58 protein-coding genes (2 of these 58 cut by a window edge) are annotated in these 57,671 nt (G+C 29.5%); 4 read left to right on the forward strand and 54 right to left on the reverse strand.

Annotated features, from left to right (window positions below):
* Positions 1–1,313, reverse strand: partial view of a YifB family Mg chelatase-like AAA ATPase gene (locus I2E98_RS08115; RefSeq protein WP_195468445.1) — the 5' portion only. 211 nt of this gene lie to the left of the window's left edge; the window shows 1,313 of its 1,524 coding nt (coding positions 1–1,313); its start codon is at positions 1,311–1,313; its stop codon lies beyond the left edge, outside the window.
* Between the two features lie 121 nt (positions 1,314–1,434).
* On the opposite strand from I2E98_RS08115, the gene I2E98_RS08120 reads away from it, so the two are divergent.
* Entirely contained in the window at positions 1,435–1,806 is a 372-nt protein-coding gene (locus tag I2E98_RS08120; protein WP_195468446.1) for a YraN family protein, read from the forward strand.
* Between the two features lie 63 nt (positions 1,807–1,869).
* Here the strand turns inward: I2E98_RS08120 and I2E98_RS08125 are convergent, their stop codons facing one another.
* The 19 genes from I2E98_RS08125 to pta form a co-directional block, all read right to left on the reverse strand.
* The gene (locus I2E98_RS08125; protein WP_195468447.1) at positions 1,870–2,691 is read right to left on the reverse strand and encodes a ribonuclease HII; all 822 of its coding nucleotides are present in this window, start codon (positions 2,689–2,691) and stop codon (positions 1,870–1,872) included.
* A complete protein-coding gene (gene ylqF / locus I2E98_RS08130) occupies positions 2,691–3,644 on the reverse strand; it encodes a ribosome biogenesis GTPase YlqF (protein WP_195468448.1) in 954 nt (317 codons plus the stop codon). Before ylqF ends, I2E98_RS08125 begins: the two co-directional genes overlap by 1 nt.
* Before the next feature lie 393 nt (positions 3,645–4,037).
* Entirely contained in the window at positions 4,038–4,388 is a 351-nt protein-coding gene (gene rplS, locus I2E98_RS08135; protein WP_133014192.1) for a 50S ribosomal protein L19, read from the reverse strand.
* A gap of 113 nt (positions 4,389–4,501) precedes the next feature.
* On the reverse strand, positions 4,502–5,215 hold the full coding sequence (gene trmD / locus I2E98_RS08140; protein WP_195468449.1) for a tRNA (guanosine(37)-N1)-methyltransferase TrmD: 714 nt from the start codon (positions 5,213–5,215) through the stop codon (positions 4,502–4,504).
* Complete coding sequence (gene rimM, locus I2E98_RS08145) at positions 5,205–5,702, reverse strand: ribosome maturation factor RimM (RefSeq protein ID WP_195468450.1); 498 nt, start codon at positions 5,700–5,702, stop codon at positions 5,205–5,207. The genes trmD and rimM overlap by 11 nt, the downstream gene beginning before the upstream one ends.
* A 166-nt stretch (positions 5,703–5,868) precedes the next feature.
* Positions 5,869–6,108 carry a KH domain-containing protein gene (locus I2E98_RS08150; RefSeq protein ID WP_195468451.1) on the reverse strand — a complete coding sequence of 80 codons (240 nt, stop codon included), beginning with the start codon at positions 6,106–6,108 and terminating at the stop codon, positions 5,869–5,871.
* A 62-nt stretch (positions 6,109–6,170) separates the two neighbouring features.
* The gene (gene rpsP, locus I2E98_RS08155; RefSeq protein WP_042396852.1) at positions 6,171–6,416 is read right to left on the reverse strand and encodes a 30S ribosomal protein S16; all 246 of its coding nucleotides are present in this window, start codon (positions 6,414–6,416) and stop codon (positions 6,171–6,173) included.
* A gap of 38 nt (positions 6,417–6,454) precedes the next feature.
* Positions 6,455–7,804 carry a signal recognition particle protein gene (gene ffh / locus I2E98_RS08160; protein WP_195468452.1) on the reverse strand — a complete coding sequence of 450 codons (1,350 nt, stop codon included), beginning with the start codon at positions 7,802–7,804 and terminating at the stop codon, positions 6,455–6,457.
* Positions 7,805–7,820: 16 nt separating this feature from the next.
* Positions 7,821–8,150 (reverse strand): putative DNA-binding protein, encoded by a 330-nt coding sequence (locus tag I2E98_RS08165; RefSeq protein WP_133014197.1) that lies wholly within the window; start codon positions 8,148–8,150, stop codon positions 7,821–7,823.
* A gap of 379 nt (positions 8,151–8,529) precedes the next feature.
* Entirely contained in the window at positions 8,530–9,444 is a 915-nt protein-coding gene (gene ftsY, locus I2E98_RS08170) for a signal recognition particle-docking protein FtsY (RefSeq protein WP_195468453.1), read from the reverse strand.
* Positions 9,445–9,455: 11 nt separating this feature from the next.
* Complete coding sequence (gene smc, locus I2E98_RS08175; protein ID WP_195468454.1) at positions 9,456–13,013, reverse strand: chromosome segregation protein SMC; 3,558 nt, start codon at positions 13,011–13,013, stop codon at positions 9,456–9,458.
* 294 nt (positions 13,014–13,307) lie between these two features.
* Positions 13,308–14,339 (reverse strand): radical SAM protein, encoded by a 1,032-nt coding sequence (locus I2E98_RS08180; RefSeq protein ID WP_195468455.1) that lies wholly within the window; start codon positions 14,337–14,339, stop codon positions 13,308–13,310.
* On the reverse strand, positions 14,332–15,030 hold the full coding sequence (gene rnc, locus I2E98_RS08185; protein WP_195468456.1) for a ribonuclease III: 699 nt from the start codon (positions 15,028–15,030) through the stop codon (positions 14,332–14,334). The genes I2E98_RS08180 and rnc overlap by 8 nt, the downstream gene beginning before the upstream one ends.
* 123 nt (positions 15,031–15,153) lie before the next feature.
* Entirely contained in the window at positions 15,154–15,384 is a 231-nt protein-coding gene (gene acpP / locus I2E98_RS08190; protein ID WP_195468457.1) for an acyl carrier protein, read from the reverse strand.
* A gap of 161 nt (positions 15,385–15,545) precedes the next feature.
* Entirely contained in the window at positions 15,546–16,547 is a 1,002-nt protein-coding gene (gene plsX, locus I2E98_RS08195) for a phosphate acyltransferase PlsX (RefSeq protein ID WP_195468458.1), read from the reverse strand.
* A 56-nt stretch (positions 16,548–16,603) separates the two neighbouring features.
* On the reverse strand, positions 16,604–16,789 hold the full coding sequence (gene rpmF, locus I2E98_RS08200) for a 50S ribosomal protein L32 (protein ID WP_005213472.1): 186 nt from the start codon (positions 16,787–16,789) through the stop codon (positions 16,604–16,606).
* Between the two features lie 12 nt (positions 16,790–16,801).
* Positions 16,802–17,299, reverse strand: coding sequence for a DUF177 domain-containing protein (locus tag I2E98_RS08205; protein WP_195468459.1), 498 nt, complete (start codon positions 17,297–17,299; stop codon positions 16,802–16,804).
* Positions 17,300–17,458: 159 nt separating this feature from the next.
* Positions 17,459–18,658 (reverse strand): acetate kinase, encoded by a 1,200-nt coding sequence (locus I2E98_RS08210; protein WP_195468460.1) that lies wholly within the window; start codon positions 18,656–18,658, stop codon positions 17,459–17,461.
* Positions 18,659–18,685: 27 nt separating this feature from the next.
* Positions 18,686–19,693, reverse strand: a complete 1,008-nt coding sequence (pta, locus tag I2E98_RS08215) for a phosphate acetyltransferase (RefSeq protein WP_195468461.1) — start codon at positions 19,691–19,693, stop codon at positions 18,686–18,688.
* 230 nt (positions 19,694–19,923) lie between these two features.
* On the opposite strand from pta, the gene I2E98_RS08220 reads away from it, so the two are divergent.
* Together I2E98_RS08220 and ylbJ are read left to right on the forward strand one after the other, a co-directional pair.
* Complete coding sequence (locus I2E98_RS08220; protein WP_195468462.1) at positions 19,924–21,129, forward strand: nucleotidyltransferase; 1,206 nt, start codon at positions 19,924–19,926, stop codon at positions 21,127–21,129.
* A gap of 50 nt (positions 21,130–21,179) precedes the next feature.
* A complete protein-coding gene (gene ylbJ, locus I2E98_RS08225) occupies positions 21,180–22,352 on the forward strand; it encodes a sporulation integral membrane protein YlbJ (protein ID WP_195468463.1) in 1,173 nt (390 codons plus the stop codon).
* On the opposite strand, the gene I2E98_RS08230 is transcribed toward ylbJ, so the two are convergent.
* From I2E98_RS08230 to I2E98_RS08255, 6 genes are all read right to left on the reverse strand, one after another.
* Complete coding sequence (locus I2E98_RS08230) at positions 22,338–22,874, reverse strand: ATPase (protein ID WP_195468464.1); 537 nt, start codon at positions 22,872–22,874, stop codon at positions 22,338–22,340. The two genes, ylbJ and I2E98_RS08230, sit on opposite strands and share 15 nt — an antisense overlap.
* Before the next feature lie 18 nt (positions 22,875–22,892).
* Positions 22,893–23,372 carry a pantetheine-phosphate adenylyltransferase gene (coaD, locus tag I2E98_RS08235; RefSeq protein WP_195468465.1) on the reverse strand — a complete coding sequence of 160 codons (480 nt, stop codon included), beginning with the start codon at positions 23,370–23,372 and terminating at the stop codon, positions 22,893–22,895.
* Positions 23,373–23,387: 15 nt separating this feature from the next.
* On the reverse strand, positions 23,388–23,945 hold the full coding sequence (gene rsmD / locus I2E98_RS08240; protein ID WP_195468466.1) for a 16S rRNA (guanine(966)-N(2))-methyltransferase RsmD: 558 nt from the start codon (positions 23,943–23,945) through the stop codon (positions 23,388–23,390).
* Between the two features lie 367 nt (positions 23,946–24,312).
* On the reverse strand, positions 24,313–26,343 hold the full coding sequence (gene recG, locus I2E98_RS08245) for an ATP-dependent DNA helicase RecG (protein ID WP_195468467.1): 2,031 nt from the start codon (positions 26,341–26,343) through the stop codon (positions 24,313–24,315).
* A gap of 99 nt (positions 26,344–26,442) precedes the next feature.
* On the reverse strand, positions 26,443–28,089 hold the full coding sequence (locus I2E98_RS08250; RefSeq protein ID WP_195468468.1) for a DAK2 domain-containing protein: 1,647 nt from the start codon (positions 28,087–28,089) through the stop codon (positions 26,443–26,445).
* An 11-nt stretch (positions 28,090–28,100) separates the two neighbouring features.
* On the reverse strand, positions 28,101–28,451 hold the full coding sequence (locus tag I2E98_RS08255; protein ID WP_195468469.1) for an Asp23/Gls24 family envelope stress response protein: 351 nt from the start codon (positions 28,449–28,451) through the stop codon (positions 28,101–28,103).
* Between the two features lie 218 nt (positions 28,452–28,669).
* Here I2E98_RS08255 and rpmB point away from each other — a divergent pair, with 218 nt between their 5' ends.
* A complete protein-coding gene (rpmB, locus tag I2E98_RS08260) occupies positions 28,670–28,861 on the forward strand; it encodes a 50S ribosomal protein L28 (protein WP_005213497.1) in 192 nt (63 codons plus the stop codon).
* A gap of 338 nt (positions 28,862–29,199) precedes the next feature.
* Here the strand turns inward: rpmB and I2E98_RS08265 are convergent, their stop codons facing one another.
* The 28 genes from I2E98_RS08265 to I2E98_RS08400 all read right to left on the reverse strand — a co-directional run.
* Positions 29,200–29,838, reverse strand: a complete 639-nt coding sequence (locus I2E98_RS08265) for a thiamine diphosphokinase (protein WP_195468470.1) — start codon at positions 29,836–29,838, stop codon at positions 29,200–29,202.
* Between the two features lie 2 nt (positions 29,839–29,840).
* Positions 29,841–30,488 carry a ribulose-phosphate 3-epimerase gene (gene rpe, locus I2E98_RS08270; protein WP_195468471.1) on the reverse strand — a complete coding sequence of 216 codons (648 nt, stop codon included), beginning with the start codon at positions 30,486–30,488 and terminating at the stop codon, positions 29,841–29,843.
* Positions 30,488–31,351, reverse strand: coding sequence for a ribosome small subunit-dependent GTPase A (gene rsgA / locus I2E98_RS08275; RefSeq protein ID WP_195468472.1), 864 nt, complete (start codon positions 31,349–31,351; stop codon positions 30,488–30,490). The genes rpe and rsgA overlap by 1 nt, the downstream gene beginning before the upstream one ends.
* A 121-nt stretch (positions 31,352–31,472) precedes the next feature.
* On the reverse strand, positions 31,473–33,560 hold the full coding sequence (gene pknB, locus I2E98_RS08280; RefSeq protein ID WP_195468473.1) for a Stk1 family PASTA domain-containing Ser/Thr kinase: 2,088 nt from the start codon (positions 33,558–33,560) through the stop codon (positions 31,473–31,475).
* Positions 33,561–33,562: 2 nt separating this feature from the next.
* On the reverse strand, positions 33,563–34,279 hold the full coding sequence (locus I2E98_RS08285) for a Stp1/IreP family PP2C-type Ser/Thr phosphatase (protein ID WP_195468474.1): 717 nt from the start codon (positions 34,277–34,279) through the stop codon (positions 33,563–33,565).
* A gap of 15 nt (positions 34,280–34,294) precedes the next feature.
* Positions 34,295–35,326 carry a 23S rRNA (adenine(2503)-C(2))-methyltransferase RlmN gene (gene rlmN, locus I2E98_RS08290; RefSeq protein ID WP_195468475.1) on the reverse strand — a complete coding sequence of 344 codons (1,032 nt, stop codon included), beginning with the start codon at positions 35,324–35,326 and terminating at the stop codon, positions 34,295–34,297.
* 11 nt (positions 35,327–35,337) lie between these two features.
* The gene (gene rsmB, locus I2E98_RS08295; RefSeq protein WP_195468476.1) at positions 35,338–36,651 is read right to left on the reverse strand and encodes a 16S rRNA (cytosine(967)-C(5))-methyltransferase RsmB; all 1,314 of its coding nucleotides are present in this window, start codon (positions 36,649–36,651) and stop codon (positions 35,338–35,340) included.
* A gap of 10 nt (positions 36,652–36,661) precedes the next feature.
* On the reverse strand, positions 36,662–37,357 hold the full coding sequence (locus I2E98_RS08300) for a zinc metallopeptidase (RefSeq protein WP_195468477.1): 696 nt from the start codon (positions 37,355–37,357) through the stop codon (positions 36,662–36,664).
* Between the two features lie 18 nt (positions 37,358–37,375).
* Positions 37,376–38,302, reverse strand: a complete 927-nt coding sequence (fmt, locus tag I2E98_RS08305) for a methionyl-tRNA formyltransferase (RefSeq protein ID WP_195468478.1) — start codon at positions 38,300–38,302, stop codon at positions 37,376–37,378.
* An 11-nt stretch (positions 38,303–38,313) separates the two neighbouring features.
* Positions 38,314–38,757 carry a peptide deformylase gene (gene def, locus I2E98_RS08310; RefSeq protein WP_195468479.1) on the reverse strand — a complete coding sequence of 148 codons (444 nt, stop codon included), beginning with the start codon at positions 38,755–38,757 and terminating at the stop codon, positions 38,314–38,316.
* Between the two features lie 11 nt (positions 38,758–38,768).
* On the reverse strand, positions 38,769–40,976 hold the full coding sequence (priA, locus tag I2E98_RS08315) for a primosomal protein N' (RefSeq protein WP_195468480.1): 2,208 nt from the start codon (positions 40,974–40,976) through the stop codon (positions 38,769–38,771).
* A gap of 120 nt (positions 40,977–41,096) precedes the next feature.
* On the reverse strand, positions 41,097–42,287 hold the full coding sequence (coaBC, locus tag I2E98_RS08320; RefSeq protein WP_195468481.1) for a bifunctional phosphopantothenoylcysteine decarboxylase/phosphopantothenate--cysteine ligase CoaBC: 1,191 nt from the start codon (positions 42,285–42,287) through the stop codon (positions 41,097–41,099).
* A gap of 2 nt (positions 42,288–42,289) precedes the next feature.
* A complete protein-coding gene (gene rpoZ, locus I2E98_RS08325) occupies positions 42,290–42,508 on the reverse strand; it encodes a DNA-directed RNA polymerase subunit omega (RefSeq protein WP_195468482.1) in 219 nt (72 codons plus the stop codon).
* Positions 42,489–43,124, reverse strand: coding sequence for a guanylate kinase (gene gmk / locus I2E98_RS08330; protein WP_195468483.1), 636 nt, complete (start codon positions 43,122–43,124; stop codon positions 42,489–42,491). Before gmk ends, rpoZ begins: the two co-directional genes overlap by 20 nt.
* The gene (locus I2E98_RS08335; RefSeq protein WP_005213529.1) at positions 43,124–43,393 is read right to left on the reverse strand and encodes a DUF370 domain-containing protein; all 270 of its coding nucleotides are present in this window, start codon (positions 43,391–43,393) and stop codon (positions 43,124–43,126) included. The genes gmk and I2E98_RS08335 overlap by 1 nt, the downstream gene beginning before the upstream one ends.
* 13 nt (positions 43,394–43,406) lie before the next feature.
* Positions 43,407–44,288 (reverse strand): YicC/YloC family endoribonuclease, encoded by an 882-nt coding sequence (locus I2E98_RS08340; protein WP_195468484.1) that lies wholly within the window; start codon positions 44,286–44,288, stop codon positions 43,407–43,409.
* A gap of 245 nt (positions 44,289–44,533) precedes the next feature.
* Positions 44,534–45,898, reverse strand: a complete 1,365-nt coding sequence (locus tag I2E98_RS08345) for an NCS2 family permease (RefSeq protein WP_195468485.1) — start codon at positions 45,896–45,898, stop codon at positions 44,534–44,536.
* A gap of 304 nt (positions 45,899–46,202) precedes the next feature.
* Complete coding sequence (locus tag I2E98_RS08350) at positions 46,203–47,171, reverse strand: asparaginase (RefSeq protein WP_195468486.1); 969 nt, start codon at positions 47,169–47,171, stop codon at positions 46,203–46,205.
* A 564-nt stretch (positions 47,172–47,735) separates the two neighbouring features.
* A complete protein-coding gene (locus I2E98_RS08355) occupies positions 47,736–48,140 on the reverse strand; it encodes a PBECR2 nuclease fold domain-containing protein (protein WP_195468487.1) in 405 nt (134 codons plus the stop codon).
* 173 nt (positions 48,141–48,313) lie between these two features.
* Entirely contained in the window at positions 48,314–49,792 is a 1,479-nt protein-coding gene (gene spoIVA, locus I2E98_RS08360; RefSeq protein WP_195468488.1) for a stage IV sporulation protein A, read from the reverse strand.
* A 328-nt stretch (positions 49,793–50,120) separates the two neighbouring features.
* The gene (locus tag I2E98_RS08365; RefSeq protein ID WP_195468489.1) at positions 50,121–51,113 is read right to left on the reverse strand and encodes an NAD(P)H-dependent glycerol-3-phosphate dehydrogenase; all 993 of its coding nucleotides are present in this window, start codon (positions 51,111–51,113) and stop codon (positions 50,121–50,123) included.
* Between the two features lie 2 nt (positions 51,114–51,115).
* Positions 51,116–52,435, reverse strand: coding sequence for a ribosome biogenesis GTPase Der (der, locus tag I2E98_RS08370; RefSeq protein ID WP_195468490.1), 1,320 nt, complete (start codon positions 52,433–52,435; stop codon positions 51,116–51,118).
* A 2-nt stretch (positions 52,436–52,437) separates the two neighbouring features.
* Positions 52,438–53,772 (reverse strand): DUF512 domain-containing protein, encoded by a 1,335-nt coding sequence (locus tag I2E98_RS08375; RefSeq protein WP_195468491.1) that lies wholly within the window; start codon positions 53,770–53,772, stop codon positions 52,438–52,440.
* Between the two features lie 172 nt (positions 53,773–53,944).
* Complete coding sequence (gene phoU, locus I2E98_RS08380) at positions 53,945–54,601, reverse strand: phosphate signaling complex protein PhoU (protein ID WP_195468492.1); 657 nt, start codon at positions 54,599–54,601, stop codon at positions 53,945–53,947.
* A gap of 28 nt (positions 54,602–54,629) precedes the next feature.
* Complete coding sequence (gene pstB, locus I2E98_RS08385; protein ID WP_195468493.1) at positions 54,630–55,394, reverse strand: phosphate ABC transporter ATP-binding protein PstB; 765 nt, start codon at positions 55,392–55,394, stop codon at positions 54,630–54,632.
* A gap of 86 nt (positions 55,395–55,480) precedes the next feature.
* On the reverse strand, positions 55,481–56,305 hold the full coding sequence (gene pstA / locus I2E98_RS08390; protein ID WP_195468494.1) for a phosphate ABC transporter permease PstA: 825 nt from the start codon (positions 56,303–56,305) through the stop codon (positions 55,481–55,483).
* A 2-nt stretch (positions 56,306–56,307) separates the two neighbouring features.
* Positions 56,308–57,201, reverse strand: coding sequence for a phosphate ABC transporter permease subunit PstC (gene pstC, locus I2E98_RS08395; protein WP_195468495.1), 894 nt, complete (start codon positions 57,199–57,201; stop codon positions 56,308–56,310).
* 91 nt (positions 57,202–57,292) lie between these two features.
* Positions 57,293–57,671, reverse strand: the 3' portion of a protein-coding gene (locus tag I2E98_RS08400) for a phosphate ABC transporter substrate-binding protein (RefSeq protein WP_195468496.1). 476 nt of this gene lie beyond the right edge of the window; the window shows 379 of its 855 coding nt (coding positions 477–855); the start codon falls outside the window, past its right edge; its stop codon occupies positions 57,293–57,295.

Consider the following 57,671-nt stretch of genomic DNA (forward strand, 5'->3'; position numbering starts at 1 on the left):
TTACCTACAATCTCAGAATTATATCTATATTTTGTTCCCTTAAACCTTTCTTTTTGAATTTCTCTTGCTAAAATTACATTGTGTCGCATATTGTCAGAATTGATTTTATCCTTTTCCCCAACAATTTCAGTTAATTTTATTCTTGGAACAAAGTTTAATATATCAATTCTATCTAAAAGAGCCCTAGACATTCTATTTATATACCTTTTCTTTTCTAGCTCAGTACATGTGCATGTTGATCCTGTATCATAATCAAGCATCTTTCCACAAGGACATGGATTAAAAGTTCCAACTAATATAAAATTACTTGGTAATGTATAACTTTCCTTTAATCTTGAAACATTTATCACCTTATCTTCTAAAGGTTGCCTCAAAAGCTCTAATACTTCTTTTTTAAATTCTAATATTTCATCTAGAAATAAAACCCCATTATGAGCTAAAGTTATTTCACCAGCCTTTACCTCTCTCCCTCCCCCAATTAATGCTGTTTTAGTTATAGTATTATGAGGTGCTCTAAAAGGTCTTGATATATTATAACCCTCATTCCACAATCCTGATATACTATATATTTTTGCTACCTCTTGCTGTTCTTCTATAGTCATAGGAGGTAATATAGATGGTAAAGCTTTTGCTAGCATTGTTTTACCTGATCCAGGAGAACCAAATAGCATTATATTATGATTGCCAGCAGCTACAATTTCCATAGCTTTTTTTGATGTATATTGTCCCATTATATCCTCAAATTTATTAACAAAAACTTCTTTATTTCTTTTCTTTTTCTCTCCTTTATATGGAAGTAAATCTTCATTTTGTATATATGATATTACTTGATTTAATGTTTTAAAAGGAAAAAAGTTTCCTAAAACAAAACTCCTCATTTCTTTCAAATTTTCAAGTGGAAAAATGAAATTTTGCTTTTTATTATTATCGCCTTCAAAAATAATTGGTACTGCTCCCTTAACCCCCTTTAATTCACCATTTAAAGAAAGCTCTCCAAAAACTATATAATCATCTAATGACTTTTCTTCAATTTGTCCCGATACCATCAATATTCCGAGAGCTATTGGCAAATCTAAAAGACTTCCTATTTTTTTTACATCTGCTGGAGCTAAATTTATAGTAATTCTTCCTAATGGAAATTCATATCCACTATTTACTATTGCTAATCTTACTCTTTCTTTAGATTCTTTAATTGATGTATCTGGCAATCCGACAATGGAGAAACTAGGAATCCCCTTAGTTATATCAACTTCAACACTTATCAATACACCATCTAAACCTCTATGTGTAGCACTAATTATTTTCAAAGCCATCTTTTAAATCAATCCCTTCTTTCCATATTCACTTTCTTCATTATTGACATGGATTTACTTCTTTAACCTAATTTGAATAAAAAAAATATTAAAGTCTATCCTTATGTGTAGAGGTGAAAATATGAAAAAGTATAATAAATCAATTGGAAACTATGGTGAGAGTATAGCTCGTGATTTTCTTATTAATAATGGATATAATATATTAGATATGAATTATAGAAATAAATATGGTGAAATAGATATAATATGTAGAAATAACAACCTTATAATTTTCTGCGAAGTAAAAAGTAGGTATACAAACTCCTTTGGAATTCCAATGGAATCTGTTACCTACTATAAACAAAAACAAATTATAAAATTATCTCAAATTTATTTATTATATAAAAAATATTACAATTATAATGTTCGTTATGATATTATTGAAATTATTTTTAATAACACAAATGCATCTTTTAAATTAAATCATATAAAAGATGCATTTAGATCATATTAATTAAATTTCCTTATTTATAAACCTGATATTATCAACTCAAATTTATTTAGATTATTATAATTACTAGCTATTAGATAGAATATTAGTTAAGAATGACATTCTATGTATTTCTGTAGGACCGTACTCTTTTATTCCTTCTATATGTTTTGTAGTTCCATAACCAACATTTTCTTCAAAACCATAATAAGGATATTTTTCGGCATATTCCTTCATTAAATTATCTCTATAAACTTTAGCTACTATAGATGCAGCTGCAATACAGGCAGATTTTGTATCTCCCTTAATTACAGATTTATTAGGAATTTGTATTCCCTTTACTGTATATCCATCAGATAACACTAAATCTGGTTTTACTTTTAAGCTATTACAAGCTTCTAGAAAAACTTCATTATTACAAACACCTATTCCTCTTTCATCAATTTCCTTAGAATCACGAGATGCTATATAATATGCTAATGCTTTTTCTTTTATTATAGATGCTAATTCTTCTCTTTTTCTTTCATTTAATTTTTTTGAATCGTTAATCCATAAAATTAAATCTTCATCTATAACATTTAAATCTAATACTACAGCACATGATACTATAGGCCCCGCTAAAGGTCCTCTTCCAACCTCATCTACTCCTGCAATAATATTATAATTTTCAAATGATTTATCAAAGTTATACATATTTCTAACTCTTTTAATCTCATTTTCAATCTTTTCTTTAGCTTTTTGAAGCTTATCACCTAAACCATTAATATTTTTTCTTTTATCACTTTTTAATATATTTATAATTTCAATTAACTCTTTAGAATTATAAGCTTCATTTATGTTTATTTCATCTACTTTTTCTTTCACAAATTTAAAACTTAAACTGCTAATATCTGTAGTTAATATATCCATTATCTTTTTTCCTTTTTCTTTTCGTTTCTCTTTTCTTTTCTTATTCTTCTTTTTCTTTCTTTTTCAGTTTCTTCCTTAACTATAACTTCTTCTTCCTCAAAAACATCATCTGGACGTTCTAAAGAAATTTTCCCAAGTTTTCCACCTCTAAATTCATCAATAAGCATAACAGCAATTCTATTATAATTAATTTCATTACGTGCCATTATACATCCTCTTTTTCTAGCAATAGCATCAAGGTTATCTAATGGATTCTCTTGTATTTCTTCAATTCCAAATCTTTCTATTAATCTATCTGGATAATATTCTTGAAGTCTTTCAACAAGCTTATATGCTAATTCTTCTATATCCATTATTTCATCCTTAATAGCACCTGTAAATGCTAGGTTTAAAGCTGTTCTCTCATCTTCAAATTTAGGCCATAATACCCCTGGAGTATCTAACATTTCCATATCAAATGATGTTTTTATCCATTGCTTACTCTTTGTAACACCGGCTCTATCTCCAGTTTTAGCAATATTATTTCTTGCCATCTTATTTATAAATGTAGATTTACCACAGTTTGGAACACCAACTACCATTACTCTCATCATGAACTTAACTAATCCCTTAGCTTTAGCTCTCTCATGTTTTTCTTTTAATAACTCTAAAAGTGCTGGCTTTATTTGTTGTAATCCTTGACCTTTTAAACAATTAACTTCTAAAACTTTAACAGTTTCACTAGATAATTCATTTATCCACTCTTTAGTTACCTTAGATTCTGTTAAATCACTTTTATTTAATAAAATTAATCTTGGCTTACCTGCACAAATTTTATCTATATCTGGATTTGCAGAACTTCTAGGAATTCTAGCATCTCTAATTTCTATTACAGCATCAACAAGTTTTAAATTATCTTGTATTTCCCTCTTCGTTTTTTTCATATGACCTGGGAACCAATTTATTGTAGCCATAATTCATCCTCCTTTTTTAAATATATATTATTTATTCTTAACAATTATTTTTTATATGAAACAACTCTCCATAAATTCCAAGTTGTAAGTTCGGTTAACTAAATTAAAATTTAGAATCTCACTTATGAAACAACTCTCCATAAATTCCAAGTTGTAAGTTCGGTTAACTAAATTAAAATTTAGAATCTCACTTATGAAACAACTCTCCATAAATTCCAAGTTGTAAGTTCGGTTAACTAAATTAAAATTTAGAATCTCACTTATGAAACAACTCTCCATAAATTCCAAGTTGTAAGTTCGGTTAACTAAATTAAAATTTAGAATCTCACTTATATTATTGCAAACAAAAAGGGACTTAATACTAAGTCCCTTCATATCTTTATTAACTTTTAATTATCTAGTTAATAATTCTTTAACTTTAGCAGCCTTACCTACTCTATCTCTTAAGTAGAATAACTTAGCTCTTCTTACTTTACCTCTTCTTGTAACTTCCATCTTTTCGATGATTGGTGAGTTAACTGGGAAAGTTCTTTCAACTCCAACACCGTAAGCAACTCTTCTTACTGTGAAAGTTTCTCTTAAACCACCGTTTTGTCTCTTAATAACAGTACCTTCGAACATTTGGATTCTTTCTCTGTTACCTTCTTTAACTTTAACGTGTAATTTAACGTTATCCCCAACATTGAAGTTTGGTAAATCGTTTCTCATTTGTTCTGCTTCTATAGCTCTTAATATTTCGTTCATTGTGCATTCCCTCCTAAATTGATAATTGACGCTCTTAACAAATTCTTTGACAGCGGAACGCCCGTACTAGCACAAAAGTTATTGTAACATAAGTTTTTTTATATTTCAAGTTATTATTTTTTACTATTTAATAGTTTTTTATCCTCTTTTGTAAGTATTATATCCTTGTATAAATCTGGTCTTCTTTTCTTCGTTATCTCTAGAGATTGTAGCCTTCTCCATTTTCTTATATTCTCATGATGTCCTGATAATAATACTGATGGTACACTTTCCCCCTCAAAAACTTCTGGTCTTGTATATTGAGGATATTCAAGTAATCCTTCAGAAAATGATTCATCTTCATGACTCTCAGATTTATTTAATACTCCTGGTACTAATCTCAAAATAGAATCAATGACAGGAATAGCAGCCATTTCTCCACCAGTTAATACGAAATCTCCCAGAGAAATTTCCATATCAACCTCTTTAAAAGCTCTTTCATCTATACCTTCATAATGTCCGCAAAGGAAAATTAAATTTTCCTCCTTAGATAACTCTTCTGCCATCTCTTGATTAAAAGTTTTACCTTTTGGTCCTAGAAAAATTACTTTCCCATTATTTTTTTCTTTACAAGCTCTTATAGAATCCACAACAGGCTGTGCTGCCATTACCATACCAGCTCCACCACCATAAGGATAATCATCAACCTTTTTATGCTTATTTAACGTATAATCTCTTATGTTTAAAGTCTCGATTGAAATTAACTCCTTTTCTTGAGCCTTCCCTATTATACTATGATTAAAAATATCAAACATCTCTGGGAATAGAGTTAGAATACTAATCTTCATCCATCCATTCTCCTACTGGTCTTATTGTAATCTTTCTTTCATCTATATTAATATCCAGTACTATACTTTTTAATACAGGTATTAATAATTCTTTTGGTTTTCTTATCCAATATACATCATTATTTTTAGTTTGTATAACATCATAGATCTTACCAAGCTCTTTTCCTTCAGTATCAAATACTGTACACTCTCTTAAATCTGCTAAGAAATAGCAATCTTCTTCAAGCTCAACTGCATTTTCTCTTTCTACTTCCATGAATTTTTCTTTAAGTCTTTCTGCATCTTCTATTTTATCTATACCTTCAAGCTTAACTATAACTCTATCCTTTTGATATTTACACTTTTCTATCTTAACTTCTTTACCATTAATTAAAACATGTTCTAAGTCATCAAATCTTCTCATATCATCTGTTAATGGAATAACCTTAACTTCACCTTTTAAACCATGAGTATTTACTATCTTACCTACTTTTAAATTTTTACTCACTAAATTCACCTCTTATGTTAACTTAATTTTTTTCCTATATTATTTATATCAAACTTTTTATATTTTAGCAAAATAATTATTACTTATCTCTGCACCAATTCCAATATATGTATCAACCCCGGAGGTGCACCGTTTTTTGTCGAATAAAAAAAGAGTTAGGAAAATCCTAACTCTTTACATCGATAATTTCAACTACTACTTTTTGATTTTCGTTTAGTGCTGCGGCTTTTACTACGGTTCTAATAGCTTTCGCTACTCTACCTTGCTTACCGATTACCTTACCCATATCTTCAGGAGCAACCCTTAATTCAAGAATTAAGTCCTGCTCTCCTTGAATTTCATTTACATGAACTTCATTTGGATTATCCACTAGGGATTTAGCAATTATTTCAACTAAATCTTTCATAAGAGTCTGCAAATACTATGTACTAATTGTATATGTATTTTGCAGAGTTCACCTCCCAAAAATTACTTGTTAAGTCCTACTGTGTTGAATAGTCTCTTAACTACGTCTGTAGGTTGTGCACCATTGTTTATCCACTTTGTAGCTTTTTCTTCATCGATTTTGATTTCAGCTGGTTCAGTTATTGGATTGTAGTACCCGATTTCTTCGATGAATCTTCCATCTCTTGGGCTTCTAGAATCAGCAACAACAACTCTGTAGAAAGGAGCTTTCTTAGCACCCATTCTTCTTAATCTGATTTTTACTGCCATTAATTTCACCTCCTTTAAAGGGTTATATATATAAACTCTTAAAAAGGTAATTTACCAAATAAACCTTTCTTGGACTTTTTAGTTAATGATTTCATCTGCCTCATTTGCTTTCTCATCATTTCATGTCCTTTTATGAGTTTGTTAACTTCTTGTAATGATGTTCCAGAACCCATAGCTATTCTCTTCTTTCTTGAAGATGATCCAACTATAAGCTTTGGATTTTTTCTTTCCTTAGGAGTCATTGAATAAATTATTGCCTTTACTCTTGCTAATTGTTTTTCACCAGCATCAAAGTCAATTTCCTTCATCTCCTTAGGCACTCCTGGTATCATATCTATGATTTTACTTAATGATCCTAACTTTTTCATTTGCTCCATGGCTGTTAAGTAATCATCATAAGTAAAGTCATTTTCCATCATCTTTTGACCTAACTCTTTAGCTTCTTTTTCATCAATTGCTTCTTGAGCCTTTTCGATTAATGAAAGTACATCACCCATTCCTAGAATTCTACTAGCCATTCTATCTGGATGGAATACTTCAAAATCATTCATCTTTTCCCCAACACCAATAAACTTAATTGGCTTTTGAGTCATATGTCTAATTGATAAAGCAGCTCCACCTCTTGTATCTCCATCAAGCTTTGTTAATATAACTCCTGAGATATCAAGTGCTTCATTAAAGGTTTCTGCAACATTCACAGCATCTTGTCCTGTCATTGAGTCAACAACAAGTAAGATTTCTGAAGGATTAACTTCAGCCTTTACATCTTTAAGTTCAGTCATTAGCTCTTCATCTATATGAAGTCTACCAGCTGTATCTATAATTACAACATTATTTCCGTTTTCCCTACCGTATTTTATACCTTCTTTGGCAATTTGTACAGGGCTAATTTTATCACCCATTTGGAAAACTGGAATGTCAATTTGCTTTCCTACAACCTCTAATTGTTTAATTGCTGCTGGTCTATATATATCGCAGGCAACTAATAAAGGTTTTTTATTTTTATCTTTTCTTAATTGTAGTGCAAGTTTACCAGCCATTGTGGTTTTACCAGCTCCTTGAAGTCCAACTAACATAATAACAGTTGGTCCAACACTAGAGAAGTTGATTTTACTTTCACTACCTCCCATAAGATCTGTAAGTTCATCATTAACAATCTTGATGACTTGCTGAGCAGGTGTTAAGCTTTCTAAAACTTCACTACCAACACATTTTTCACTAACATTCTTAACAAAAGTTTTTACAACTTTAAAGTTAACGTCAGCTTCCAATAACGCAAGCTTTACTTCTCTCATGGCTTCTTTAATATCTTTTTCGCCTAATTTACCTTTGCCTCTAAGTTTCTTAAACGTTTCTTGTAACTTATCAGCTAAACCTTCAAAAGCCATGTTAACCCTCCTATGCCTATAAATTTTCTAGAGTTTCTTTGTAATTTATGTAGTCTTCATCCATCAAAGAATACTTCTCATTAACTTCATCTAAGAATTTTGAAATCTTCTTTTCTTTTTCTAAAGACTTTTCAAGTAAATTTAATTTACTTTCATAGGCTAGAAATTGTTTGTAGCATCTTTTTATTAGGTCATGAATCGCTTGGCGACTCGTATTGTTTAATTCAGCAATCTCAGCTAAGGATAAATCCTCATTGTAATATAGCTCCATGATACTCTTTTGTTTTTCCGTAAGTAATGGACCATAATAATCCATTAATAAGGAAATCTCAACTCTATCTTCCATGCATATCACCTTACCCACATCTGAGATTCTAACAGAATAATAATTAGGTGTCAAGTATTTTTACTTAACAGTTTTAAATTATTTTTTTATTCCCAAATTAAAGTGCTAAACTCTTACTATTCCTATTATTTCTTAACATACCACTTGGGTATCTATAGTTATTTTAATGACTAATACAAATTTTCGCAACAAATTTTTTTAGTTACTGCTTATAAATTTTATAAGTTGTATATAAATAATTATAATTTATTTTTTATTACTTAATAGTTATTAGTTAAGAAATAAATTTAGTGCATACCTAATTTACAAAATATATATTTTTATGAACTACAACAACAATCTTATCCTTAACTAATAACTCAACACTACTAACTACTAACTAAAAAAGTGCTTCTACAAAGCTTTCTGCATCAAACTCTTGTAAATCATCAATACCCTCACCTACACCTATATATTTAACAGGTATTTTAAGAGTATTCTTTATGGAAATTACAACCCCACCTTTAGCTGTTCCATCAAGCTTAGTTAAAACTATACCATCTATAGGGCATACCTCCATAAATTGTTTAGCTTGAATTACTGCATTTTGTCCAGTAGTTCCATCTAATACTAATAATGTTTGCTTATTAGCACCACTAAGTTCTCTATCTATTACTCTATTAATCTTTCCTAATTCATCCATTAAATTTTTCTTATTGTGTAATCTACCTGCTGTATCACAAATAAGTAAATCTACACCTCTTGACTTAGAAGCATTAATTGCATCAAATACAACTGCTGCTGGATCTGATCCCTCTTCATGCTTAACAATATCAACCTTTGCTCTTTCACTCCAAACAACTAATTGATCTATAGCCCCTGCTCTAAAGGTATCTGCAGCTGCTAGTAAAACTTTTTTACCTTTTTCTTTATTCATAGCTGCTAATTTACCTATACTAGTGGTTTTCCCAACTCCATTTACACCTATTACTAAAATAACTTCTTTTCCGCTTTTTTCTTCATAGCTTTCTTCACTGTCATCTTTCATCATTTCAGCAATTACACTCTTTAAAGCTGGTCTAACTAATTCAACATCATTGATTTTTTCTTTTCTAATCTTATCCTTTAATCTTTCAATGATTTCCATTGTAGTATCCATACCTATATCTGCCATAATAAGTATTTCTTCTAACTCTTCATATAAATCTTCATCAATTGTTACTGCTAAATTTAAAGCCTCATTTATTTTATCTGTTAATGCATTTCTTGTTTTTGTTAATCCAGTCTTAAGATTATTAAATAATTTACCAAACATATTACTACCTCCTAATTCTCCGACAAGTCTACTGATACTACTTTAGATATACCTTTTTCTTCCATGGTTATACCATACATTACATCACTAGCTTCCATTGTTCCTTTTCTGTGTGTTATTACTATAAATTGAATATTTTCTGAGAAAGCTTTTAAAAATTCCGCATACCTATAAACATTAGCATCATCTAGGGCAGCCTCTATTTCATCAAGTATACAGAATGGAGTTGGCTTCATTTTTAATATTGCAAATAATAAAGCAATTGCAGATAAAACCTTCTCTCCTCCAGACATTAAGTTTATATTTTGAAGTTTCTTACCTGGTGGTTCAACATTTATTATTATATTAGAATTTAAAATATCATCGCCACCTAAAATAAGCTCTGCATTACCCCCTTTAAATAACTCTCTAAAAGTTTCTCCAAAATTTTCATTTAATATTTTAAAATTCTCTTTAAATAACTCTTGCATTTGAATAGTCATTTCATTTATAACTTCTATAAGCTCTTCTTTTGCTTTTTGCAAATCTAACTCTTGTGATGACATAAATTCATACTTTTCACATACTTCGTCATATTCTACTATAGCAGATAAATTAACTGTTCCTAAAGCTGATATCTTTGATTTTAATATATAAATTTCATCTTTAAGTGTATTTATATTTTCAACACTAATAGCTATCTCCTTTGCTTCAGCAAGAGTTAAATTAAGCTCACTATTTAATCTGTTATAAAGGGACTCTTGTTCACTTTCTATTTTAGCATGTTGTATGGCCCTTTTGTTTAACTCATTTTCTTCTACTCTTATTACTTCTATTATTTCATTAGTTACACTTTCCTTAGCCTTATGACTTTCTTTAAGTTCAACCTTAATAATTTCATCTTCTCTAAAGGAATTTTCTAGTTCTAAAACTCTTTCTTCTATTTCTTTTAATATATTTTCTTTATTTTTAACATTTTCAGATAAAGAATTAATATTATTATGTTTAATAGAAATTTCATTTTGTAAATGTTTTATCTTGTTTTCTTTTTCTCTTATTTCTAAGTTCTTAGAAGATAATTGCATTCTTTGTCCTTGAAGACTTTCTTCTAAAGTTGCACTATTAACCTTTAAATTAACTAACTTTTCTTTTAAAGAATCTCTTTCAATATTATTATTAACAAGTTCTTCTTCAATTAATTTAACCTTCTCTTTTCTTTCTGCACTTTTAACATCCAACTTATTAAGTTCTTCTTTTTTATTTTCTAACTTTTCTAATAATAATTTAATTATATTATTATTTTCTTCTTTTTGTTTCTTAGAGTTTTCAATATTTTTACTTAACTTATCTCCATCATTTACAAGGCTTTTTATTTCACCTTCTAATACTGTTAACTCTATATTTTTACTATGAACTTCTTCTCTTTTATTTAATATATCATCATCTAACTGCTTTATTTTTAGCTTTATTTCATTAAATTTAGAAACTTCATTATTATATTCTTCTTTTAGCTTTAATATATTTTTAGCTAGTTCTTCAATTTCTCTTTTTCTACCTAAAAGATTAGCATTTTTACCTTGGATACTACCTCCAGTTAAAGCACCTCCTGGATTAATTACTTCACCAGTTAAAGTCACTATTTTATAATTATGTCTACCAATTTTAGATATATTAAGTGCACAATCCATATTTTCAGCAATTATAGTTCTACCTAAATTATATTCTATTACACCTTTATATCTTACATCATATTTTAGAATTTCTGAGGCAATTCCTATATAACCCTTAGCACTTTTAATGTCATTAGGTACATCTAGTTTTTTCCCTCTAATAATATTTAAAGGTAAAAATGTAGCTCTACCTAACCCTCTACTTTTTAAATATGAAATTAAGTTTTTAGCATCAGTATCATTAACTGTTATTACATTGGATATTGATCCTCCTAAAGCTATCTCAATAGCAACTTCGTACTTCTTTTCAACTTCAAAAATTTCACCAAGTACTTTTATATCTTTTATTCCTTGAACTCTACCTTTTTCAACATGATCCATTAAGTTCTTTACCGTTCTATTATATCCTTCATAATGCTTTTCTAAATTTTCTAAAGTATTATGAGTAGCTTCTGATTCATTAATTTTTTTTGATAACATTTTAAGCTTATTATCTTGATTATTTAAAAGTGAATGAGTTTTTGATAACTCTTTTCTCACTGATACTACTTCTTCCTCTAATTTAGAAATATTATCTTTTGTATGTATAAGTTTTAACTTAACTTCGTCTATAGTTCCTATATTAATAGCTAAATTTCCTTCTAAAGTAACTATTGATTTATCTAAACTTTCCTGTATATCATTTTTTTGATTTATTTCTTTTTGTAAGGTTTGAATTCTATTATTAATATCAGAATTCCTAGATATAATTTCAAACTCATTATTTTTTAAAATATTAAGTTCTTTTTCTATTTTATCAATTTTTATAGTTATCTCTTCAATTAATCTTTCTACATTTCTAATTTCTGAGCCTTTATCCTTACTTTCTCTACTCTTTTCATTTAACTTTTCTTCTAATTCTTTCTTTTCTAAGGTAACTTTCTCTAAATCATCCCTTAAAATACTTATTTCATTTTCTTCTTTTTCTATTAATGATTTAAAGTTATTAACTCTTTCTTTAAAAAGCTCAATATCTCTTATATGATTTGTAGCCTCTTCTTTTTTTGTATAATACTCTTCTTTTTCTAATTTATTTTTCTTTTCTATATTTTCTATTTTTCTTTGCAAATCATCTAAAACATTCTTATGAGCCTTAAGTTTTTCCCTTTTGGCATCTATTGATTCTTGTCTTTTCTCTATTTCACTAGATAAAGCATCTATATCCTTTGAGACTCTATCAATATGATTAACTAATATAGAAACTTCTTTTACATTTAATTCTTCTGCTAAAGCTTTATATTTTACTGCTTTTTCCTTTTCTATTCTTAGTGGCTCAAGTCTCTCTTCATAAGTTGCTATTATATCTCTAATTCTAACTAAATTACTATCAGTGTTATCCAGTCTCTTTTCAGCTTCTTCTTTTCTAGACTTATATTTCACAATTCCAGCTGCTTCTTCTAATAAAGCTCTTCTTTCTTCTGGCTTACCACTTAATATTGCATCAATCTTACCTTGTCCAATTATCGAATATCCTTCCTTACCTATACCTGTATCCATAAATAATTCAGTAATATCCTTTAATCTACATTTTTGATTATTAATTAAATACTCTGTTTCACCAGATCTAAATATTCTTCTAGTTACTGTTACTTCATTGTAATCTGTTGATAATGTTCCATCTGAGTTATCTAAAGTAAGAGATACTTGTGCAAGGCCTAAAGGTTTTCTAAATTGTGTTCCTGAAAAAATAACATCTTCCATTTTACCTCCTCTAAGATTTTTGACACTTTGTTCTCCAAGCACCCATCTTACTGAGTCAGAAACGTTACTTTTTCCGCTACCATTAGGTCCAACAACTGCAGTTACTCCCTTTTTAAATCTCAATTCAGTCTTATCTGCAAAAGATTTAAATCCACGTATCTCAAGTGACCTTAAAAACATAAATACACTCCTTATCTTTTTATATAAAAGCTGGTACTAAACTTAGTAAAAATACTATAAGCATAAAAATAGTAATTATATACATCATTTTTTCTCTTGTCTTTGCTTTCATAATAACTCTCACTCCATTCTTTCTTTAGTTTATAGCAAAGCTAAGGAAATATCAATAAAACAATGACAAGATTCAAAGATCATAAACAAGAATATTATTTCTCTTGCTATATACCCTTTGCCCCTTGTCACCTTAATTCATATCTTTTATTATTTTAACTACTAAAGTTTAAACTTCAACAATTATATTTTAAATTCCTCTCTCTTCTCAATAATTGTTAGCTTAACTCTTCCCTTTTTCACCTTATTGTTAGTATTAACATATACCTTTCCTTCTCTATTAGCTAAAAACTTTTTAAAATACTGCTTTTTATTAGTATATAATTTACTAACATCTTTTTCATTGATTTCAACTATAATATCCTTTTCTTTTGGACATTTTTTGTCTAAAGTTTCACAAATCAAGTGACCTTCAACCAATTCCCTAAAAGCTGGATGGAAAGGTCCATCTACTATATCTTTTCCTGTAGTAATAGTATCTGTTGGTTGTAAACCAATTCTAATTACTTTTATTTTGGCTTCATTATATAATTTAAGCATTTCACCTGAAATATATACAGCTTCATCTAGAGAGTATGGTACATAATCCCCTCTATTATACATATCCTCCATAGGTGTATCTTTAATAACTAATGATGGATATATTCTACATATATCTGGCTTCATCTCAATTGATTTTTTAGTAGTTTCTATATCAATTTCAAAACTATCTCCTGGCAATCCAGGCATTATTTGATGACCTAAAGTAAACCCTGCTTCTTTAATAAGCTTAGATGCAACTACTACATCATTAACACTATGTCCTCTACCAGCTTTTCTTAAAACCTCATCATCTAATGATTGAACTCCAAGTTCTATTATATCAACCTTATATTCCTTTAAATATCCTAAGATATAAGGTAATATAGCATCTGGTCTTGTTGATAATCTTATTTTATGTATTAGACCTTTTTGCTTATATTCTCTAGCAACTTCTAATAATTCCTTTTGCTTATTAACATCAATTGCAGTAAATGTACCACCAAAAAATGACACTTCTATAGTAGCACCTTTACTATTTATAGTTTCTAAATATTCATCTATAATTTTTCTAACATCACTAGCAAAAACTTCCTCATACTTTCCTGCTATTCTATCTTGATTACAAAAAACACATTGATGTGGGCATCCTTGATGAGAAATAAAAACAGGAATTATATAATAATTCTTACTCATTCTTATCCTCCAAAACCTTTAATGCTGCTTTTGCTGCATTCTGTTCTGACTCTTTCTTGCTATAACCTTCACCACAAGTCAGTTCATTATTATCAATTATAAGCTTTGTATAAAATTTTCTTCTATGTGGTGGTCCCTCAAACTTAATAAGCTCATAAACTATAGATATTTCTCCATTTTTTTGAAGATATTCCTGCAATCTAGTCTTATAATCTAATATTATATCATTATTTATGGCACGCTTTATTATATCTTCAAATCTAACTATAATATAATCTTTTGTAAACTCTAATCCTTTATCTAAATATATAGCTGCTATTAAAGCTTCTACGGCATCGGCTATTAAAGATATTCTTTCTCTTCCTCCAGTTAATTCTTCACCTTTGCTCATTCTTAATAAGTAACCTAAGTTCAAGGATTTCCCTATTTCATATAAAGAGTTTTCACAAACAATTAAACTACGAATCTTAGTTAATTCCCCTTCACTTTTTTCTTTATAATTTAAAAATAAATACTCAGTAATACATACTTGAAGAATCGCATCTCCTAAAAATTCAAATCTTTCATTATATTCTTCATCTCTATGTTGATTAGCATAAGATGAATGAGTTAAAGCTGTAAGTAATAATTTAGGCTCATTAAACTTAATACCTATTATATCTTCAGCTTCCTTCTGATAGAAATTATTCATTATTTACACTCCTTCAAGTTTATTCTTCAACTTGCTTATATAAACAAATTCAAGAATAAACTATTTCGATTTTTAATAAAAGTACTTTATAAATAAAATCCCGCAAATACTGCGGGATTTTATTTATTCCTCAACATGTGACTTTACAAATTTAACTACATCACCAACAGTTACGAAGCTCTCTGCGTCTTCGTCTGGAATTTCCATATCTAACTCATCTTCTAAAGCCATTATAAGTTCAACTATATCTAAAGAATCTGCATTTAAGTCTTCTAAAAATGCTGAATCCATAGTTATTTCGTCTTCATTAATGCTTAGCTTATCAGCAATGATTTCTCTTATCTTTTCAAACATTCTTTCACCTCCTAAACACACCCATTTAGATAATATTATATATTTTTGTTGTCGTCAATATACATTACTTATATTTGTTATGAAAACGACTAATAAACCAAAAAATTTTCTTTTACTTAATATTTAATAAAATATATTACAACTTATAACTCTTTTAAATTCTAAGCTTTTAGCTCTAATTCTTCCTTAATTTTTTCTAGAACTTTGCTATCATAGAACTGTTTACTTTGTCTTATAGCATTTTTAAAAGCCTTTCCATCAGAACTTCCATGAGCTTTAATACAAATTCCATCAACACCTAAAAAAGGTGCTCCACCATATTCCTTATAATCGAACTTTTTCTTTATACTTTTAAATACAGGCTTCAATAAAAGAGCTCCAACCTTTGCCTTAACACCTGAAGAAAGAATTTCATCTTTTATTATCTTTAAAAGAGTAGATGCTGTTCCTTCATACATTTTTAAAATTGTGTTGCCTGCAAAACCATCACAAACAAGAACATTAGTATCACCTAAAGTAACATCTCTCGGTTCTACATTACCTACGAAATTAAGTCCTTCTTCATTCTTTAGTAGCTGGTATGTATTTTTAGTTAATTCATTACCTTTCTCTTCTTCAGCACCAATATTAACTAATCCAATACTAGGGTTTTCTGCTTTTAATACACCTTTATAATATTCTCTACCCATATGAGCAAATTGCACTAAATACTCAGGTTTACAATCTACATTGGCCCCTGCATCTACAATCATAAATGGTGCATTTTTACCTGGCATGATAGGAGTTAATGCTGGTCTCTTAACACCTTTAATTCTTCCTACAATAAAATTACATCCTGCTAAAAAGGCTCCTGTGCTTCCAGCAGATAAAACAGCATCACACTTTTTTTCCTTAACTAAGTTTAAAGCTTTACATAAACTTGAATCTTTCTTTTTTCGTATAGCCATAACTGGATGCTCATTAGTTGATATAACTTCTTTAGCATCTACTATAGTTATTTTATCACCTGTATAATTTTCTCGTTTTAATTGCTCTTTTATTATATCTTCTGGTCCTGTTATAAAAAACTCTAAATCATTAAATTCATTAAGAGCTTGCACTACACCATTAACAACAGCTTGTGGTGCATTGTCTCCACCCATACCGTCTATAGCAATTCTCATTTCTTTCACCCCTTATTTCTTTATATATAAAGAAAAGAAAGTCATAAGACTTTCTTTTATTCTTCAGTTGAAGCAACTACTTCTTTACCTTTGTAGAATCCACAGTTCTTGCAAACTCTGTGAGCCATCTTCATTTCGTGGCATTGTGGACATTCAACTATTCCTGGTAAGCTTAACTTAAAAGTTTGAGCTCTTCTAGAATCTCTTTTTGCTCTATATGTCTTTCTAGCTGGATTTCCCATTATTACACCTCCTTATTCCCCAAACAACTCTCTAAGCTTTGCAAGCCTAACATCAACATCATAATCTAAACAACTACAATTTTCAACATTTTTATTTTCACCGCATTGAGAACATAGTCCCTTACAGTCTTCCTTGCAAAGTCTTTTGATAGGTAAGGTTGAAATAATACTATTTTCAATAATCTCGGTAATATCTAGTGTATCACCATCTACAAACATAATTTCCTGATCTTCAAGTTCCTTATTGTTTGTAAACCTTTCTTCTATATCAATATCTATTGGATAGATAAAGGTATCTAAGCATCTAGAACAATTTAGCTTTAGCTTTGTTTTTATAGAAGCATTTATTACTATAACATCATTTTCTGATATTGCAACCCCTTCTACAGAAACTTTTTCAATTGCTCTAATTTCTTCTCCTTCGAATTCAAATGGTTCTAACTCGAATGATAAAGATATTTGTTTTTTTCTATTCTTTTTAGATAGCAAATCTGAAAAATTAATTACCATATCTTAAGCTCTGGATATAATCCTCATACCTTCAAGGTACATTATACATTATGTATAGCTTGAGCCAAAGCAATATTTCACTCCTCGCTAAAATTTACTGAATTCAAACACAATTTATTATATAAAGGTCGACATTAAAAGTCAAGCTTTATATACAAATTACTTTTGTATTAATTCTAAAGTATCTCTAGCAATCATTAATTCTTCGTTAGTTGGTATAACAAAAGCTTTAACTTTGCATCCTGGCTTAGATATTTCTCTTATCTTACCTCTAACATTGTTAGCTTCTCTATCTATCTCTACTCCTAAGAATTCTAAACCTTTTAGACACTCTTCTCTAGTTTCTGGTCCATTTTCTCCTACACCTGCAGTAAATACTATAGCATCTACTCCACCCATTATAGCAGCGTATGATCCAATTGTAGCTCTTACTTTGTATTCAAATACTTTAAGTGCTAATATCGCTCTTGGATCTTTATCTTTGAATGCACCATCTTCAATATCTCTGAAATCTGAGCTTATTCCTGATATTCCAAGAACACCTGATTTTTTATTCATTAAATCATTAACTTCATCAGCTGATAATCCTTCTTCTTTCATTAAGAATGTAACTATAGCTGGATCTATGTTACCACATCTTGTTCCCATTGCAACACCTTCAAGTGGAGTGAATCCCATTGAAGTATCAACAGATACACCATTCTTAACAGCACATAAACTTGCACCATTTCCTAAATGACAAGTGATTATTTTTAAATCTTTAATATCTCTTCCCATAACTTCAGCAACTTTTTGTGAAACATACTTATGTGAAGTTCCGTGGAATCCATATTTTCTTACTCCATGCTTCTTGTATAATTCATATGGTAAAGCATAGATATATGCTTCTTCTGGCATAGTTCCATGGAAAGCAGTATCAAATACAGCTACCATTGGTGTATTTGGCATTAATTCTTCGCAAGCATTAATTCCTATTATGTTTGCTGGGTTATGAAGTGGAGCTAATTTAAAGCATTCTTCTATATATGACTTAACCTCTGCATCAATTATAACAGACTTATTGTACTTTTCTCCACCGTGTACAACTCTATGTCCTACTGCTGAAATTTCATCCATTGAAGAAATAACACCGTTTTTCTCATCTACTAAAGCTTCTAAAACTAACTTTATTGCATCTTTATGATCTGCCATAGGTTGTTTTACTATATATTTATCTCTACCTTCAACCTTTTGAGTTAAAACAGAACCTTCAATTCCTATTCTTTCAACTAATCCTTGTGCTAGTGATTCTTCTGTTGTCATATCGATTAATTGATATTTAAGTGAAGAACTTCCACAGTTTATAACTAATACTTTCATCTTTGAACACCTCTTAAATTGTTTAATTTATTTTGCATTTTGAGCTTGTGCTTGCACTGCAGTTAATACTACAACATTAACGATATCTTCTGAGTTACATCCTCTTGATAAATCATTAATTGGCTTAGCAAATCCTTGACACATTGGTCCTATAGCTTCTGCTCCTGCAAATCTTTGAACTAATTTATATCCAATATTACCTGATTGTAAATCTGGGAATATTAATACATTTGCCTTACCAGCAACTTTACTATTTGGTGCTTTTTGAGCTGCAACACTTTCTACTATAGCTGCATCTAATTGTAATTCACCATCGATTAATAAATCTGGTCTTAATTCTTTTGCAAGTTCTGTTGCTTTTCTAACCTTGTCAACCATTTCATGATCAGCACTTCCCATTGTTGAAAATGATAACATCGCAACTCTTGGCTCTACTTTGCAAAGGTTACGTGCTGTATCAGCAGTTGCAATTGCAATAGCTGCTAATTGTTCATAATTTGGATTTGGATTAACAGCACAGTCTGAGAATAATAACATTCCATTTTCTCCATACTTAGATCCTGGTACCATCATGATAAAGAAACTTGATACAACAGATACTCCTGGTGCAGTTTTAATAATTTGTAAACCTGGTCTTAATAAGTCTCCAGTTGTGTGAACAGCACCTGATACCATTCCATCAGCATCATCTAATTTAACCATCATTGTTCCAAAGTATAATGGATCTCTAACGATTTTGTCAGCCTTTTCTAAAGTCATACCTTTATTTTTTCTTGACTCATAAAATGCATTTATATAATCTTGAAGTCTATCTGATTTCTCTGGATTGATTATTTCAACACCAGTTAAATCAACTCCAAGTTCTTTAGCTTTTTCTAATATTTTTTCTTCATTACCAACTAGGATTGGAAAAGCTAATCCTAACTTTTGGATTTTTTCAGTAGCAACAATAGTTCTCTCTTCATCACCTTCAGGTAAAACTATTCTTTGCTTATTTTCCTTAGCCGCATTCCATAATTTATCCATAAGTTCCATGTTTAATTTCCCCTTTCGACTTTGTACGGTCTCATCTTCACTATTACTATACTCCTATGCGTACATATTTTTCAATACCTAAATTGCTCAAAAAATTAATTCTTTATATTATAAATTTTCTGAATTTTACTATATATTTCATCTTATATAATATAAATATTATATAAATTCTTTCACATTTCCTCCTATATGCTATAATATTTTTATATTTCCCAAAAAGGAGTTTAAATATGAATATAACTGGAATAATTACTGAGTATAATCCATTTCACAATGGACACCTTTATCATTTAAGTGAAGCAAAGAAAAATACTAATACTGATGCTATCGTTTGTGTAATGAGTGGTAACTTTGTTCAAAGAGGTGGTCCTGCAATAATTGATAAATGGAAAAGAACTGAAATGGCTTTAAATAACGGAGTAGATTTAATTATCGAACTTCCTACGTACTACGCAGTTTCATCTGCAGAATTTTTCGCAAAAGGTTCTGTATCAATTCTTCATCATCTTGGTGTTGTTAACAACTTATTTTTCGGTTCAGAATGCGGAAATGTAGATAAGTTAACTGCAATTTCTAAGATTTTAGTCAACGAAGATTCAGAATTAAAATCTCTCATAAAAGAGCATTTAGCTAAAGGAGATACATTTGCAAAAGCTCGTGAAAAAAGTTTAATCGAATACTTAAAAGACGAAGAAATAAATAAAATAATAACTTCATCAAACAACATTTTAGGAATTGAATACATAAAGTCTATTCTTAGACTAAATAGCAACATATCTCCTTCTACACTAAAACGAGAAGGATCTAACTATAACGATAAAAAACTCTCTAATTCCTTTTCATCAGCTACAGCAATTAGAGAACTATTAAAAAATAAAAACTCTTTAGAAAACTTAAAAAATTTAATTCCTGAAGAATCTTATAAAATATTTAGTAAATTGCAAGATGAAGACTATCCTCTTGTCTTTGATGAAGATATGTTTAAATTTATAAGATATAAAATCCAAACAAACTGTATAAATTTTAACAATCTTTACGAAATAACAGAAGGATTAGAAAATAAATTAATAAAAGAACTGTATTCATCAAATTCTTATGAGGATTTTATTTTAAAAGTAAAAAGTAAGAGATATACATATAGTAAAATTTCAAGAATTCTAACTCATATATATCTTGGACTTGATTCTAATAATTTTTTAAATATAGATGATCCAAATAATCTTTATGCAAGAGTTCTAGGCTTTAACAAGACAGGTAGAGAAGTTCTTTCATTAATAAAAAGAAACTCTTCTATTCCTCTTATTACTAAAGTGCCACGCTTTACTAATAATCCTTTGCTTAAATTTGATATACAAGCTACAGCTGCTTATTCAATCTTAAATAATAAAATAAATCCAAATAAAGATTATCTTCAAAGTCCAATAATAAAATATTAATAATACTTTATGTATACCGCATATAAATACTATAGATGGGAGGGAATACCATGTATAGTATTATTTTTTTATTGGTAATCATATTTTTTCTACTGTTGCTGCTTTTTAAACTTTTTAACAAAAACCATAATTACTTTATGTGTATTTTAATCACAATGTTTATTTTTGTTTTTGTATATAATCTAGAAAGTTGTATAGATGCCGCATTAATTGGAGTAAGCTTAGTTGTAAAGACCATTGTTCCAACAATTTTTCCATTTTCGGTAATATGCAATCTTTTAATTTCATATGACGGAGTTGGATTATATTCAAAAATATTAGGTCCAATTCTTTGTAAGCCTCTTAAGCTTTCAAAATCGTCTTCATTCCCCATAGTTGCTAGCTTTTTAAGTGGTTATCCTCTCGGTTGTAAATATTGTTGCGATCTTTATTCTTTAGGATACATAGATAGAAATGAATTTGAAAGACTTCTAAATATAGCTAGTAACGCAAGCCCTATGTTCATAATAGGCTCAATTGGAGCCACAATGTTAGGAGATGTAAAATTAGGTTTTATTTTGCTTATAGCTAATTATTTGTCTCCTATCATTGTAGGTATTTTAACAATGAATCGAAGTAAAACAACATCTTCTATGAAGGAACTACCTAAAAATAATACCAATATGAACTTTGGTTCAGCTTTAAAATCAGCTTTAGATAATGGAATTAATACTACATTACAAGTTGGTGCTTTTGTAGTTTTATTCTCTATAATTATAAGCATAATAAAAAACAATGCTTATATAAGCATTGTTTTTTATAATATAGAAGATTTTTTAAATCTTCCTAAATATTCAATTTACGGACTATTCTTAGGTAGTGTTGAATTTACTAATGGTTGTAAACTTATAACCACTTTACCTTTAACACTTCCATTTAAACTAGCTATAATAAGCTTTATTTGTTCTTTTTCTGGTTTATCAGTAATAGCACAAATAAGTTCTTTTGTCTATAAATATGATATTTCTATAGCAAAATATAGCTTTATGAAATTTATCCAAGGAATAATAAGCTTTAGCATAACTTTTATTATAAGTAGCCTCTTTTCACTACAATATACTGCTTATACATTCTCTGCTACTATCGATAATTATAATATTTCAATAATAATTTCATTAGCTTTATCACTTTTACTAATAGGAACTTTAATAATTTCACTTGTGAAAAATTTACATCGTTCTTAATTCAGCTATATTTTCTTTAATTATTGTTCCTGTTTGTGTTAAATTTTCATCTATTTCTTTTGCTACTTTTTCAAAAGACTCTTGCATAGATTTAATTAATTGTTCCTTTTGTTTTTCTATTTCAACATCTAATTGCATTAAAATTTCATTTGAGTATTCTCTAGAACCTATTCTAATAGCTTTAGCATCTCTTTGTGCTAGAGCTATTATTTCACTTGCCCGCATTTTCGCTTCTCTAACAAGATCATGAGTTTCAACATTTTGTTTCATTATTTCGACTGTTTCCTTTTTAACATTATCAAATTCTTTTTGTGCTTCTTGAAGAATTCTATCCTTCTCATTAACAACCCATTGAGCTTTTTTAAACTGATCTGGCAAATAATTAATTATTTGGTCTATCACTTCATTAAACTCTTTCTTATCAATAATTGTTTTTCCTGTTATAGGCATTTTAGGTGAACTTTCCACCATATCTTGCAAATACTCTAATAATTCAATAACATTCAATTCTACCTTTTCCAAAATGTACCTCCCCCAGTTCTATCCCTTAATCTTTCTAATAACATCATCAACTATTTCATCTGGAACTAAACCACTAATACTTCCTCCAAATTTAGCAACTTGCTTAACTGATGAAGAACTTAAAAATGAATTAGCTGCAGACGTAGTCATAAATAAAGTTTCAACATCTGAATCCAATTGCGAATTCATTAATGCCATTTGAAACTCATACTCAAAATCTGATACAGCTCTTAACCCTTTTAATATAACTCTTGCATTATTTTTTTTAGCCAAATCAACTAAAAGCCCATTAAAACTAACAACTTCCACATTATCTAAATGTTTTGTTACTCTTTTTATAAGCTCAACCCTCTCTTCAATAGGAAACAATCCCACCTTATCAACATTGACTAAAACACCAACTATAAGTTTATCAAAAACTTTTGATCCCCTTGTAATAATATCTAAATGACCATTAGTAACAGGATCAAAGCTACCTGGATAAATTGCAACTCTCATAATTTTCTCCCTATGTTATTCTCTAATATATTTATAGTAACAAACAGTTGTGTTACCATATTTTTTACTTCTAAATAATTTAATGTCCCCATACCCTTCATAAATTTCTTCTATTGAATCTATTTTAGTTACTATTATACCATCTTCAGCTAACATATTATTTTCCTTAACAATTTTAATTGCCTCAGGAATCATTTCTCTACAATAAGGTGGATCTATAAAAATAACATCCATTACCTTACCTTTTTTAGCTAAATTTTTAAGAACTTCATATGAATCCATATTTAAAGGAAAACAGAAATCCTCAAACTTTAAATTTTTGATATTTTCTTTTAATAATGGAAATGTTACAGCACTCTTATCAACTAAATATACTTCCTTAGCCCCTCTACTCGCTGCTTCTAACCCCAAACTACCAGTTCCAGCAAATACATCAATTACTACTGCATCTAACAAATAATTTTGTATTGTACTAAACATAGCTTCCTTAACTCTATCTAAAGTAGGTCTAGTTTCCATAGTTGCTGGAGGTATTAATTTGCGTCCTCTTGCTTTTCCTGCTATAATTCTCATTTAATTTCCTCCTTTGTCATTAACATTATAATTCTAACATATAATTAATTTATTAACAATTTTTTTATTATTTTTATAAATGAAACTCACTATTCATTTCATTCATAGGAGTAAGTTCATTTAACCAAATTAAAATTTGGAAATTCACTTAATTGAAACTCACTATTCATTTCATTCATAGGAGTAAGTTCATTTAACCAAATTAAAATTTGGAAATTCACTTAATTGAAACTCACTATTCATTTCATTCATAGGAGTAAGTTCATTTAACCAAATTAAAATTTGGAAATTCACTTAATTGAAACTCACTATTCATTTCATTCATAGGAATAAGTTCATTTAACCAAATTAAAATTTGGAAATTCACTTAATTAAAACAAATATATTTGCTCCAGCGTTCTAAAGAATTTTTTACTTCATTACAAAACTTTACTTTTTCTTCTTCATCTGAATCTAGTAATATTTTTGCTTCACTTTTAGCACATCTTAATATGTTCATATCATCATATATGTTTGCTAAAATAAATTCTTCATCACCACTTTGTCTTCTTCCAAACATTTCACCTGATCCCCTTAATTTTAAATCCTCTTCAGATATATAAAATCCATCAGTTGAACTAGTCATAATCTCCATTCTCTTTTTAGTATTTTCAGTTTTCGCCTTTGCAATTAATATACAGTAAGATTCATAACTTCCTCTTCCAACTCTACCTCTTAATTGATGTAATTGTGCTAAGCCAAATCTTTCTGCATTTTCAATTATCATAACAGATGCATTAGGAACATTAACTCCAACTTCTATTACTGTAGTTGAAATTATAGCCTTTGTTTCATTTTTCTTAAATCTATTTATAATTTCATCTTTTTCCTTTGGTTTCATTTTTCCATGTAAAATTTCTATAGGTATTCCTCTAAATACGCCATCACTTAATTCATTATATAGTTTTTCAACAGAATTTAGCTTCATATCTTCATCTTCTTCAATAAGTGGACATACTATATAAACTTGACGCCCCTTATCAATTTCCTCTAAAGCCAAATCATAAGCAGAAAATCTTTCACTTTCATTAAAGAATCTTGTATCTACAGGCTTTCTTCCTGGAGGTAATTGATCTATAGCTGATATATCTAAGTCTGAATATACATACAATGCTAAAGTTCTTGGTATTGGAGTTGCCGTCATTACCATAACATCAGGACGTCTTCCTTTATTTATAAGTCTACTTCTTTGCTCTACACCAAACCTATGTTGCTCATCAGTTATAACCAATCCCAAATTCTTAAAATCTACATCCTCTTGAATTAAAGCATGAGTTCCTATTACTATCACAGGTTCCTCTGTAGTAATAAGCTCCTTTATGCGTCTCTTTTCCTTTAAAGAAGTGCTCCCTGTTAATAACTCAATATGTATATCAAAAGGTTCTAATAACTTTTTAGCCTCTAAATAATGTTGATTTGCTAATATTTCAGTTGGCACCATTAAAGTTGCTTGATATCCATTTTTAATAACATTAAACATAGCAATTAGTGCAACTACTGTTTTTCCGCTTCCAACATCACCTTGAACTAATCTATTCATTGGCCATGGACTTTTTTGATCTCTTAAAATTTCCCTTACCACCCTTGTTTGTGCATCCGTTAAACTATATGGCAATGCAGCCTTTAAGTCCTTTAATTCTTCTACTAACTTAAATTCAATTCCATTCTTAGCCCTTAAATTCTTCTTAAGCATTAATAACTTCATTGAATATGTAAATAACTCTTGAAACTTTAATCTATTTATAGCTAATTCAAGCTCTCTTTTCCCTGTAGGAAAATGAATATTTTTTATAGCAAAATCTAAATTAGTCATTTTGTATTTCTCTAATAAATATTGTGGCAAATTATCTTTTATAGTTATTTGTTCCAAACAACTGCCTATAAGCTTTATTAATATTTTATCTGTTAAATCACCCTTTAAACTATATTTAGGTACTATTTCATTTTCCTTAGCTAATTTAACCCCCACTATTGGATTAATAACTTCAAGCCTATTGGTAACTCTTTTAAATTTCCCCATTAAATCATAGCTTTGCCCAATTTTAAATGTATTTTTTATAAACCCTTGATTAAACCATTTACCTAGTACTAAATTTCCTAAATAATTAAATTTTATAGTAGTTAATGTTTTTCCTGTTTTAGTTCTAACATCTCTATCTATTCCTACACATACACAAGTTAATACTTGTTTATCCTCTTCATCTATTTCATTAAAAGGAATATTACTTCTTAAAAACTCATAATCCCTAGGAAAATATAAAAGCAAATCTAAAACAGTAAATATTCCACATCTATTTAACTTTTCTAATAATTTAGGTCCAACACCCTTTAGATATTTTACATCTTGTGATATATCCATTTTACTTCTCCTACTCTTTAAATAATAAATATAATTTTATAATATTACATAAAAAAATAAAGCACAAGAAATTAACCTTCCTTGTGCTCTTAAAAACAATTATTCTACAGCCATTATAAAGTAGTATAAAGGTTGATCTCCTTTGTAGAATTGTACATCACACTCTTCATACTTTTCTTCTAATTTTTCTGTAAACTCTTCTATTTTACTTTCATCTACGTCTTTACCATAGAATATAGTTATAAGTTCACTATCTTCATCGATCATAGACTCTAAAACTTCTTCTGCTACTTTGAAGTAATCCTCTCCAACCTTATTGATTTTTCCTTCAATAAGACCAAGCATATTACCTTCTTTAATTTCTATTCCATCCATTTCAGTATCTCTAACTGCATAAGTTACAGAGCCTGTCTTAACAAGTTCTAATGCTTCCATTAAAGCAGCTTCATTTTCATCAACTTCATGTTCTGCATTAAACATAGTTATACAAGTAATACCTTGTGGAATACTCTTAGTTGGTATAACTCTAACATCTTTATCAGATATTTCTGCTGCTTGAGTAGCTGCCATAATTATGTTCTTATTATTAGGTAAAATGAATATGTGATCAGCATTTAATTTAGATATACATTCCATCATATCTTGAGTTGATGGATTCATTGTTTGACCACCTTCAATTACGTAATCAACACCTAAATCCTTAAGAACATGAGTTATTCCTTCTCCCATAGCTACTGAAATAAATGCATATTTCTTCTTTTCCATAGCTACTTCAGTTTCAACCTCTTCAGGATTAGTTTTAGCATACTCTTCTTTTGACATTAGAACTTCTCTATGTTCTTCTCTCATATTATCTATTTTAATTTTAGATAATTCACCTACAGCTACCGCTTTAGATAATACTAATCCCGGATCATTAGTATGAATATGTACTTTTATTACATCATCATACCCAACAACAATCATAGAGTCACCAAGAGATTCGATTTCATCTTGGAATGCTTTAGCTTTAGAAGCATCTCCTAATATTATAAATTCTGTACAGTATCCAAATTTAATATCTATATCTTCTATAGCTTCAGCGCTTGCTCCTGCTGAACCTTTAGCAGATATATCTTTTATCTCTGCTTTTATTCCATCTTTTAATGCATCATACATTCCTTGTAATATGATATATAATCCCATACCACCTGAATCTACAACCTTAGCCTTTTTAAGTGCTGGTAAAAGATCTGGAGTTTTATCTAACATTACCTTTGCTTCAACTACTATTTCACCTAAAAGTTCTACTATATCAGTTTTATTACTTTTTACAGCCCCTTCTGAAGCAGCTCTGATAACTGAAAGTATAGTACCTTCCGTTGGTTTCATTACCGCTTTGTAAGCTGCCTTGCTTCCTTCTACAAAAGCATTGGCAAATTCTAAACTATCAACACTTGTTTTTCCTTCTAATCCTTTAGAAATACCTCTAAGTATTTGAGATAAGATAACACCTGAGTTACCTCTTGCTCCCATTAAAGCACCTTTTGCTAATTTCTTTGAAGTTTCTCCAATTGATTCTGAATTTAAATTTTCTATTTCTTTTACAGCTGCCTTAAAAGTCATAGACATATTAGTTCCCGTGTCACCATCTGGTACAGGAAAAACATTTAACGCGTTAACGAAATCACTTTCCTCCAATAATCTATTGCTAGCATTAACAACCATATTGTAAAAATCATGGCCGTTTATTCTGTCATATCTCATCCTGTTACCTCCTAGACTCTTACCGCTTGAACATTAACTGTAACTGAAGCAACCTTTAGTCCAGTATAATTTTCAACACTATAACGCACCTTTTGAATTATATTATTAGCTATTACAGAAATTTTAGTTCCGTATTCAACCATTATTGATAATTCTATTATTAATTTATCTTCATCATTAAATTTTAATTTAACACCTTTACTTAAATTCTCAATTCTCATTAGCTCCCATAGGCCTTCAGTAGCATTTTTAGAAACCATACCAACAACACCATAGCATTCCATTGTTGATAATCCTACTATCTTTCCTAATACTTCTTCAGAGTAATGTATACTTCCAAGGTCATTTGAATATCCTACCATAGAAAATCCTCCTTTTTATCTTTCCATATAGATTATTGTATATTAGTTGCTATATTAATTCAAGTAAATTTATCCTATTCCTTCGCCATTTAACAACATAATATAAAATTTTTTAATATTTTTTTGAAATAGCCTTGCATTTTTTATATAACCTATGTTAAAATCTATTTTGTCCTATTGAAGAGAAATTATCTTCAAACATAAGGAGGTGTTTTCAAGTGGCAAGAAGATGCGAAGTTTGTAATAAAGGTGTAGTATCTGGAACTCAATACTCACACTCACATCGTCAATCTAAGAGAACTTGGGCTCCTAACATAAAGAGAGTAAAGGCTTTAGTTAACGGAACACCAAAAACTGTTCACGTTTGTACAAGATGCCTTAGATCTGGTAAGGTTGAAAGAGCAATATAAGTTCAAATAGAAAAAGCAATTGATTGATTCAATTGCTTTTTTTATTATTAAAATTTAATAATGTATAAATAAAAGGCATACTATCCTTAATAGCTTCTGCTACTTTTCTCCTATGTACTTATTTTTTTCTAGTAAAAAACTTAATTATAGATGATAAAAACTTTGGTAATTTAATAGCAACAATCTTCAAAATTAATCCCCCCATTCATTTTCTGTTACATAAATAATTTTAAACATGCTGTTTTATTTAAAATAAAAACACCACTCCTTACTATACATATTATGCAAGTAACTGCTAAGTGGTGATTATTTTTAAAAAATTTTTTTATTTTTTTATTTTAATCTTTTGAATATACTACCAAAATACTACCATTAGAAATTTCTAAACTAATTTCATCAGTTATAAATTCATTAGATACAGTTCTAGAATCTCCAATTTTTAAAGTATATTTATCTAAGTTATATTTAGCACCTTTTATGCTAAACTCCTCTACTATACTATCATACGCTAAAAAAGATACATACTTATATTTATTATCTCTTTTTATACTGGTATTTTTATTAATTAAAAACATTTTATTTCTATCATCAACTATTTCTGATAATATTCCTAAATTTAAAGCTTTTAATAATAGACCCAAGTTACCTAAGGTATGATCAAATCTTTGTCCTGTAGCACCTAAAAAAATAATTTTTTTTACTCCTTTAGAGCTTGCTAATTCAAAAGCCTCTTCAGAATCAGTAAAATTTTTCTCACATTGATACTGATATTTAACTACACCTTGTTTAACTATTTCATCTATTATATCTAAATTTGAAGAATCAAAGTCTCCTACAATATAATGAGGCTTTACTTTAGCTTCAAAAAGATAATTACATCCTTTATCTACCCCAATTATTAGCTCACACTGATCTGAATAATACTTAATAATTTCATCTTTAGGTTTAACGCCTCCAGCTACTATTAAACAATTCATCTCTACCCTCTTAAAGCTTTAATATTTTCTTCTATATTTCCATCTCCAAAAACAGCAGATCCTGCTACTATAACATTAGCACCAGCTTCAATAACATCTTTAACATTATTTTTATCTACTCCACCATCAACTTGAATTAAAATATTAGGATTATTAGCCTTTATTGACATTTCCTTAACTTCTTTAATCTTATCTAATGAATATGGTATAAATTTCTGCCCACCAAATCCTGGATTAACAGACATTATTAAAACCATATCTAAATCTGCAATTATATCCTTTAAAACCATTGTTGGTGTAGCTGGATTTAATGCAACTGCGGCCTTAACTCCCTTTGACTTAATATATTGTATAGCTCTATCTAAATGTCTTTCTGACTCATAATGTAAAGTTATTATATCTGCCCCTGCTGCTATAAACTCATCAATATATCTTTGAGGATTATTTATCATTAAGTGTACATCAAAGACTTTATCTGTTTTTCCTCTTATAGCTTTTATTACAGGCATACCAAATGTAATATTAGGTACAAATTCTCCATCCATAACATCTATATGAATAAAATCTGCTCCTGCATTGTGTAGCTTTACTACTTCCTCTCCTAATTTTGAAAAATCTGCTGATAATATAGATGGTGCTATTTTGACCATTAATACTTCCTCCCATTAATTATATCTTCTAATGTTCTTATATAAAATTCATATCTATAATTATTAATTTTACCTTTTTCAACTGCATTTTTCACAGCACAACTAGGTTCTTTATAATGTAAGCAACCTCTAAATTTACATTGATTATTATATTCTTCAAATTCAGGGAAGCAATATTTTAAATCATCTTTTTCTATAAAAGTTACTTCTAATGTTGAAAACCCTGGCGTGTCAACTATGTATCCATCTTCTACATCAATAAGTTCACTATGTCTAGTGGTATGTTTACCTCTTCCTATTTTATCAGAAACTTCACCTGTTTCCATATGATATTTTTCTGTTAGTGTATTAATCAGTGTTGATTTTCCTGCTCCTGATGGTCCACATAAAACTGTTACATTACCATCTAATTTTTCTTTTAATGATTCTACACCTAAACCTTTTTTAGCATTAATAAATAAAACTTCATATCCGATGGCATTTATTTTACTTTTGACAAATTCTTTTTCCTCATCCGATACTAAATCAACCTTATTTAAACAAACTATTGCTTTAATATTATTGTGCTCACATAATACTAAAAATCTATTTAATAGATCATAATTAATATCTGGATTCTTTATAGCAAAAACAACAAATGCTTGTGTTACATTAGCTACTGTAGGCCTAATAAGTTCAGACGTTCTTTCATGAATATCACAAATAACTCCTTTACCATTATCTGTTAATATTTCTACATCATCTCCAACAAGAGGTTTCATATCTTTATGTCTAAATTTCCCCCTTGCTTTACATTCTATTAATCCATCAGTAGTTTTTACATAATAAAATCCACCAATTCCTTTAATTATTTTTCCTTTCATAGTACCTCCAAACTTTTTACTCTTCCTATTTATAATAAACACTATTTCAAAATAAATGCAATATTTTCTTTTAGAAACTTAAAAAAAATAAGATTGCCTAAAATTAAGCAATCTTATTTTTTTAGTTATTTGATCTATCAGTTCCTGAATCTACATCAGCATTTGTATTTGTAGCTTCTCCATCTTCTGGACTTGTAGTTGTTGTATCATCTTCACTTGGCTCCGCTGGTTCTGTTGGTTCTGTTGGTTCAGTAGTTTTAGATTTTTCAACAGTAATTTTAACAGTTTCACCTTTTTTTATTTTATTTGTAAATCCTTTTACAGTATATGGGCTCATATCATCTATAGAAGCTGCACCTGATATAGAATATGATATTCCTGCTGAATTTAAAGAATTAACCGCATCTACTAATGACATACCAACGCTTAAATATTGAGTAACATCTATATTACTAGGTGCTGTATACTTTCCATAAGTTAAAGTAATTTTTGCACCAGCAGAAATTTTAGTACCACTTTCAAGAGATTGACTTAATACAACTCCATTTTCAGATTCTCTATCCGTTTGTTGCTCTTGAAGTATAACTGTCAATCCTAACTCTTCTAACTTGCTCTTTGCTGCATCTACATTTTGTCCTAGATAATTAGATACTGATACAAATTTTTCTTCTGGTCCCTTACTTATAGTAAGCTCAATTGTTGTTCCCTTTGGAACTTGTGTATCCCTTTCTGGATACTGACTTATTAGATATCCTGATTTAATATTTTCACTATATTGGTAAGTAATATTCCACTCTAAACCTTTTTGAGTTAATAAGTCCTGTATATAATTTATTTCATAATCTCTTAAGTCAGGAACCTTTACTTTAGATACACCACTAGAAACTTTTACTTCTATAATGTCACCTTTTTTAGCTTCTGTATTTGATACTGGATTCATTTCTAATATAGTATTTTCTTCTTTATCACTTTCAATAGTTTCTGAAACTTTAATTTTTAATCCTACTTTTTCTAACTCTTTAGTAGCATTATCTAATGTCATACCAACTATATTAGGAACAGTTACAGTCTTACTGCTACTACTTCCTCCAGTTAATAATCCTGAACCAAATGCCATTCCACCTAATAATGCAATTGCAATAACTACAGCTCCAACAATTATCACAGCTTTATTATTACGCTTACTTTTCTTTGAATTGTTCTTTGATTCAAAGAAATCTTCTTCATCTTCTTCATCATAATCATTTTCAAAATCTGATTTTGAATATGAAGGTTTATTAGGTGTCATATTTACATCTTTGTTTACAATATTTTCAGTTCTAATTGGTTCCATCACTATTGTTCTACCATCATCATAATTAACTCTAGTACCAATAGCTGCATTTGGATTTTCTTTTATCTTTTGTAAATCATTTATTAATTCTCTACAATTTTGATATCTATTTATACTTTCTTTGCTTATAGACTTCATTATTAAATTATTTAGACTATCTGGTATAGAAGCATTATGTTTCTTAGGCTCAACTGGTTCTGACTGTATATGCTTTAAAGCAATCGTAACCGGTGATTCACCATCAAAAGGAAGTATCCCTGTTACCATTTCATATAAAACTATGCCTAAAGAATAAATATCTGATCTTAAATCAATAAATGTACCTTTAGCTTGCTCTGGTGATAGATAATGTGCTGATCCCATTATTGTTGTTGTATTAGTTATAGTAGCTGATGTTGAACTTTTAGCTATTCCAAAATCAGTAACCTTTACTAATCCACTTTCAGTCACTAATATATTCTGTGGTTTTACATCCCTATGAATAATATTATTTTTATGTGCACACTCTAAAGCTTTTGCTATTTGAATTGCTATACTAATAGCAACTGTATAATTTAACTTTCCATTTTCAACTATTAATTCTTTCAATGTTTTACCATTAACATATTCCATGACAAAATAGTCTATATTTCCTTCTTCTTCATGTCCAACATCTAATACATTAACTATGTTTGCATCTGAAAAATTGGCTACAGCTGTTGCTTCTTTTTTAAATTTATCTGAAATATCTTTATTATTGGCAAATTCCTTTTTTAAAATTTTCACAGCAACTAGTCTACTTAACTTATTATCTCTAGCTTTGTAGACTATAGCCATTCCACCTTCTCCTATTTTTTCCATCAGTTCATATCTATTACCTAATACTTCACCGATCATATCTACACCTCTCCTCCAAATAGCAAGACCGTAATATTATCTCTTCCCCCTCGATTCTTTGCTAATAAAACTAACTTGTCACAGGCAGTATTGTAGTCATTAATATCATTTATTTCCCTTAACATTTCTTCTTTTAAAACTTCATTAGATAATCCATCTGTACATAACAAATATTTATCATAAGTATTTATATCAATTTTAAATATATCAACTTTAACTACATTATTCGTTCCTAATGCTCTAGTAATAATATTTTTCTTTGGATGATTTCTTCCTTCTTCTTCAGTTATACTTCCCGAATCTATCAATTCTTGAACTAAAGAATGATCTTTTGTAATTTTAATAATATCATTACCAATAATACCAAAGCAACTGCTATCACCAACATTAGCAACAATAACATTGTCTTCATATACCAATGCAGCAACTAAAGTAGTTCCCATACCTTTGTACTCAGAACCGCATCTTGCTTTATCGTATATTTTTTCATTTGCAAAAAGTATGGCATTTTCAAGTACATTGCTACCATCTCTTTTATAATTATCTTTTACATATAATTTAACAGCATTTACAGCCATTTCGCTAGCTACTTCTCCAGCATTATGACCTCCCATACCATCAGCTACAACATATAACTTATAGTCCTCTTCTTCAATATAGGCAGCATAATCTTCATTTAAACTTCTAACTACACCTACATCGCTTCTTATACCCACCATTTTTTCTTCTCCCCTTTATTTTTGAGTGTCTAGATAACTTCTTCTTAATTGCCCACAAGCAGCATTAATATCTGTACCCATCTCTCTTCTGACTGTAACTTCAATTCCTTGTGATTTTAATATCTCTTCAAAAGCTTCTATAGTCTTTTTTGACGGCCTTTTTAATTCATTTTCTTTAATTTCATTAACTGGAATTAAATTAACATGACAACTCATGTTTTTTAATAATTTTGCTAAAGATTTAGCATCTTCTTTTCCATCATTAACTCCAGATACTAAAGAATATTCATATGTAATTCTACGCCCTGTTTTATTCATATAATATCTACAAGCTTCTAATATATCATTAATACTATATTTATTAGCTATAGGCATTATTGTTTTTCTTTTTTCATCACTAAATGCATGTAATGAAATTGCTAATGTAATACTAAAATTTAAATCTGCTAATTCTATTATTTTAGGTACTATTCCACATGTAGATAATGTTATATGTCTTTGCCCTATATTTAATCCATACTCAGCATTGGCTAAATTTAAAAACTTAACTACATTACCATAGTTATCTAAAGGTTCGCCACTTCCCATTAAAACAACATTTGAAATTCTTTCTCCTAAGAATTTTTGTGCTACCATTATTTCAGAAAGTATTTCACCAGCACTTAAATCCCTTATTCTACCTCCGATTGTAGAGGCGCAAAATTTGCACCCCATCCTACAACCTACTTGAGTAGATACACAAATTGAATTTCCGTGTTTATATTTCATAAGAACACATTCGATTAAATTATTATCTTTCATTGATAATAACATCTTCTTAGTATCATCTACATTAGATTCATATACTTCTACAATTTTAGGAATTTCAATAGCAAAGTTTTCTTTTAGTTTTTCTTTTAAACTTCCAGGTATATTCTTCATTTCATCAAAGTTCCATACCTCTTTGTAAATCCAAGAAAAAACTTGTTTTGCTCTAAAAGCACTTTCACCATTCTCCTTCATCCAATTTTGTAATTCTTCTAATGTAAAATCTAAAATATTATACATTTGTTCACCTACTACTTTTTAGAAATCTTAGCAATATAGAATCCATCCATATATTCATTTGGTAATATTGTTAAAGAACCATCATTGTTATAAATGAAGTTATCCATATTTCCTAAGAATATCTTTTCTACTTTTGCATCTTTATGTTTATTTAAGAACCATTCAACATTATCTTGGTTTTCTTCAGTATTTAATGTACAAGTTGAATAAATCATAGTACCACCATTTTTTAAATATGCCCAAGCATTTTCCATTATTTCTCTTTGAGTTGGCACTAAATCCTTAAGTGACTTTCTTGATTTATTCCACTTAATTTCTGGTTTCTTTCTTATTATACCAAGACCTGAGCAAGGTACATCTATTAATACTTTATCAGCATATGCTACATACTTAGGATCTAACTTTGTTGCATCCATAGCTTCTACTTCTACATTATTTAATCCTAATCTTTCTAAGTTTTCATTGATTAAAGATAACTTATTTTCATGTAAGTCAAAAGAATGTACTTTTCCTTCATCTTCTAATAATTCTGCTATGTGAGTTGTTTTTCCTCCTGGTGCAGCACAAAGGTCTAAAGCAATATCTCCAGCTTTTAAGTCTAAAAGAGGTGATACAAGCATTGCACTTTCATCTTGAACAGTGATTAATCCTTCTCTAAATAACTCATTATTTTCGATAGAACTTCCACCTTTAATTATTATAGCTTCTGGACAAGCATATCCTTCTTCTATATCATATCCCATTTCTTCTAATCTTTCATATACTTCATCATAATCAGCTTTACTTGTATTAACTCTAACTGTTACTTTTGGTGTTGCATTTAGTCCTGCTAAAATCTTTCTTCCGTTCTCTTCTCCATATTGTTTATATATCATTCTTATAAACCATGGCTCGTAAGAATATTGATATACTAATCTATCAATTTTATCTTTTACATCCATATCATCTGGATTCTTAGTGTAACTTCTTAATATTCCATTAACTAATTTTGAATCTTGAACTGAAATTTGTTTTGCTAATTCAACTGCCTCATTACAAGCTGCAAACTCTGGAACCTTATCTAAAAAGTGCATTTGATATATAGCCATTCTTAATATATTTAATACTCTTTCATCCATTAAAGATATATCTTTAATGTAATTAGAAATTATCATATCTAATGTCTTCTTTCTTCTTATTGTTCCATAAACAAGTTCTGTTACTAAAGCTCTATCCTTGTCATTTAAATCAGCTTCATTTAATTCATTAGATAAAACTAAGTTAGAATATGCTCCTTCAATTAGTACTCTGTTAATTATGTTTAATGCTACTTCTCTACTATTCATATGTTACCTCTTAATCATTATTTCTATTGCTAATTGCAATTAGTCTTATTAATTGTGAAATTGACATTAATGCAGCTGCTACATATGTCATTGCTGCTGCACTTAATACATTTTTTGCTCCATTAACTTCATTACCATATAATATATTTCTACTTTCTAATATTTTCAACGCTCTTCTCGATGCATTAAATTCAACTGGTAATGTAATTATTTGATAAAATACAGCTACAGTAAAAAATATAATTCCAATGTTTATTAAAACTGGGATACTAAAAAGTAACCCAATCATAAATATAAAAATTGATGCTTGACTGCTAAAATTAACTGCAGTAGCCATAGATGTTCTTAATACTAATGGCTTATATTGCTCTTGATGTTGTATTGCATGCCCTACCTCATGTGCTGCTATTCCTGCTGCTGCAATACTAGATCCATGGAAAATATCAGTTGATAATCTAACAACTCTACTTCTAGGATCGTAATGATCTGTTAACTCTCCTCTAGTTTCAACTACAGGTACATCATAAAGCCCCGCTGAATCAAGTATCATTCTTGCAACATTTTCTCCTGTATATCCATTCATAGTTCTTACAGTTCTATATTTCTTATAAGTGCTACTAACTTTTGACTGAGCCCAAAAAGCAATTATTATTGCTGGTAGTAACAAAAGCATAGTTCTGTCAAAATAAAATCCTGGATAAAACATAAGATATCTCCTTTCATATTATACTAATTTATAATCTATCTCAATATCTTTTCCGTTTATATACTGTTCTATTGTTAATGGCTTGCCATTTGGGAATTGAATCTTTTTAACTAGTAAAACTCCTTCTGAGCAACTAACCTTCATTCCATTTTTATTAACTGACATTATTGTTCCTGGTTCTTTATTACTACTTTCGCTTAAAACTTCAGATTCATATATCTTCATGTTTTGTCCTTTATATGTAGTATGTGCAATTGGCCATGGATTAAGCCCTCTAATTAAATTGTGAATTTCTCTTGCACTTTTATCCCAAACTATTTTACCAGTATCTTTTGAAAGCATCTTTGCATAGCAAGTTTCACCTTCTTGTTTTTCTGGTTTTATTGTACCATTTACTAATCCTTCAATTGTTTCTATTAAAAGATTTCCACCTCTGCTAGTTAGAATATCATGTAATTCTCCTGCAGTCATATTTTCCGTTATTTCTACTTCATCTTTTAAAAGCATATCTCCAGTATCTAAGCCTACATCCATAAGCATAGTAGTATTACCTGATTTCTTTTCTCCGTTAATTATTACCCAGTTAAGTGGAGCTGCTCCCCTATACATTGGAAGTAATGATGCATGTAAGTTTATGCACCCATACTTAGGTATATCTAAAACCTCTTTAGTTAATATTTGCCCAAAAGCAACTACTATTATAAAATCTGGGTTAAGTTCCTTCAAATATTCTACTGCTTCCCTATCCTCTTTTAACTTTTCTGGTTGTAAAACTTTAATATCATGTTTAACAGCTACTTCTTTCACTGGTGAAAAGGCTAATTTCTTTCCTCTTCCCTTAGGTCTATCAGGCTGTGTAAAAACAGCCTCTACACCATATTTTTCAATTAAAGCTTCTAAAGACGGAACAGCAAAATCAGGAGTTCCCATAAATACTATTTTCATTAAAATTCCTCCTATTTTACGTGATCTACGTATAATATACCATCTAAGTGGTCATTTTCATGTAATATAGCTCTTGCTAATAATCCTTCTCCCTCTAAAATAAATTCTTCACCTTTTTCATTTAAAGCCTTAACTTTTACGTAATTTGGTCTTTCAACTTCACTGAACTCTCCTGGTACACTTAAGCAACCTTCTTCACCACATTGAGTTCCACTAGTTTCTAAAATTTCTGGATTAATAAATACCATTGTTCCATTTTCATCATCAATGTCTACAACAAATATTCTCTTAAGTATTCCAACTTGTGGCGCAGCTAATCCAACACCATTTGCTTCAAACATAGTATCTACCATATCATTAATAAGAGTTATTTCTCTTTTAGTTATCTCAGTAACCTCTTTACACTTCTTTCTTAAAACATCGTCTCCCATAGTTCTAATAGTTCTAATTGCCATTTTATTTCCTCCTAGAATAAATTATTTGGATTTATATCCATACTTATTCGTATATCATTATATACGTTCTTGTTCTCATCATAAAGTAATTCTTTAATTTTTTTAGCAAATTCTGATTCAAATTCACCTTTTATCACAATTTGCCATCTATAATTTTCTTTAACCTTAGCCACTAAACACGGGATTGGTCCTAAAATATCAACATCTATTTCTTTTTCTACTAATGGTTTTATCACATTAGATATTTTATGCATAAAGTTCTTTAATAAATCCTCTTTTTTTGATATACCATTTATTAATAATATCTTACCAAAAGGCGGATATTTCATTAATGCCCTAACTGTAAATTCCTTCTCATAAAATCCTTCATAATCATAATTAACAGCATATTCTAAACTATAATGTTCTGGTGTATATGTTTGTATTATTACTTCTCCTTGTTTTTCTCCTCTTCCTGCTCTTCCTGCAACTTGAGTAATTATCTGAAAAGTTCTTTCAGCAGCTCTATAGTCTGGTATATTTATAGACATATCTGCTGCTAATACACCTACAAGAGTAACATTCTTAAAATCAAGACCCTTTGAAATCATTTGAGTACCTATAAGAATATCAGCCTTTCCATCTTTAAATGTATTATAGATATTTTCATAAGCATCTTTACTCCTTGTAGTATCTACATCCATTCTTAAAACTCTAGCATCTTTAAAATATTTTTTTACCTCTTCTTCAACTCTTTGAGTTCCCGCTCCAAAAAACTTAACATATTTACTATCACATTTTGGACACTTTTGAGGAGCCCTTTTTGTTTTCCCACAATAATGACAAACAAGAAGACCACTTCTATGATATGTCATAGAAATATCACATTCCTCACACTTAAATACATATCCACAACTTCTGCATGATACAAAAGTAGAAAAACCTCTTCTATTTAAGAATAATATTATCTGTTCCTTCTTAGAAAGTTTCTCTTGCATCTCTTTAAATAACTCTCTACTAAATAAAGATATATTTCCGCTCCTTAACTCATTCCTCATATCAACAACTTTCATAGGCGGCATATCTTTACCATCAACTCTTGAATTTAGTTCTAATAAATCCAACTCACCTATTAAAGCTCTATAGTAGGTTTCTATAGTTGGGGTAGCTGATCCTAACACTACCTTACACCCCTTTTGCTCACTTAAAAACTCTGCAACTTCTTTAGTTTGATATTTAGGATTTTGATCTGATTTATATGTATTTTCATGTTCCTCATCAATAATAATAAGCCCTAGGTTTTTTACAGGTAAAAAAATAGCACTTCTTGCTCCTACTACAAGTTTAGCTTTTCCAGCCTTTACTCTAAACCATTCATCAAATCTTTCACCATCAGATAACTTACTGTGAAACAAGGCAACATTTCTTCCGAATCTCCCCTTAAATCTCTCAATCATTTGAGGTGTTAATGATATTTCTGGAACTAGAACAATGGCAGATTGATTTTTCTCTAAAGCTTCTTCAACCATTCTCATATATACTTCTGTCTTACCTGAGCCAGTAACACCTTTAAGTAAAAATAAATTATTACTAGAATTATTATATTCATCAAGAACCTGCTTTTGCTCTAATGTTAATTCTTTTTCATAATCTATATTGTAAGTTCTATTATTATACCTAAAAACAGTTTCTTCTTCTACTACTAATAACCCTTTTTCTATTAATTTATTTAATTTATATTGAGATATTGAATTAGCATTAATAAGCTCACTCTTTGTATATTTACCTGAATTTTCTTTTAAAAAGTTAATAATTTCTACATATCCTTCTGGTTTTTGTATACAACTTAAATCATCACTTTTAAATACTATTACCTTTTTGCTCTTACTTTTAGCACCTTTCATAATTCCAACAGGAATAAGCAATCTAAATGCATCAATGTATTTACATAAATATTTTTCTCTTAAGAAATCAATAAGCTTAATATCATCTCCATCAATAACAGGCTCATCAGTTATTATGCTAGAAATTTTCTTAACTCTAAAGCTTATGTCAACCTCATTTTCTTGTTTTATTGCAAGCACAAATCCTTCTGATGTTTTATTTCCCATCCCAAAAGGAACTTTTACTATTTGCCCTACCTGAACCTTTTCTTCAAGCTCTACTGGAATCTTATATGTAAAAGGTCTATCAATTTCTAATGCCTCTGAATTCAATATTATTTCAGCATATAAATTCAATTTATCACCCTCACTCTACCTTAATTGCTATACATAAACTTCACAATTAAATTTAAACTCATAAGAGTTCATTGAATAATTAGATTTACATAAGATTATTGTATATAAAGAAAAGCGCAATTAGCGCTTTTCTAAAATCATGTCAAATATATTACTTGCAACTTCTTTTTTACTCATTTTTTCTAGTTCTAACTTTTCATCATTTTTTGAAAGAATAACTACTTTATTATCTTCACTACCAAAACCAGTATCAGAAGCTGTAATATCATTTGCAACTATAAAATCCAAATTCTTGTTTTTTAGTTTTTTCTCTGCATTCTTTAAAACATCATTGCTTTCTGCTGCAAAGCCAACTAAAACCTGGTGAGTTTTCATATCTCCTAAAGATTTTAATATATCATTATCTCTAGTTAAGCAAAGATTTAAATCACCCTCACCCTTTTTGATCTTTTCTTTGCTATATTCTTTAGGCTTATAATCAGCAACTGCTGCTGATTTAATAACTATATCTGCCCATTCAAAATATTCTAAAATTTCATTTTTCATTTCTTCATTAGTTTTTATGTTTATTATTTTTACGTCTTTTGGTGGATTTAAATTTGTAGGTCCTGAAACTAAAACAACTTCTGCACCTCTATCTCTAGCCTCTTCAGCTATAGCATAGCCCATTTTTCCAGTTGATCTATTAGTTATATATCTTACTGGATCAATTGGAGCAATAGTGGGTCCAGCACTTATTAGAACCTTTTTCCCTTTTAAATCTTGTTCCTTATCATTTAATTCAGCTAATACTCTTTCTACAATAGTATTCACATCTGCAAGTTTTCCAACTCCTACATCTCCACAAGCTAATCTTCCACTAGCAGGTTCAATAAACTCATAACCAAAGTCTTTTAACTTTTTTATATTGTTTTGAACTATTTTATTTTGATACATGTTAGTATTCATAGCTGGTGCAAAGATTACCTTAGCTTTAGATGCTGCCATTATAGTTGTTGATAGCATATCATCTGATATACCATTTGCAACTTTTCCTATTATATTTGCTGTAGCTGGAGCAATTAACATTAAATCAGCTTTTTGAGCTAATGATATATGTTGAATTTCCCAAGCTTTAGGTTCTGCAAACATATCAGTAACAACCATATTCTGACTAATAGATTGGAATGTTAATGGATTTACAAACTTTGATGCACTTTCAGTCATTATAACATGAACTTCTATATCTTTTTTTCTTAAAGCACTAATAACATCAAGTGCTTTATAAACTGCAATTCCTCCAGTAACGCCAATAACAACACATTTACTCATGATTATTTTGATCCTTCATTATTTTTATGATAACTAATTAATCCTTCGTTAACTTCATTAATTGCTATTGTTAATGGTTTCTTTGAAGAATTTGAAGTTAATGGTTCGTTACCATCTATTATTTGTCTTGCTCTTTTTGAAGTCACTATAACTAGTGAATATCTGTCTTCTACCTTTTTTAATAAGTCCACCACTGATGGATTAATCATAGAGTTGTTCATGAATTAAGCCCTCCTTAGAATCTAATATTGTATCTTTTATTCTATCTACTCTACATTTTTCTGCGGCAATTATTCCTTCTATTTTATTAACTGCCGTATCAACTTCATCATTAACTACTGCATAATTATATTTAGAAACATAATTTATTTCTTGATATGCATTTTTAAACCTTGTCATTAATGACTCTTCTGTTTCGCTGCCTCTTTTAATTATTCTTTGTTTTAATTCTTCCATTGATGGAGGTAATATAAATATAAATACCCCTTCGCTGAAGTTTTCTTTAACTTTTAAGGCACCTTGAATGTCTATTTCTAAAATAACATTCTTTCCTTCAGCTAACATTTCTTCTACTTTGAACTTTGGAGTTCCATACATATTTCCGTGTACTTCAGCATACTCTAAGAAATCATTATTTTCTACTCTAGAAATAAAATCTTCTTTCGTTAAGAAGTGATAATTTATACCATCTACTTCTCCAGCTCTTGGACTTCTTGTTGTTGCAGAAACAGAAATAAATAAGTCATCACGCTTTTCTAAAAGCGCCTTGCATATTGTTCCTTTTCCTGCACCTGAAGGACCTGAAATTACAATTAATAGTCCTCTATTATTTTTCATTATTCATCAACCTCATCTACAGTTTCATCTTTAGCTACTAATCTATGTGCAACAGTTTCTGGTTGAACTGCTGATAATATAACATGATCGCTATCAGTAATTATTACAGCTCTTGTTCTTCTTCCATAAGTTGCGTCAATAAGCATACCTCTATCCCTAGCTTCTTGGATTATTCTTTTAATCGGCGCCGATTCTGGACTAACTATTGCAACAAGTCTATTAGCTGAAACTATGTTACCAAAACCAATGTTTATCAATTTTATTCCCATTACTATCCTCCTATTATTCTATATTTTGTACTTGTTCCCTTATCTTCTCAAGTATATTTTTTATATCAATAACTATATTAGTCATTTGGATATCACTAGACTTTGAACCAATAGTATTAGTTTCTCTATTCATTTCTTGAACTATAAAATCAAGTTTTCTACCAACTGGCTCTTTTAAATTTAAAGTTTCTCTAACTTGATTGATATGACTTCTAAGTCTTATTATCTCTTCATCTACTGTTGCCTTGTCTGCTAACATACAAACTTCCATAGCAATTCTACTTTCATCTATATCAACGTTTCCTAATAACTCTTTTACTCTTTCTTCAAGCTTCATTTTAAAAGTTTTTGGGATAGTATCTGCAAATTCTTCAACCTTTAAAACTAATTGTTCTATAACTGAAACTTTAGATAAAATATCTTCTTTTAACTTATCACCTTCAACTTCTCTCATTTCAATCATCATATCTAAAGAATCATTTATAAGTGGTTTAAGTTCTTGCCAAACCGTCTCAATTTTATCTTCTTCTTCAACTACAGTAATTACTTCTGGAAATCTTGCAATTTGCATTACTGAAATATCATTTTTAACACCTAATTTTGCTTCTATCTCCTTAAGGCACTCTAAATATCCTTGAGCTAAATTAATATCAACCTTTGGAATTCCACTGCCATCACTGTAATTCTTTAAATTGATAAATACATCAACTTTTCCTCTATTAAGTGAATTACTTATCATTTTTCTAATTTCTTCTTCTAAAGAAATTAAAGTTTTAGGCATTCTAATATTTACATCTAAATATCTGCTATTTACGCTTTTCATTTCAACAGTAAAAACTCTTTTTTGTCCTTCTTCACTGCTGCTTCTTCCAAAGCTAGTCATGCTCCTTATCATATTATTCTCCTTACCTTCTATGGATTATTAAATCTAATTTATGTTTATATTAAATAAATTTCTTTTACTATATCATAGTTTATAACCTCATTAGATTCTATGTCAATATTTTGTTCACAAATTGTTAACATCTTTTTGTTTTATATATACAAAATATATAAAAAAGGTTGTACAACTGAAACTATGAATACCCTAACCATATTCGTAGTTTCAATTTTGATACAACCTTTTTAGCAAATAAATTTTTATAATAATATTACTTTCAATATAAATACTACTGCCAAAACATACATTACCCAAGAAATTTTTACCTTATCGTCCTTCTTGCTGAACAAATTATATAATAAATTAATTATTACATATGATAATATTCCAAGAGTTAAACCATCACCAATACTATAAGTTAAGGGCATAGCTGCAATAGTTAAAAATGCTGGTACACCTTCTGTTATATTATCAAAATTTATCTCCTTAACTGCTCCAAGCATTAAATAACCAACATAAATTAAGGCCGGAGCTGTTGCACAACTTGGAATAGCTATAAATATTGGTGAAAATAACATAGCTATTAAAAATAAAACTCCAGTAGTTATAGCTGTAAATCCTGTTCTTCCTCCTGCAGCAACTCCTGTTGAACTTTCAACATAAGTAGTAACTGTAGATACTCCTAGTAATGATCCTGATGTAGTTCCTATAGCATCAACTAAAAGTGCTCTTCCTGCATTTGGAACATCCCCCTCATCATCTAGCATTTTAGCCTTAGAACAAACACCTACTAAAGTTCCTACTGTATCAAAGAAATCTACAAATAGGAAAGTAAATACTACAGTAATAAACATTTTAATATTTTCACCACTAAATGCATGTACTAGATCAACTTTTCCTGCAATTTCTCCAATACCTTCAAACTTAAATACTCCAGTAGGTAAATAGATTCCTAAAGATGCAGCTGCATCCTTATCAACTAAAGCAAATCCCCATCCTATAACAGCCGAGATTAATATTCCCCAAAGAATAGATCCTCTTATTCTCTTTTTATCTAAAACAGCTATAATTATAAGGCCTATAACTGTTATTATTACAGTTGGCGTAAATGCCCCTAATGATACCATTGTTGACTCATTTGCAACAACTAGCCCTGAGCTAACCATTCCAATAAATGCTATAAATAGTCCAATACCACCTGTTACTGCTAACTTCATGTTCTTAGGAATGGAATTTACAACAGCTTCTCTAACTTTGAATAGAGATAAAATAATAAATATAATACCTTCAACAAATACAGCAGTTAAAGCAACTTTCCATGAAATCCCCATTTGTCCTACAACCGTATAAGCAAAATATGCATTTAATCCCATTCCCGATGCTAATGCAAATGGCAAATTAGCAAACAGCCCCATAAGTATACATGCAATTGCAGCCGCTAAACAGGTTGCTGTAACTAAGGGTCCAGCTGGCATACCTGTAGCTGATAAAATATTTGGATTAACTGCAATAACATACGCCATGGTCAAAAAGGTAGTTAATCCTGCTAGCATTTCTTTTTTCATATCAACATTTTTGTTAGAAAAGATAGGAATCAACTTTTCTTTTTTACTTAAAGTTTGCATTAAAAAATCCCCCTTCTAATTATATATTTAAGTTTAAGAATAAGATAAAATTAATTAAACTTTATCTATCCTAGATAACTTACAACTAAATAAAAAACTGCAAAGTGTTACCAAGATAACACTTTGCAGTTATTTTAAATATTAAAACTCATAGTCATAATTCTTACGTCGTAATATAAATATATAAATCGACCTATTTATCATTAGAATAGGAGTTATCTTATACATAATTATAAACCATAAATTTCCACAAGTCAATTCTTTCCGTATATTGAACTTATTTTATTATGTAATGTTCGCATTATTAAAATTGCTTTTTAATTTCTTCTTTGCTTATTGTACTATTTATTGCTAATGCTAACTTTATTCTTGCCTTTTGTCCTGGAAGCGTATCTCCAAAAATTACACCTAAATCTTTAAGCATCTTTCCTCCACCTTCATAACCATAAGACTCGTAAACTCTTCCTTCAAAACATCTAGAAACTATAACTACAGGAAGTCCTTTATTTAAGGCTAATTTTATTCCATCTACCATTTTAGGTGGAACATTTCCTCTTCCTAATGCTTCAATAACTATTCCGCCATATCCTTTATCTATTACAAATTCAATAAATGAAGAATCCATATCTGCAACACATTTTATTAATGCAACATCATTTCTTATTTCTTCAACATCGTATTTTTCAGTATTTTTAGTTTCTCTATAAAACATAACTTTATTATTATCAACTATTCCAATAGGTCCAAAATTAGGAGTTCTAAAAGCATTTAGCGCCATTGAATTTGCTTTTATAACTTCTGAAGCAGAATTTAATTCCCCATTAAAACAAACAAGCACTCCTCGTTTCTTTGCATCTTCTGAAATAGCAGTACAAATTGATGCTGCTAAATTTGACGGTCCGTCATATCCTAATTCTGATCCACTTCTCATAGCTCCAGTAATTACAACTGGCTTTTCACTTTTTATAGTTAAATCTAAAAGATATGCAGTTTCTTCTAAAGTATCAGTTCCATGAGTTATTACAACTCCATCAATATCATTTCTATCTAATAACTCTTTAGTAAATTTACTTAACTCTAACATAGTTTTAAAAGTCATATGTGGTGATGGAAGACTTGAAAAGCTATAAGATTCTATCTCTGCAAATTCCTCTATTCCTGTAACCATTGACATTATCTCTTCTCCAGTCAAACTTGGTACAGCAGCCTTTATTCTTTCGTCCACCTTCATTGATATTGTTCCACCATTAAATACTACCGCTATTTTCTTCATTTTCATCCTCCAGTTTTTATATTGTTCATCTACTACCACAATATAACTAAATTGTTCGTTACGTGGAAGCGAAAAAATGAAATATTTCATTTTTTCTTTTTTTCATGTAACTACTTATACATAACACCTTTCAGTTAATGTCTTTTGCTACATGTTATATGACAAGTCGTTAACTAAAAGTATTTTAACCTGGATAAAATAAGATTCTTTAAATTAAAAGATAATTATTCTATCAAAATAATTTATAGCACAGAACATCAACAACTTTATGGGTATTTCTCTTTTAAATTGCAGAGCTAGGCTTTAAAGCTAGTGATAGAGAAAATTTAATGATATAACCGGAAGAAATTATATGACTTAATGGAGGTTATATCATTAATTTTCGGTATCACGGCATTAACGCTTTAGTGAGCAATATTATTCAATAGATTATTGGCAGGTCGACCTTTCCTGCATCTCTGTTTACTGAAATCTTCAGCGCATGAGGAGCCTTTTCTCACCTCAATAATCATTATTATATACAACTACATATTATACATTTTGCCGAAAATTATATCAACCAAATTATTTTCTTCCTTTAATATCAATTAATTTACCACTATAAATTCTGTTTTCTATCTTCTTATCAGTTATTGGGTACATTGTCGTTACATAGATATATTGATGTTCCTCATCTATCTCCACGCCCAAAAGCAAATTAGTATAAACTCTCTTAATAAATTCTACAGCAGTCTGTCCCCCTTCATTTTTATAAATACCAACATAGTCAGGTTCTTCTAATATTTTCTTCATCCACTCAAGAATGCCATCCCTAGTCCTTCTATCTAATTGCCTACCATGCCTCTTTATAATATGCTTTAACACTCCTGGGGATGCATATATTACTCCAGTAAACTCTATACCTAACTCATTGGCTACCTTTTGCCTTAAATATCCTACTCTTTTATAGGTACAAAATCTGCTTTCCATACTATCCCTCTTTACTATAATATATTAAGCATAATACTATCTGCTTAATATATTCTATTCTAATAATAAGAGAGTCTACACTAAAATACAAAAAAAAGTTATATTTTAACTTATTTATAACATAAAAATAATCTACTACTAAAATTTAAAGTTAGCAGTAGATTATATTTATGTTATAGAATTATACAAATTAATCCGCCATTACCTTCATTTATAATCTTTTGAAGAGTCTTTTGTATTTTTACTTGAACATCTTCTGGCATTTTATATAGCTTGTTTTGTAATCCTTCTTTAACTAATACCTCTAAAGATTTACCAAACATATTACTTTGCCATAATGATGCTGGGTCTTTATCAAATTGGTCCATAAGAGCATTAACTAACTCTTCACTTTCCTTTTCAGATCCCATTATTGGACTAATTTCTGTTTTAATATCTGCTTTAATAAAATGTAATGATGGAGCACTAGCCTTAAGTTTAACTCCGAACTTAGTTCCTTGTTTAACTATTTCAGGCTCTTCAAATTTCATTTCACTTAATTGAGGAGCAACAAGACCATATCCAGTTTCCCTAACATCAACTAAAGCATCCTTAATCTTATCATATTCACGTTTTGCAATATTTAAATCTTTTACAAGAGCTATTAAATCACTCTCACTTTCAATTTCAGCATCGCAATTTTCACTAAGTACTTTATAAAAAATAGTTTCACTTGGTTTAAGTAGTATCCTTGCAGTACCTTCACCAAGATTTATTTCACTTAAATCTGATGCGCTTAAATTTTCATTTTCCTTTGCATCGCTAAAGGCTGGTTTTATGTCTCTTATTTTATCTACACTTTGACACATTCCCTTAATAATTTTGAAAAATTCTTTTTTTAACCAATGATTTGGATCTAGGTTTTCAACCCAAAGAGGCATGTCTATATTTATTTCTTTTACAGGGAACTCCTTAAGTACATGCTTAAATAGCTTCTCAATATCCTTTTCTGTCATATTATAAACATCCATAACCTGAACTTCTACATCATACTTTTTCTCTAGTTCATCCTTTAATGCCTCTGTTTCAGGAGAGTTTATGTTTTTGGTATTAAGTACAACTATGAAAGGCTTGTTAATTGCTTTAAGCTCTTCTACTACCCTTTCTTCAGCCTCTAAGTATTCCTCTCTATTTATACCTGTAATACTACCATCAGTAGTTACTAAAAGTCCAACAGTCGAATGATCTGTTATAACTTTTCTTGTCCCAATTTCAGCAGCATCTTCAAATGGTATTTCATATTCATACCATGGAGTATTAACCATCTTAGGCTCTTCATCCTCTAAGTATCCTAAAGCCCCTTTAACTATATACCCCACACAATCTACCATTCTAACCTTTAATTTAATATCTTCATCAATAGTTATTTCTACAGCTTCATTTGGAACAAATTTAGGTTCCGTAGTATGGATAGTTTTCCCTGATCCACTTTGTGGTAATTCATCCTTAGCTCTTTCCTTTTTATAAGCATTATCAATCTTTGGTATAACCATAAGGTCCATAAACTTCTTAATAAATGTAGATTTTCCAGTTCTAACTGGCCCAACAACACCTAAGTATATGTCACCTTGAGTCCTTTCTGCAATATCCTTATATATATTGAAATCGCCCATAAGTACACCCTCCTATTTATTTTTAACACTATATATATATTCCTAAGCCAAAAAAAGTATACTATTTTTTTAAGTTTATTGATTTAAATTAAAATTTTGTTTTTTAGAATCTAGTACTAGAGTTAACTTTCTTCTTAAGTATCTATATAGTTAACAATATGTTGTAGGATAAATATTTATGATGTACTTTTAAATTTTATTTTTACATAACTCAATATTATTTTTATGGCTGCTTTAATCTACTAATAATATTAAGTAAAAATACTATTATAATTAAAAACTGCTAACAAAAAAGGTGAAATTACAAAATTGTAACTTCACCTTTTTACTAATAATTTTCAGCTTTTTTATCTCTTTCTAATAATTCGCTAACCATATTTCTTGCATCTTTACCTTCAAAAAGAACTTTGTAAAGCGCATCTGTTATTGGCATTTCAACACCTAACTTTTCCTTTAAGTTATAAAATGCATGACAAGCCTTTATTCCTTCAACAACCATTCCTACTTCTTCTACAGCTTCTTCCCTAGTTTTTCCGCTTCCTATTAAATATCCAGCTCTTCTATTTCTTGAATGCATGCTAGTACAAGTAACTATTAAGTCCCCCATACCAGTTAGACCTAAAAATGTTTCAATTTTTCCACCAAGCTTAGTACCTATTCTTACTATCTCAGCCATACCTCTTGTCATTAATGCTGCCTTTGTATTATCTCCATAGCCTAAACCATCACATACTCCAGCTGCAAGAGCAATAATATTCTTTACAGCTCCACCAATCTCTACTCCAACTAAATCATCATTAGTATATACTCTAAATGTTTTAGTCATAAATAAATCTTGAATTTCTTCTGCAACTTTCATATTTTTAGATGAAGTCAGTACAGTGGTTGGAATATTAAATGCAACCTCTTCTGCATGACTTGGTCCAGATAATACTACAACAGGATTTCCAATCTCTTCTTCAATAACTTCAACTAAAGTTTTATTGCTACCTTCTTCAATTCCCTTTGCAATGCAAATTACAGGTATAGTTTCATCTATTAATCCTTTAAGACTTCTAGAAGCACTTCTTATTACATGGGATGGAACAGCTAATACTACATAATCACTATCTATAATAGCTTCTTCCAAAGTATTATAAGCCGTAACATTTTTAGGCACATCTAATCCCTTAATAAACTTATCATTTCGTCTATTTACATTAATATCCTCTACAACAGCATCATCTCTATCATATACTGCTACTGTATTTCCTTTGTTTGCTAATAAAATAGCTAAAGAAATCCCGAAACTTCCTCCGCCTAAAAAAGTCACCTTACTCATAATTAACTATCCTTTCTCTCCCTATATTCTATTTGTATACCAGTTCCACTGAAATCAAAATTATCTCTTAATTGATTCTCTAAGTATCTTTCATATGAGAAATGTCTTGCATTTACATCATTAACGAAGAATACAAACTTTGGTGGTTTTGTAGCTACTTGAGTAGCATAGTATATTTTTAATCTCTTTAAAGCTACAACTGGTGGTTCTTTCATTAATATAGCCTTACTAATAACATCATTTAATACACCAGTTCCAACTCTCTTATTATAATTATCATAACACTCTTTAGCAATTTCAAGAACCTTATGAGCTCTTTGACCTGTTAATGCTGATATAAATAAGAACTTAGCATACTTTATAAACTTAAGTTTACTTTGTAAATCTTTCTTATAGTTATCCATTGTCTTATCATCTTTTTCAATAAGATCCCACTTATTAACTATAACCATTATAGCTTTATTTAGTTCATGAGCAAATCCTATAATTTTTTCATCTTGCTCTGTTACACCTTCTGTTGCATCTATCATTAATATACAAACATCAGCTCTTTCAACTGCGGCAAGTGTTCTAATAACTGAATATCTTTCAATTTCTTCTTTAACTTTGCTCTTTCTTCTAAGACCAGCAGTATCAATTAAAGTAAACTTTCCAAATTCGTTTTCAATTTTACTGTCTATAGCATCTCTTGTAGTTCCAGCTATATCAGATACTATTAATCTATCTTCACCTAATAATCTATTTATTAATGATGACTTACCTACATTAGGCTTACCTATCATAGCAATTTTTATATCATCCTCTTCTTCATCTTTGCTTCCTATAGAATCAAAATGAGATACTACCATATCAAGCATATCTCCAAGACCTTTTCCTTGACCTGCTGATACAGCAACTGGGTCACCTATACCTAAGTTATAGAATTCCCAAGCATTTTCTTCGTCCTTTAAGTTATCAATTTTATTAACAACTAATACAACTGGCTTCTTTGATTTTCTAAGCATTGTAGCAACTTCATTATCAGCTGCTGTTAATCCTTCCTTACCATCAACTACAAACATTATAACATCAGCAGTTTCTATAGCAATATTCGCTTGTCTTCTCATTTGCTTAACTATTATATCTTGGTTTTCTGGCTCTATACCACCTGTATCAATCATAGTGAAAACATGATTTAGCCATTCAGCTTCTGCATATACTCTATCTCTTGTTACACCTGGTGTATCTTGAACTATTGAAATTCTTTTTCCTGCTAATTTATTGAATAATGTAGACTTACCTACATTTGGTCTTCCAACTATAGCTACTATTGGTTTTGCCATTCTTATTCTTCCTCCTGACATGCATCATTTATTATGCTTACTATATCTTCTCCTGTATGATCACATACAAGAACCTTAACACCTAATTCTCTTTCTATATCATCTATCTTTGTATCATCTAACATAATATATTCAGCTGGCCCTAGCTCGTATCCTTTTCTAAACATATTATTAGGCATAATTAAGTACTCGCTATTAATCTTTCCTTTTAATTGTCCTATTATATCTGTCCCTGTAAGAAGTCCTGCAACAGTTATAGTTTCTCCAAAGAAATGATTAATAATTTTATATGTATCTATTTTAATATTAGGGTTAACTTTCATTAACTTCTTCATTCCCTTACTTACTTCATCAAAAGCAAGCTTTCCAGTTGGAATTGAAAAAGTTCCTTTTATATTTCTATTTAAATCCTGAGCAGTATAGTTTATAGCTTCTCTAAAGCATCTAATCATACCAATTCCATCTTCTATTTGCTCATATCCATTATAAAAACTTTCTTCAGGTACATCTATACCTGCAACTAAATAAAATTCATCAGAAAATCTTACAAATGGATCATTTATCTCTTCCATAAATCTCTTTTGGAATTCCATAACCATTTCTAATTCTTTTCTTGCTGATTCTTTAGTAAATGTTTTTACTTGAACTAATCCTTCTCTATATTTAGTAACTCCAATAGGTACTACTGCAATATTTGAAACTGATGGATATAACTCATATAATTCGGTAATAGTTCTTTTTAATTCTTCTCCATTATTAACTTCTGGTATCAGAACTATCTGGCAATGCATTTCTATTCCTGCATCTGCAAGTCTCTTCATTCTTTCATATACTGATCCTGCAAATCTATTACCAAGCATTTTAACTCTTAAATCTGGATTTGTTGTATGTACAGAAATATTTATAGGACTTATTCTATATCTTATAATTCTGTCTATATCCTCATCCTTCATATTTGTTAAAGTAACAAAATTACCTTGAAGGAATGAAAGACGTGAATCATCATCTTTAAAATAAAGGGTTTCTCTCATACCTTTTGGATTTTGGTCTATAAAGCAAAACATACATTTATTACTACATCTTTTTGCTTTATCCATAATACCGCCACCAAACTCAAGACCTAGTTCTTCTCCATAGTCTTTCTCTATTTCATAGTCCCAAATCTCTCCATTTGGTTTTTGTATCTCTAATACTATTTCTTCATCATTAGTTAAAAACCTGTAGTCTATAATATCAACTATCTTTTCTCCATTTACTGATAATAAAATATCATTTTCTTCAATGCCGACTTCTTCAGCAATACTATCAGGCATTACACTTGTTATTACATTCTTCATAATGTCCACTCCTATAATTACCTATCATCTCTATGATATATTAACCTAATAATTTTATTCAGTCAACTAACAGTTAAGTTAATTTCTAAAATTAAATTTTACACTACCTATATGCAATTTTTCAAATTATTAAGTAAAAAAAAGAATATAGGTTACCCCATATCCTTTATTATTACTCATTTAGGTCTACATAATCACCTTTTGTAGAAAAAATTATCCACTCACAAATATTTGTTACGTGATCTCCAACCCTTTCAAGATATTTAGATGCAAATAATATTTGAGCACCCTTATTTATTATATTTTCATCTTTTACCATCTTCTTCAACATATCATTAAATAATCCACGATATAATATATCAACTTCATCATCCATCTTACATATTTCATAAGCTGCATCTACATCACCTGCAACAAATGCTTCAAGAGACTTATTAATCATTTTTCTTAATATATCTACCATCTGCCAAATAGGATCACATTCTTCACCTAAAACATCTAATTCAACCCTTTTGGCAATTTTACATATATCAACTGCATAATCAGCCATTCTCTCTAAATCTGTAACTATTTTAGAAGTTGCAAATATTTTTCTTAAATCTGTAGCAACTGGAGATTCCATAGCCATAAACTTTAAACATTGTTCTTCAATATTTCTATTTAACTCGTCAACCTTATCGTCATTTTCTATAACTTGCTTTACAAGTTCCATATCTTTATTTTTAAAAGCTTCTATACTATTGTATATTTGCTTTTCAACTAAACTTCCCATTTCAGCAAGCTCTGTTCTTAATAACTTCATTCTCTTGTCTAAAAGATTTCTTGTCATACTCTCACTCCCTATTATAAATTAAATTCTATCCGAATCTTCCAGTTATATAATCCTCCGTTCTCTTATCCTTTGGTCTGTAGAAAATATCTTCCGTTTTACCATATTCAACAACTTCTCCAGATAAGAAGAAAGCAGTCTTATCAGCAATTCTTCCAGCTTGTTGCATATTATGAGTAACAATTACAACTGTATATTGTTTCTTTAATTGATCCATAAGCTCTTCCATTTTATTAGTTGAAATTGGGTCTAATGCCGATGTAGGTTCATCCATTAAAATTATTTCTGGAGATACAGCTATAGTTCTAGCTATACATAATCTTTGTTGTTGCCCTCCTGAAAGACCTAATGCCGACTTTTTTAATCTATCTTTTACTTCATCAAAAAGTGCAGCCCCTCTTAAACTTGTTTCAACAATTTCATCTAATTTCTTTTTATCTTTTATTCCATGTATTCTTGGACCATAAGCTATATTATCATAAATTGACATAGGAAATGGATTTGGTTTTTGGAATACCATCCCAACCTTTTTTCTAAGATCTATTTCATCATATTCCTTATATATATCTTTACCATCTATTAAAATTTCACCATTAATTTTAACACCTTCAATTAAATCATTCATTCTATTTAAAGTTCTTAAGAATGTAGATTTACCACATCCCGAAGGTCCTATTAATGCTGTAACTTTTTTTGCTTCTATATCTAAGTTAATATTTTTTAACGCTTTATTATCACCATAAAATAATTCTAAGTTTCTGACTTGAATTTCTGGTTTTTTTATATCTGACATATTTACACCTCAAAATCTATATGATTTTCTTTAACTAAATAGTTACTTCATATATAGTAACTATTTACTCTTATTATACTTAAAAATTAATAATTAGCTTTATTGAATTTATTACTTATAAACTTAGCTAATAAATTTAAAACTAAAATCATTACAATTAAAACTATTCCTGCAGCAGCTGCTGATGCTATATCACCCTTTTCTTTAGTTTCAAGAAATGCATGAACTGTTAAAGTTCTACCACTTGACATTATACTTGTAGGTATCTTATAAACTGTACCTGCTGTTAAGAAAAGTGCCGCTGATTCTCCAATTACACGTCCCATAGAAAGTATAACGCCTGAAAGTATACCTGGTATAGCACTTGGAAGTATTACTTTATACAAAGTTTGGAATCTTGTTGCTCCAAGTCCTAATGACGCTTCTCTATATGAAGGTGGAACTACTTTTAATGACTCTTCTGTTGTACGAATAATTACTGGTAATATAATTATTGCTAAAGTTAATGATCCTGCTATAAGTGAGTATCCAAACTTTAATGCAGCTACAAAAAATGCTGCTCCGAATAAACCATATACAATTGATGGTATTCCTGATAATGCTTCAGTTGAATATCTAATGACTCTAACTAACTTACCTTGTTTTGCATATTCTTGTAAGTAAACAGCTGCAAGAACTCCGATTGGTGTTGCTACAAGTAATGATAATCCTACTGTATATAATGTAGAAATAATGAATGGTTTTATTCCACCACCACCTGATGGTTTATATTCACCAAATAAATAATCAAAACTTATTAATTTATATCCTTTAATAAATATAAATCCAATTATAAACACTAAAATTCCTACAGTTATTAATGCTGATAAATATAATAATATCTTTAAGATATTTTCTTTAAATTTTCTCATTTTTATTTACCTTCCTTACTAGAAAGTTTTGAAATTGCTAAGTTTAATATTAAGATGAACGCAAATAACACAACTCCTGTTGCAAACAATAACTCTTGGTGAGATTGTGTTGCATAGCCCATTTCTAAAGCAATATTACTTGTAAGAGGTCTTACCTTATCAAAAATAGATGTTGGTATTTGAACTGAGTTACCTCCAACTAAAATTATTGCCATTGTTTCACCAATTGCTCTTCCGCATCCTAATACTATAGCTGCAAGTATACCTGACTTAGCTGCAGGTACTACAACCTTAAATGTTGTTTCTATATGTGAAGCTCCAAGTGCTAGCGAACCTTCTTTATAGCTTTTTGGAACAGCTTTTATAGCAGTAGTAGAAACTGAAATTATTGTAGGTAACATCATAACTGCTAACACAATAATTACTGCTAATAAACTTTGTCCTTGTGGTAAATTGAAAGCTCTTTGAATCCATGGAACAATTACTGCCAAACCAAATAATCCGTATAATACAGATGGTATTCCAGCTAAAAGCTCAACTGCTGGAATTATAATTTTAGATACTCCCTTTGGAGCTATTTCCGCAATAAAAATAGCAGTTAGTAATCCTATTGGTACTCCTATTATTAAAGCTCCTAGCGTACCATAAATGGATGCTATTATCATTGGTAATATTCCATACTTTTGATTTTCTGATGTTGGATACCATTCGGTTCCAAAAATAAATTGTGTAAATGATTTTCCTTCTGCAAAAAATGGTCTTAAACCTTTATAGAATACAAATCCTATTATCAATATTAAACTTACTACAGCAATAAGCGCACACACTAGAAATATTGCTCTTGTAACTTTGTCTATAACATATTTACTTTTATTATTTCTATTTTCCTCTACCATTTCAGTCCTCCTAATGGTAATAACACACTTTGATTTATTTATATAGTAAAAATGCCTCAATACCAGAGGCATCTTTACAGTTGTTTTAAAACTACTCTATAGTTATTAATTTATTTTCTTCTACTATTTGTTGTCCTTCAGTACTTAATACGAAATCAATTAGTTTTTGACCATTTTCTGTTAAAGAATCTTCTTTAGTTACTAATATAAATGGTCTTGAAATCTTATAATCACCAGCCTTAACATTCTCAGCTGTTGGTTCTACATCATTAACATTTAAGGCCTTTACAGTATTATCAATATATTCAAAAGAAGCAAATCCTATTGCATTTTTGTTTCCTGCAACTGTAGTTTTAACAGCCCCACTACCATCTGAAATTGTAGCATCCTTTGTTAATTCTTCTGATTCATAACCAACTATTTCTTGGAATGCATCTCTTGTTCCAGATCCCTCTTCTCTTGAAACTACA

This window comes from Clostridium sp. D43t1_170807_H7 (assembly GCF_015555905.1).
Taxonomy (GTDB): Bacteria; Bacillota; Clostridia; order Clostridiales; family Clostridiaceae; genus Clostridium.

Excerpts from the sequence above, each read along its gene's own strand:
- I2E98_RS08340 (WP_195468484.1), bottom strand. The coding sequence starts at position 44,288 with ATGATAAGGAGCATGACTAGCTTTGGAAGAAGCAGCAGTGAAGAAGGA.
- rsmB (WP_195468476.1), bottom strand. The coding sequence starts at position 36,651 with ATGAATAGTAGAGAAGTAGCATTAAACATAATTAACAGAGTACTAATT.
- smc (WP_195468454.1), bottom strand. The coding sequence starts at position 13,013 with ATGTTTTTAAGGTCACTTGAGATACGTGGATTTAAATCTTTTGCAGAT.
- I2E98_RS08125 (WP_195468447.1), bottom strand. The coding sequence starts at position 2,691 with ATGGATATATTAACTACAGATATTAGCAGTTTAAGTTTTAAATTTGTG.
- ftsY (WP_195468453.1), bottom strand. The coding sequence starts at position 9,444 with ATGTTTGGTAAATTATTTAATAATCTTAAGACTGGATTAACAAAAACA.
- fmt (WP_195468478.1), bottom strand. The coding sequence starts at position 38,302 with ATGAAAATAGTATTTATGGGAACTCCTGATTTTGCTGTTCCGTCTTTA.
- I2E98_RS08210 (WP_195468460.1), bottom strand. The coding sequence starts at position 18,658 with ATGAAAGTATTAGTTATAAACTGTGGAAGTTCTTCACTTAAATATCAA.
- rplS (WP_133014192.1), bottom strand. The coding sequence starts at position 4,388 with ATGAACGAAATATTAAGAGCTATAGAAGCAGAACAAATGAGAAACGAT.
- I2E98_RS08165 (WP_133014197.1), bottom strand. The coding sequence starts at position 8,150 with ATGGAAGATAGAGTTGAGATTTCCTTATTAATGGATTATTATGGTCCA.
- coaBC (WP_195468481.1), bottom strand. The coding sequence starts at position 42,287 with ATGAGTAAATGTGTTGTTATTGGCGTTACTGGAGGAATTGCAGTTTAT.
- trmD (WP_195468449.1), bottom strand. The coding sequence starts at position 5,215 with ATGAAGATTAGTATTCTAACTCTATTCCCAGAGATGTTTGATATTTTT.
- rpe (WP_195468471.1), bottom strand. The coding sequence starts at position 30,488 with ATGGTCAAAATAGCACCATCTATATTATCAGCAGATTTTTCAAAATTA.
- def (WP_195468479.1), bottom strand. The coding sequence starts at position 38,757 with ATGGCAATTAGAACTATTAGAACTATGGGAGACGATGTTTTAAGAAAG.
- rsmD (WP_195468466.1), bottom strand. The coding sequence starts at position 23,945 with ATGAGAATTATAGCAGGAAAAGCAAGAGGACGCAAATTAATACCTCCA.
- I2E98_RS08250 (WP_195468468.1), bottom strand. The coding sequence starts at position 28,089 with ATGAGATATGACAGAATAAACGGCCATGATTTTTACAATATGGTTGTT.
- pstB (WP_195468493.1), bottom strand. The coding sequence starts at position 55,394 with ATGTCAGATATAAAAAAACCAGAAATTCAAGTCAGAAACTTAGAATTA.
- I2E98_RS08350 (WP_195468486.1), bottom strand. The coding sequence starts at position 47,171 with ATGAAGAAAATAGCGGTAGTATTTAATGGTGGAACAATATCAATGAAG.
- rsgA (WP_195468472.1), bottom strand. The coding sequence starts at position 31,351 with ATGAAAGGAAAAATAATTAAAGGAATTGGTGGATTTTATTATGTAAAA.
- coaD (WP_195468465.1), bottom strand. The coding sequence starts at position 23,372 with ATGAGAGTTGCAATTTATCCAGGTAGCTTTGATCCTGTTACTAATGGT.
- pta (WP_195468461.1), bottom strand. The coding sequence starts at position 19,693 with ATGGAACTTATGGATAAATTATGGAATGCGGCTAAGGAAAATAAGCAA.
- I2E98_RS08180 (WP_195468455.1), bottom strand. The coding sequence starts at position 14,339 with ATGAGTAAGAATTATTATATAATTCCTGTTTTTATTTCTCATCAAGGA.
- I2E98_RS08205 (WP_195468459.1), bottom strand. The coding sequence starts at position 17,299 with ATGGTAATTAATTTTTCAGATTTGCTATCTAAAAAGAATAGAAAAAAA.
- acpP (WP_195468457.1), bottom strand. The coding sequence starts at position 15,384 with ATGTTTGAAAAGATAAGAGAAATCATTGCTGATAAGCTAAGCATTAAT.
- pknB (WP_195468473.1), bottom strand. The coding sequence starts at position 33,560 with ATGATCGGTGAAGTATTAGGTAATAGATATGAACTGATGGAAAAAATA.
- ffh (WP_195468452.1), bottom strand. The coding sequence starts at position 7,804 with ATGGCTTTTGAAGGTTTAGCTGATAAGTTACAAGAAACGTTTAAGAAA.
- plsX (WP_195468458.1), bottom strand. The coding sequence starts at position 16,547 with ATGAGAATTGCTATAGACGGTATGGGTGGAGACAATGCACCACAAGCT.
- I2E98_RS08335 (WP_005213529.1), bottom strand. The coding sequence starts at position 43,393 with ATGGGAATAAAATTGATAAACATTGGTTTTGGTAACATAGTTTCAGCT.
- I2E98_RS08300 (WP_195468477.1), bottom strand. The coding sequence starts at position 37,357 with ATGTTTTATCCAGGATTTTATTTTGACAGAACTATGCTTTTGTTACTA.
- I2E98_RS08150 (WP_195468451.1), bottom strand. The coding sequence starts at position 6,108 with ATGAAAGATTTAGTTGAAATAATTGCTAAATCCCTAGTGGATAATCCA.
- I2E98_RS08375 (WP_195468491.1), bottom strand. The coding sequence starts at position 53,772 with ATGAAGAATGTAATAACAAGTGTAATGCCTGATAGTATTGCTGAAGAA.
- rpoZ (WP_195468482.1), bottom strand. The coding sequence starts at position 42,508 with ATGAACAACTCTATGATTAATCCATCAGTGGTGGACTTATTAAAAAAG.
- pstC (WP_195468495.1), bottom strand. The coding sequence starts at position 57,201 with ATGGTAGAGGAAAATAGAAATAATAAAAGTAAATATGTTATAGACAAA.
- ylqF (WP_195468448.1), bottom strand. The coding sequence starts at position 3,644 with ATGGCTACAATAAATTGGTTCCCAGGTCATATGAAAAAAACGAAGAGG.
- I2E98_RS08220 (WP_195468462.1), top strand. The coding sequence starts at position 19,924 with ATGAATATAACTGGAATAATTACTGAGTATAATCCATTTCACAATGGA.
- I2E98_RS08345 (WP_195468485.1), bottom strand. The coding sequence starts at position 45,898 with ATGCAAACTTTAAGTAAAAAAGAAAAGTTGATTCCTATCTTTTCTAAC.
- phoU (WP_195468492.1), bottom strand. The coding sequence starts at position 54,601 with ATGACAAGAAATCTTTTAGACAAGAGAATGAAGTTATTAAGAACAGAG.
- ylbJ (WP_195468463.1), top strand. The coding sequence starts at position 21,180 with ATGTATAGTATTATTTTTTTATTGGTAATCATATTTTTTCTACTGTTG.
- recG (WP_195468467.1), bottom strand. The coding sequence starts at position 26,343 with ATGGATATATCACAAGATGTAAAATATCTAAAGGGTGTTGGACCTAAA.
- pstA (WP_195468494.1), bottom strand. The coding sequence starts at position 56,305 with ATGAGAAAATTTAAAGAAAATATCTTAAAGATATTATTATATTTATCA.
- I2E98_RS08355 (WP_195468487.1), bottom strand. The coding sequence starts at position 48,140 with ATGGAAAGCAGATTTTGTACCTATAAAAGAGTAGGATATTTAAGGCAA.
- rnc (WP_195468456.1), bottom strand. The coding sequence starts at position 15,030 with ATGAATAATTTCTATCAGAAGGAAGCTGAAGATATAATAGGTATTAAG.
- I2E98_RS08285 (WP_195468474.1), bottom strand. The coding sequence starts at position 34,279 with ATGGTGGGTATAAGAAGCGATGTAGGTGTAGTTAGAAGTTTAAATGAA.
- rpsP (WP_042396852.1), bottom strand. The coding sequence starts at position 6,416 with ATGGCAGTAAAAATCAGATTAAGAAGAATGGGTGCTAAGAAAGCTCCT.
- rpmF (WP_005213472.1), bottom strand. The coding sequence starts at position 16,789 with ATGGGAAATCCAGCTAGAAAGACATATAGAGCAAAAAGAGATTCTAGA.
- I2E98_RS08255 (WP_195468469.1), bottom strand. The coding sequence starts at position 28,451 with ATGGTAGGATATTCAAATGACCTTGGAAGTATACATTACTCTGAAGAA.
- der (WP_195468490.1), bottom strand. The coding sequence starts at position 52,435 with ATGGCAAAACCAATAGTAGCTATAGTTGGAAGACCAAATGTAGGTAAG.
- gmk (WP_195468483.1), bottom strand. The coding sequence starts at position 43,124 with ATGAAAAATAATAGAGGACTATTAATTGTAATTTCAGGTCCTTCAGGT.
- I2E98_RS08120 (WP_195468446.1), top strand. The coding sequence starts at position 1,435 with ATGAAAAAGTATAATAAATCAATTGGAAACTATGGTGAGAGTATAGCT.
- I2E98_RS08265 (WP_195468470.1), bottom strand. The coding sequence starts at position 29,838 with ATGAATTGTTTAATAGTAGCTGGAGGCGTTAAACCTAAAGATGAAATT.
- spoIVA (WP_195468488.1), bottom strand. The coding sequence starts at position 49,792 with ATGGGCGATTTCAATATATATAAGGATATTGCAGAAAGGACTCAAGGT.
- I2E98_RS08365 (WP_195468489.1), bottom strand. The coding sequence starts at position 51,113 with ATGAGTAAGGTGACTTTTTTAGGCGGAGGAAGTTTCGGGATTTCTTTA.
- rlmN (WP_195468475.1), bottom strand. The coding sequence starts at position 35,326 with ATGTATAATATTTTAGATTTTACATTAGAAGAATTACAAAATTGGATG.